The 54712-nt window shown below is 66.2% G+C and carries 57 protein-coding genes, 1 other RNA gene and 1 pseudogene (2 of these 59 running past the window's edge); 42 read left to right on the forward strand and 17 right to left on the reverse strand.

Annotation, left to right across the window (positions count from 1 at the left end):
• Together AYJ57_RS11145 and AYJ57_RS11150 are read left to right on the forward strand one after the other, a co-directional pair.
• Nucleotides 1-365, forward strand: the final stretch of a protein-coding gene (locus AYJ57_RS11145; RefSeq protein WP_066105012.1) for a polysaccharide deacetylase family protein. 535 nt of this gene lie to the left of the window's left edge; the window shows 365 of its 900 coding nt (coding positions 536-900); its start codon lies off the left edge, out of view; it ends in the stop codon at nt 363-365.
• Complete coding sequence (locus AYJ57_RS11150) at nt 362-1294, forward strand: isoaspartyl peptidase/L-asparaginase family protein (protein ID WP_066105016.1); 933 nt, start codon at nt 362-364, stop codon at nt 1292-1294. Before AYJ57_RS11145 ends, AYJ57_RS11150 begins: the two co-directional genes overlap by 4 nt.
• Nucleotides 1295-1314: 20 nt before the next feature.
• On the opposite strand, the gene AYJ57_RS11155 is transcribed toward AYJ57_RS11150, so the two are convergent.
• Complete coding sequence (locus AYJ57_RS11155; RefSeq protein WP_237220142.1) at nt 1315-2223, reverse strand: DMT family transporter; 909 nt, start codon at nt 2221-2223, stop codon at nt 1315-1317.
• 240 nt (nt 2224-2463) lie between these two features.
• On the opposite strand from AYJ57_RS11155, the gene AYJ57_RS11160 reads away from it, so the two are divergent.
• From AYJ57_RS11160 to AYJ57_RS11185, 8 genes and pseudogenes are all read left to right on the forward strand, one after another.
• The gene (locus tag AYJ57_RS11160) at nt 2464-2820 is read left to right on the forward strand and encodes a group I truncated hemoglobin (protein ID WP_066105019.1); all 357 of its coding nucleotides are present in this window, start codon (nt 2464-2466) and stop codon (nt 2818-2820) included.
• 4 nt (nt 2821-2824) lie between these two features.
• Nucleotides 2825-3877 carry an adenylate/guanylate cyclase domain-containing protein gene (locus AYJ57_RS11165; protein ID WP_066105023.1) on the forward strand — a complete coding sequence of 351 codons (1053 nt, stop codon included), beginning with the start codon at nt 2825-2827 and terminating at the stop codon, nt 3875-3877.
• 2 nt (nt 3878-3879) lie between these two features.
• Nucleotides 3880-5790 carry a hybrid sensor histidine kinase/response regulator gene (locus AYJ57_RS11170; protein ID WP_066105026.1) on the forward strand — a complete coding sequence of 637 codons (1911 nt, stop codon included), beginning with the start codon at nt 3880-3882 and terminating at the stop codon, nt 5788-5790.
• Entirely contained in the window at nt 5787-6485 is a 699-nt protein-coding gene (locus AYJ57_RS11175; protein ID WP_066105029.1) for a response regulator, read from the forward strand. The genes AYJ57_RS11170 and AYJ57_RS11175 overlap by 4 nt, the downstream gene beginning before the upstream one ends.
• Nucleotides 6486-6577: 92 nt before the next feature.
• Entirely contained in the window at nt 6578-6733 is a 156-nt protein-coding gene (locus tag AYJ57_RS25875) for a hypothetical protein (protein ID WP_157374060.1), read from the forward strand.
• A gap of 37 nt (nt 6734-6770) precedes the next feature.
• Nucleotides 6771-7808, forward strand: a pseudogene (cysK, locus tag AYJ57_RS11180) (cysteine synthase A); the annotation flags it as partial.
• A gap of 144 nt (nt 7809-7952) precedes the next feature.
• On the forward strand, nt 7953-8267 hold the full coding sequence (locus tag AYJ57_RS26340) for a glutaredoxin domain-containing protein (protein WP_237220214.1): 315 nt from the start codon (nt 7953-7955) through the stop codon (nt 8265-8267).
• Between the two features lie 11 nt (nt 8268-8278).
• Nucleotides 8279-9535, forward strand: a complete 1257-nt coding sequence (locus AYJ57_RS11185) for an MFS transporter (RefSeq protein WP_066105035.1) — start codon at nt 8279-8281, stop codon at nt 9533-9535.
• A gap of 65 nt (nt 9536-9600) precedes the next feature.
• Here AYJ57_RS11185 and AYJ57_RS11190 read toward each other — a convergent pair whose 3' ends face one another.
• A complete protein-coding gene (locus tag AYJ57_RS11190; protein ID WP_066105039.1) occupies nt 9601-10788 on the reverse strand; it encodes an APC family permease in 1188 nt (395 codons plus the stop codon).
• 102 nt (nt 10789-10890) lie between these two features.
• Here AYJ57_RS11190 and ybgC point away from each other — a divergent pair, with 102 nt between their 5' ends.
• A complete protein-coding gene (ybgC, locus tag AYJ57_RS11195; protein ID WP_066105041.1) occupies nt 10891-11280 on the forward strand; it encodes a tol-pal system-associated acyl-CoA thioesterase in 390 nt (129 codons plus the stop codon).
• Nucleotides 11281-11673: 393 nt separating this feature from the next.
• Here ybgC and AYJ57_RS11200 read toward each other — a convergent pair whose 3' ends face one another.
• From AYJ57_RS11200 to AYJ57_RS11235, 8 genes are all read right to left on the reverse strand, one after another.
• Complete coding sequence (locus AYJ57_RS11200; RefSeq protein ID WP_066105045.1) at nt 11674-12069, reverse strand: DUF2147 domain-containing protein; 396 nt, start codon at nt 12067-12069, stop codon at nt 11674-11676.
• Nucleotides 12070-12109: 40 nt separating this feature from the next.
• Nucleotides 12110-12940: an SDR family oxidoreductase gene (locus AYJ57_RS11205; protein ID WP_066105048.1), complete on the reverse strand. Its 831-nt coding sequence runs from the start codon at nt 12938-12940 to the stop codon at nt 12110-12112.
• A gap of 74 nt (nt 12941-13014) precedes the next feature.
• Entirely contained in the window at nt 13015-14805 is a 1791-nt protein-coding gene (locus tag AYJ57_RS11210) for an acyl-CoA dehydrogenase C-terminal domain-containing protein (protein WP_066105052.1), read from the reverse strand.
• A 40-nt stretch (nt 14806-14845) separates the two neighbouring features.
• Nucleotides 14846-17173 (reverse strand): 3-hydroxyacyl-CoA dehydrogenase/enoyl-CoA hydratase family protein, encoded by a 2328-nt coding sequence (locus AYJ57_RS11215; RefSeq protein ID WP_217621102.1) that lies wholly within the window; start codon nt 17171-17173, stop codon nt 14846-14848.
• Nucleotides 17170-18306, reverse strand: a complete 1137-nt coding sequence (locus AYJ57_RS11220; protein ID WP_066105061.1) for a thiolase family protein — start codon at nt 18304-18306, stop codon at nt 17170-17172. Before AYJ57_RS11220 ends, AYJ57_RS11215 begins: the two co-directional genes overlap by 4 nt.
• Before the next feature lie 64 nt (nt 18307-18370).
• Entirely contained in the window at nt 18371-18781 is a 411-nt protein-coding gene (locus tag AYJ57_RS11225) for a MerR family transcriptional regulator (protein WP_066105065.1), read from the reverse strand.
• Between the two features lie 120 nt (nt 18782-18901).
• Complete coding sequence (locus tag AYJ57_RS11230) at nt 18902-20644, reverse strand: long-chain-fatty-acid--CoA ligase (RefSeq protein ID WP_217621103.1); 1743 nt, start codon at nt 20642-20644, stop codon at nt 18902-18904.
• Between the two features lie 164 nt (nt 20645-20808).
• Nucleotides 20809-21981 (reverse strand): OmpP1/FadL family transporter, encoded by a 1173-nt coding sequence (locus AYJ57_RS11235; protein ID WP_217621104.1) that lies wholly within the window; start codon nt 21979-21981, stop codon nt 20809-20811.
• Between the two features lie 418 nt (nt 21982-22399).
• On the opposite strand from AYJ57_RS11235, the gene AYJ57_RS11240 reads away from it, so the two are divergent.
• From AYJ57_RS11240 to AYJ57_RS11285, 10 genes are all read left to right on the forward strand, one after another.
• On the forward strand, nt 22400-22879 hold the full coding sequence (locus AYJ57_RS11240; RefSeq protein WP_066105068.1) for an acyl-CoA thioesterase: 480 nt from the start codon (nt 22400-22402) through the stop codon (nt 22877-22879).
• A gap of 202 nt (nt 22880-23081) precedes the next feature.
• Nucleotides 23082-24821 (forward strand): Ldh family oxidoreductase, encoded by a 1740-nt coding sequence (locus tag AYJ57_RS11245; protein WP_237220143.1) that lies wholly within the window; start codon nt 23082-23084, stop codon nt 24819-24821.
• 56 nt (nt 24822-24877) lie between these two features.
• Nucleotides 24878-25870 carry a sialic acid TRAP transporter substrate-binding protein SiaP gene (locus tag AYJ57_RS11250; protein WP_066105075.1) on the forward strand — a complete coding sequence of 331 codons (993 nt, stop codon included), beginning with the start codon at nt 24878-24880 and terminating at the stop codon, nt 25868-25870.
• 69 nt (nt 25871-25939) lie between these two features.
• The gene (locus AYJ57_RS11255; protein ID WP_066105079.1) at nt 25940-26524 is read left to right on the forward strand and encodes a TRAP transporter small permease; all 585 of its coding nucleotides are present in this window, start codon (nt 25940-25942) and stop codon (nt 26522-26524) included.
• An 8-nt stretch (nt 26525-26532) separates the two neighbouring features.
• Entirely contained in the window at nt 26533-27810 is a 1278-nt protein-coding gene (locus tag AYJ57_RS11260; protein WP_066105082.1) for a TRAP transporter large permease, read from the forward strand.
• Between the two features lie 162 nt (nt 27811-27972).
• Nucleotides 27973-28308 carry an L-rhamnose mutarotase gene (locus AYJ57_RS11265; RefSeq protein ID WP_066105086.1) on the forward strand — a complete coding sequence of 112 codons (336 nt, stop codon included), beginning with the start codon at nt 27973-27975 and terminating at the stop codon, nt 28306-28308.
• On the forward strand, nt 28301-28636 hold the full coding sequence (locus AYJ57_RS11270) for a UxaA family hydrolase (protein WP_066105089.1): 336 nt from the start codon (nt 28301-28303) through the stop codon (nt 28634-28636). The genes AYJ57_RS11265 and AYJ57_RS11270 overlap by 8 nt, the downstream gene beginning before the upstream one ends.
• Nucleotides 28633-29823 (forward strand): UxaA family hydrolase, encoded by a 1191-nt coding sequence (locus AYJ57_RS11275; protein ID WP_066105092.1) that lies wholly within the window; start codon nt 28633-28635, stop codon nt 29821-29823. The genes AYJ57_RS11270 and AYJ57_RS11275 overlap by 4 nt, the downstream gene beginning before the upstream one ends.
• 16 nt (nt 29824-29839) lie before the next feature.
• The gene (locus AYJ57_RS11280) at nt 29840-30586 is read left to right on the forward strand and encodes an SDR family oxidoreductase (protein WP_066105095.1); all 747 of its coding nucleotides are present in this window, start codon (nt 29840-29842) and stop codon (nt 30584-30586) included.
• 20 nt (nt 30587-30606) lie between these two features.
• Nucleotides 30607-31446, forward strand: a complete 840-nt coding sequence (locus tag AYJ57_RS11285) for a fumarylacetoacetate hydrolase family protein (RefSeq protein WP_066105097.1) — start codon at nt 30607-30609, stop codon at nt 31444-31446.
• 112 nt (nt 31447-31558) lie between these two features.
• Here AYJ57_RS11285 and AYJ57_RS11290 read toward each other — a convergent pair whose 3' ends face one another.
• Nucleotides 31559-32113, reverse strand: a complete 555-nt coding sequence (locus tag AYJ57_RS11290; protein WP_066105099.1) for a CHAP domain-containing protein — start codon at nt 32111-32113, stop codon at nt 31559-31561.
• A gap of 273 nt (nt 32114-32386) precedes the next feature.
• Entirely contained in the window at nt 32387-32920 is a 534-nt protein-coding gene (locus AYJ57_RS11295; protein WP_066105101.1) for a peptidoglycan-binding domain-containing protein, read from the reverse strand.
• 241 nt (nt 32921-33161) lie between these two features.
• Here AYJ57_RS11295 and AYJ57_RS11300 point away from each other — a divergent pair, with 241 nt between their 5' ends.
• The 6 genes from AYJ57_RS11300 to AYJ57_RS11325 all read left to right on the forward strand — a co-directional run bounded on the left by AYJ57_RS11300 (nt 33162) and on the right by AYJ57_RS11325 (nt 38826).
• Nucleotides 33162-33485 carry a 2Fe-2S iron-sulfur cluster-binding protein gene (locus AYJ57_RS11300; protein ID WP_066105104.1) on the forward strand — a complete coding sequence of 108 codons (324 nt, stop codon included), beginning with the start codon at nt 33162-33164 and terminating at the stop codon, nt 33483-33485.
• Between the two features lie 173 nt (nt 33486-33658).
• A complete protein-coding gene (locus AYJ57_RS11305) occupies nt 33659-34228 on the forward strand; it encodes a VCBS repeat-containing protein (RefSeq protein WP_237220144.1) in 570 nt (189 codons plus the stop codon).
• Between the two features lie 180 nt (nt 34229-34408).
• A complete protein-coding gene (locus AYJ57_RS11310; RefSeq protein WP_066105111.1) occupies nt 34409-35221 on the forward strand; it encodes a TIGR00282 family metallophosphoesterase in 813 nt (270 codons plus the stop codon).
• Nucleotides 35221-36171: a DMT family transporter gene (locus AYJ57_RS11315; protein ID WP_066105114.1), complete on the forward strand. Its 951-nt coding sequence runs from the start codon at nt 35221-35223 to the stop codon at nt 36169-36171. The genes AYJ57_RS11310 and AYJ57_RS11315 overlap by 1 nt, the downstream gene beginning before the upstream one ends.
• On the forward strand, nt 36168-37946 hold the full coding sequence (locus AYJ57_RS11320) for an SLC13 family permease (protein ID WP_066105116.1): 1779 nt from the start codon (nt 36168-36170) through the stop codon (nt 37944-37946). The genes AYJ57_RS11315 and AYJ57_RS11320 overlap by 4 nt, the downstream gene beginning before the upstream one ends.
• 139 nt (nt 37947-38085) lie before the next feature.
• The gene (locus AYJ57_RS11325) at nt 38086-38826 is read left to right on the forward strand and encodes a YebC/PmpR family DNA-binding transcriptional regulator (protein WP_066105119.1); all 741 of its coding nucleotides are present in this window, start codon (nt 38086-38088) and stop codon (nt 38824-38826) included.
• 96 nt (nt 38827-38922) lie between these two features.
• Here the strand turns inward: AYJ57_RS11325 and AYJ57_RS11330 are convergent, their stop codons facing one another.
• Entirely contained in the window at nt 38923-39546 is a 624-nt protein-coding gene (locus AYJ57_RS11330; RefSeq protein WP_066105122.1) for a hypothetical protein, read from the reverse strand.
• 392 nt (nt 39547-39938) lie between these two features.
• Here AYJ57_RS11330 and AYJ57_RS11335 point away from each other — a divergent pair, with 392 nt between their 5' ends.
• From AYJ57_RS11335 to AYJ57_RS11375, 9 genes are all read left to right on the forward strand, one after another.
• Complete coding sequence (locus tag AYJ57_RS11335; RefSeq protein WP_066105125.1) at nt 39939-40676, forward strand: alpha/beta fold hydrolase; 738 nt, start codon at nt 39939-39941, stop codon at nt 40674-40676.
• Between the two features lie 46 nt (nt 40677-40722).
• Nucleotides 40723-41151: a VOC family protein gene (locus AYJ57_RS11340; protein WP_066107003.1), complete on the forward strand. Its 429-nt coding sequence runs from the start codon at nt 40723-40725 to the stop codon at nt 41149-41151.
• Between the two features lie 100 nt (nt 41152-41251).
• Nucleotides 41252-42298 (forward strand): nuclear transport factor 2 family protein, encoded by a 1047-nt coding sequence (locus AYJ57_RS11345; protein ID WP_066105127.1) that lies wholly within the window; start codon nt 41252-41254, stop codon nt 42296-42298.
• A 349-nt stretch (nt 42299-42647) separates the two neighbouring features.
• A complete protein-coding gene (locus AYJ57_RS11350; protein WP_066105130.1) occupies nt 42648-43355 on the forward strand; it encodes an alpha/beta fold hydrolase in 708 nt (235 codons plus the stop codon).
• A gap of 62 nt (nt 43356-43417) precedes the next feature.
• Nucleotides 43418-43820: RNase P RNA component class A (gene rnpB / locus AYJ57_RS11355), an RNA gene on the forward strand.
• 155 nt (nt 43821-43975) lie between these two features.
• The gene (gene rpmG / locus AYJ57_RS11360; protein ID WP_005630270.1) at nt 43976-44143 is read left to right on the forward strand and encodes a 50S ribosomal protein L33; all 168 of its coding nucleotides are present in this window, start codon (nt 43976-43978) and stop codon (nt 44141-44143) included.
• 342 nt (nt 44144-44485) lie between these two features.
• Complete coding sequence (locus AYJ57_RS11365; RefSeq protein WP_237220145.1) at nt 44486-44833, forward strand: hypothetical protein; 348 nt, start codon at nt 44486-44488, stop codon at nt 44831-44833.
• Nucleotides 44834-44987: 154 nt separating this feature from the next.
• A complete protein-coding gene (locus AYJ57_RS11370) occupies nt 44988-46112 on the forward strand; it encodes an aminodeoxychorismate synthase component I (protein ID WP_066105133.1) in 1125 nt (374 codons plus the stop codon).
• Nucleotides 46073-46744 (forward strand): aminotransferase class IV family protein, encoded by a 672-nt coding sequence (locus AYJ57_RS11375; protein ID WP_066105137.1) that lies wholly within the window; start codon nt 46073-46075, stop codon nt 46742-46744. The genes AYJ57_RS11370 and AYJ57_RS11375 overlap by 40 nt, the downstream gene beginning before the upstream one ends.
• Before the next feature lie 88 nt (nt 46745-46832).
• Here the strand turns inward: AYJ57_RS11375 and AYJ57_RS11380 are convergent, their stop codons facing one another.
• Nucleotides 46833-47576, reverse strand: coding sequence for a Bax inhibitor-1/YccA family protein (locus tag AYJ57_RS11380; protein ID WP_066105140.1), 744 nt, complete (start codon nt 47574-47576; stop codon nt 46833-46835).
• A 247-nt stretch (nt 47577-47823) separates the two neighbouring features.
• On the reverse strand, nt 47824-48063 hold the full coding sequence (locus AYJ57_RS11385; protein WP_066105143.1) for a DUF1127 domain-containing protein: 240 nt from the start codon (nt 48061-48063) through the stop codon (nt 47824-47826).
• Between the two features lie 126 nt (nt 48064-48189).
• Between AYJ57_RS11385 and AYJ57_RS11390 the strand changes: the two genes are divergently transcribed.
• Nucleotides 48190-49062, forward strand: coding sequence for a LysR family transcriptional regulator (locus AYJ57_RS11390; RefSeq protein WP_066105146.1), 873 nt, complete (start codon nt 48190-48192; stop codon nt 49060-49062).
• Between the two features lie 11 nt (nt 49063-49073).
• Here the strand turns inward: AYJ57_RS11390 and AYJ57_RS11395 are convergent, their stop codons facing one another.
• Nucleotides 49074-50039, reverse strand: a complete 966-nt coding sequence (locus AYJ57_RS11395) for an NADPH:quinone oxidoreductase family protein (protein ID WP_066105148.1) — start codon at nt 50037-50039, stop codon at nt 49074-49076.
• A gap of 286 nt (nt 50040-50325) precedes the next feature.
• Here AYJ57_RS11395 and AYJ57_RS11400 point away from each other — a divergent pair, with 286 nt between their 5' ends.
• From AYJ57_RS11400 to AYJ57_RS11420, 5 genes are all read left to right on the forward strand, one after another.
• The gene (locus AYJ57_RS11400; RefSeq protein ID WP_066105151.1) at nt 50326-50706 is read left to right on the forward strand and encodes a helix-turn-helix domain-containing protein; all 381 of its coding nucleotides are present in this window, start codon (nt 50326-50328) and stop codon (nt 50704-50706) included.
• A gap of 57 nt (nt 50707-50763) precedes the next feature.
• The gene (gene hisN, locus AYJ57_RS11405; protein ID WP_083191222.1) at nt 50764-51624 is read left to right on the forward strand and encodes a histidinol-phosphatase; all 861 of its coding nucleotides are present in this window, start codon (nt 50764-50766) and stop codon (nt 51622-51624) included.
• 137 nt (nt 51625-51761) lie between these two features.
• On the forward strand, nt 51762-53102 hold the full coding sequence (locus tag AYJ57_RS11410; RefSeq protein WP_066105154.1) for an 8-oxoguanine deaminase: 1341 nt from the start codon (nt 51762-51764) through the stop codon (nt 53100-53102).
• A gap of 81 nt (nt 53103-53183) precedes the next feature.
• A complete protein-coding gene (locus tag AYJ57_RS11415) occupies nt 53184-53663 on the forward strand; it encodes a CAP domain-containing protein (RefSeq protein WP_083191223.1) in 480 nt (159 codons plus the stop codon).
• A 99-nt stretch (nt 53664-53762) separates the two neighbouring features.
• A complete protein-coding gene (locus AYJ57_RS11420) occupies nt 53763-54362 on the forward strand; it encodes a CAP domain-containing protein (protein ID WP_083191224.1) in 600 nt (199 codons plus the stop codon).
• A 67-nt stretch (nt 54363-54429) separates the two neighbouring features.
• On the opposite strand, the gene guaD is transcribed toward AYJ57_RS11420, so the two are convergent.
• Nucleotides 54430-54712, reverse strand: partial view of a guanine deaminase gene (guaD, locus tag AYJ57_RS11425; RefSeq protein ID WP_066105157.1) — the end only. 1007 nt of this gene lie beyond the right edge of the window; the window shows 283 of its 1290 coding nt (coding positions 1008-1290); its start codon lies beyond the right edge, outside the window; it ends in the stop codon at nt 54430-54432.

Here is a 54712-nt window from a genome sequence, read left to right on the forward strand (position 1 = left end):
TCAACGATGACGATCCCTTCGAGATCCTCGACGACGGCGAGCCGACGGGCATTGTGGAGCTGCCAGTGGAATGGATCCGTGATGATGCGGTCTACTTCATGATGAACCGCTTTGGTCCGCACCGGCCCTATACGCCGCCGACCGACGTGCTCGACATTTTCCGCCGCGAGTTCGATGGGGCTTATGCCGAGGGTGGGCTGTTCCTGCTGACCATGCATCCGCATGTGACCGGCTACCGCTCGCGCATTTTCATTCTCGAGCAATTGCTCGAGCACATCACCGCCAAGGGCGATTGCTGGATCGCCCCGCATGCCGAGATCGCCCGCTACTGCGCCGAACAGGCCGGGCTGAAAGGAACGTCATGAGCACCTATTCGCTTGCCATCCATGGGGGCGCCGGAACCATCCTGCGCACGCAGATGACACCCGAGAAGGAAGCGGCCTATAAGGCCGGTCTGGCCCGCGCCGTGGCCGCTGGCGAAGACGTGCTGCGGCAGGACGGCACGGCGATGGACGCGGTGACCGCCGCGGTCTGCGCGCTGGAGGATGAGCCGCTGTTCAACGCCGGGCGCGGCGCGGTCTTCACCACCGAGGGCGCGCAGGAGATGGACGCTTGCGTCATGGACGGGCGCGACCGCAGCGCCGGGGCGGTGGCCGGTATCTTCGGCCCGCGCAACCCGGTGCGCGTGGCGCGCGCGGTGATGGAGAGAACCCCGCATGTGCTGTTGATCGGCCCTATGGCGCTGCAGATCGCCCGCGATGCCGGGCTGCCCTTTGAAGAGCGCGACTATTTCTTCACGCAGGCGCGCTGGGACGCGCTGCAGGAGACGATGGAGATGCGCCGCAAAGGGCAGGAAAGCGACGATCCCGCCCGCCGCCACGGCACCGTCGGCGCTGTCGCGCGGGACCGGGCGGGCAATCTCGCTGCCGCCACCTCGACCGGCGGCATGACCGCGAAACTGCCGGGGCGGGTGGGGGACACGCCGCTGCCGGGGGCCGGGACCTTCGCCGAGAACGCCACCTGCGCGGTGTCGGGCACCGGCCATGGCGAGGTCTTCATCCGCTATACCGCTGGCAGCGAGATCGCCGCGCGGATGCGTTTTCTTGGCCAGTCGCTCGACGAGGCAGCGCAGCATGTGGTGATGAAGGACCTGCATGATCACGACGGTTCTGGCGGGGTGATCGCCATCGCCCATGACGGGTCGATCTCGATGCCTTTCAATTGCGAGGGCATGTACCGCGGCTCGGTGCGCGAAGGCGAAGCACCGCAGGTCGCGATCTACCGCGACGCCTGAGCCCCGGACCTGCGGCCCGTTCAAACAAAATGGCTGGCCCGGCGCTGCCGGACCGGCCAGACCTCCAGCACTCCGGCGACCAGCACCAGCCCGCCGCCCAGCAGTTCCAGCGCGGCCAGATGCTCTCCGGCCAGCGCCGCTGCCGAGACCGCGCCGACGAGCACTTCCGACATCAGCAGAATGCCCACCCGCGCCGGTTCCAGCCGCACCGTGGCCCACATCAGCGCAGCGACCGACAGCGCCCACCAGATCGCACCACTCGCGGCGGCCACCCCGAGGAGGGGCGCGAGCGAGAGCCCCTCAGCGGCTGGCAGCGGCTCCAGAACCGGTGCCAGCACAAAAGCGCAGACCATCGCTCCGGCGGCGAAGACGAAGGCGGACTCTCCCGGTGCCAGATCGGATTTCGAGCGGATGCCGGTGGTTGCGACCGACCACAGCAGCCCGGCCAGCAGCGCCATCCATTCGCCGATGCTGCGCGGGATCGGTGCCGATCCGTCGGCGCTGAGCATCACCGTAAGCCCGGCCAGCCCCACGAGGATCGCAACGATGCGCATGCGCGGGGTGTGCCAGCCCATCACGTAGCGCCCGATCAGCGTGCTCCAGACCGGCGTGAGGAAATAGAGCAGGATGATGATTGCCACCCGCCCGTAGACAAAGGCCACCGAATAGAGCGCGAAGGCGGCACCGCCGAGCGCGACCGACGCCAGCGCCACCGGACCCGCACGGCGCAGGGCACCGCGTCGCGCGACCGCGAGCGGCAGCAGCACGATCACCGCCGCTACGGTGATCGCTGCGGTCCCCCAAGCGCCGGGCAGTCCCATGTCGCTAAGCGCGCGGACAGGCAGCCAGTAGAAGCCCCAGAAGGCACCGGTGGCCAGTACGATTGCAGAAGCGAAAAAGGTGATACGCGCGTCGGTCATGGTGGTCATGGGGCAGCAGTATCTGCGCCCAGACCCGGACGCAACGTCAGCGCAGGCGGCCTCTAATGAAACAATCGAAACACAAGCCGCCGGGTCGCGACACATGCCGGAAACCTTTGCCCGCAAGGCTGAATATCCGCCCCCGGATGAAATCCTTGCCACAGAGGTGCAAGATCCCGCATGTTTATAGGAGATTTCAAAACAGAGAATTTTCACGCCGTGAGGGGCTTTGCCCCGGGGGAGGTGGCGATGGAGAAATCCCTTTTCGAAAAGTATGGCGGCTTTTCCGTCGTCAGCAAGATCGTCCTCGACCTCTACGACCGGCTTCTCGACGATGACGACGTCGGCCCGTTCTTCGATGAGATCGACATGGCGCGCATCGTCGACCACCAGACCAAATTCGTCTCGTCGCTGATGGGTGGTCCGGCGTCCTACACCGACGAGCAAATCCGCCGGATGCACAGGCATCTCGATATCCAGCAGGCCCATTTCGACAAGCTGCAGGGGCTGCTGCGCGCCACGCTCGCCGACCACGGCGTCGCCCCCGAGGATCAGGAGATCATCCTTGGCGCCTTCGAGGCGCGGCGCGGACTGGTGACGGAGTAGGCCCATGACCATCGCCGCGATCAACGAACAGCTGCTCAGGGCCATCGGGGTCGGGGTGGCGCTGCTCGATCTCGAGACGCTGCGGCTGCGCTTTTGCAACGACACCTTCCGCGGCTGGTTCGGCGAGATGGAGATCGGAAGCAATCTGCTCGACAACTTTCAGGACTTCGACACCGAGACGCTGCGCGCGGCGCTAAACGCCGAGGGCCGACACGCCACCGAGACCACCTTTCGCCTGCGCCGCCGCACGATGACCGTGGCGATGGATTTCAATCGCGCGCTCGACGAGGAAGAGCCGATCGTGGTGCTGGTGTGCCAGAACATCTCGCGCATCAAAGAGCTGGAGTCGATGATCGACAGCTACTCGGTGATGGTCGAGCGCAACACCCGCGAGATCAAGCGCGAGAAGGAGCAGGTCGAGAAACTGCTGCTCAACATGATGCCGCGCTCGGTCTATGAGGAATACAAGACCTTCGGTATCGTCACGCCCCGGCTTTACGATCCGGTTTCGGTGGTCTGTATCGACTTCATCGGCTTTGCCGAGATGGTCACCGCCCATGAGCCCGCGGTAATCGTGTCGGAACTCAATGACATCTACACCGCCTTCGACCGGATCGGAGAGCAGTTCGGCTGTGCCCGGATCCGAGCGGTGGGCGATCTCTACATCGGTGTCGCGGGCATGCCCGATCCCACCGAGGACCACGCGCAGGCGGCGGCCAATGCGGCGATCCGCTTCATGCGCTACCTGCACCAGCGCAACGCCAGCCACCCGATCCAGTGGAGTTGCCGCGTCGGCATCGCCTCGGGGCCGGTGGTGGGCTCTGTGGTGGGGGTACAGAAATACATCTACGACGTCTTCGGCCCGGCGGTGATCTACGCCAGCCGCCTGCGCTACATGGCCGAGCCGATGACGATCACCGGCAATGGTGCCGCGACGCAGAGCCTCGATGACCAGTTCACCGCCTCGGAGGTGGGGCGGCTGGCGCTCTCGGATGAGATCGAAGAGCTGGTGTTCCGCATAGAGGCCGAGCAGATGCGCGCGGCGCAGGGCGGCTGATCATGGCGGTGCGTTTCGATCCCTCGATGCCGGAGGCGGGCGCAGGCCCGGACCGGCAGCCTTCGGACATGCTCGAAGAGGTGATCGACGCGCTGTCCGAGGGGCTCGCGATCTTCGACGAAAACGCCGTGCTCCTGCGCTTCAACTCGGGCTTTCACGAGATGAACCCGGCGCTCTCGGGGCTGCTCGAGCCGGGGCTGGACTGGGCGCTTTTGCTGCGCGAATGGGCGGCGCGCGGCGGGCTCACCGCCGAGGACGCCGAGCGGCTCAGCTTCATGGAGGCGCGGCTGGCCGGCGGCGACTGGATGGTCACGCCGCTGGAGCTCGAGAGCGGCGACCGGGTGTTCGAGCTACTGCTGCGCAGCACCGCTGCGGGCGGCTTCGTTCTGGTGCAGACGGATGTCACCGAGCATCACGCCTTCGAAGAGGCCGAGCGCGCCGCCGATCAGCTGGTGCGCAAGGTGCTCGAGAACTGCCCGGCCAATATCATCATGTCGCGCGTCGGCGACGGCGAGGTGATCTACCGCTCGCCCGCCGCGACCGAGCTTCTGGGCAACGCCCCGCACACCCATGCGCATTTCGCCTCGCGCGCCGAGCGGGCCGATTTCATCACCGCCGTGCTGCCCGACGGGCGGGTGGACGACATGCCGGTGACCGGCGTCCGCGCCAGCGGCACGCGCTTTCCCAGCCTCGTCTCGGCACGGCTGATCCAATACCGCGGCGAGGATGTGCTGGTGTCCTCCACCGTCGATGTCTCGAAGGAGGTGGACCTGCGCCGCCGCCTTGCCGAACAGCGTGAACAGATTTTTCAGGCCGAAAAGATGTCGGCGCTGGGTGAGCTGCTTGCTGGTGTGGCGCATGAGCTGAACAATCCGCTTTCGGTGGTCGTCGGCCACGCGCTGATGCTGCGCGACGAGGATATCTCGGACGACGTGCGGCGCCGGGTCGAGAAGATTTCCGAGGCCGCCGAGCGCTGCGCCCGCATCGTGAAATCCTTCCTCGCCATGGCCCGGCAGCAGCCCGCGCGGCTGGTGCCGATGGATATGGCCGAGACGGCGCAGATGGCGGTCGACGCGCTGCGCAACGGGGCCGACGGTCTTGCGACGCGGGTTGAGGTCGAGATCGCGCCGGACCTGCCCAAGGTGCGCGGCGATGCGCATCAGGTCTCGCAACTGGTGATCAACCTCGTGACCAACGCAGATCAGGCGATCGAGGAAAGCGGGATCGGCGATCTGATCCGCGTGACGCTGAGCCATGATCCGGGGGCGCAGATGGTCGAATTGCGCGTGGCCGACAATGGGCCGGGCATTCCCAAGGACATCCGCAGCCGCATCTTCGATCCGCTCTTCACCACCAAGCCGGTGGGGTCGGGCACGGGGATCGGGCTGGCGCTCTGTCACCGGATCGCCACTGCCCACGCCGGGCAGATCAAGCTCGTCGAAGGCGGGCAGGGGGCGACGCTGGTCGTGCGGCTGCCGTCCACCGAGGCCGAGAGCGCCGGAGCGGGCGAGGGCCCGCGCGCCGCGCCTGCCGAGGCGCGTGGCGCGGTGCTTGTGGTCGATGACGAGCCCGACGTTTCTGACCTCATCCGCGAGATCTTGCTGCGCGATGGTTTCGACGTGGAGGTGGCGGGCACCGCCGAAGCCGCGCTGGAAAAGCTCGAGACGCGCGAGTTCGCGCTGATCCTGAGCGATCTCAATATGCCCGGCCTTGGCGGGCGGGGGTTCTACGAGCGGCTGATGCGCGACCGTCCCGGACAGGCGCGCCGCATGGGCTTTGTCACCGGCGACACGATGAGCCCGCAGGCCCGCGGCTTTCTCGACGGCGCAGGGCGGCCCTTCCTCGAAAAGCCCATCGCCCCTGACGAGTTGCGACGGCTGGCCCGCGCCATGCTCGAGGGGGGCGAAGGATGAGCGATCACATCCTCATTTGCGACGACGAGCGGGACTTGCGCGAAATGCTTGCCGAGTATCTTGGCAAACATGGGTTTCGCACCACGCTCGCCGGGGGCGCCGACGACCTGCGCACCAGCCTTGCGGGCGCGCGCCCGGATCTCATCCTGCTCGACATCAATATGCCCGGCGAGGACGGGCTATCGGTGCTGCGCAGCCTGCAGGGGCCCGAAGCGCCGATGGTGATCATGCTGACCGCGGCGGGCGATGTGATTGACCGGGTGGTGGGGCTGGAGATGGGCGCCGACGATTATCTCGCAAAACCGGTCGATCTGCGCGAGTTGGTCTCGCGCATCCGGGCGGTGCTGCGGCGGCGGCTCAGCGCGCCCGCCGAGGCCCCGCAAGAGCGCAGCCGCTTCCGCTTTGGCAAGGCGTGGCTCGATCTTGAGGCCGCCAAGCTCTTTGACGAAGACGGTGCCGAGATGCCGCTGACGGCGATGGAGTTCAACCTGCTGAAGCTTTTCGCGCGCAACCGGGGGCGCGTTCTGAACCGCGACCAGATCCTCGAAGGGGCGCATGACCGGGCATGGGATCCCTTCGATCGCTCGATCGACATTCGCATCTCGCGCATCCGCAAGAAGATCGAGGTGAACCCCGCCAAGCCCGAGGTGATCCGCACCGTACGCGGCATCGGATATATCTACGATCCGGGCTGAAACCTTTGAAACACGCGCCTGCATGTGGGGACATGGGCGCGAAACGCGGAACGGCGAGACTGGCTGCATCATCCGAACGAAAGGATCGCGCCATGAACATGACACCGCAGACTATCGCTGACATCCGCCCACATCCCTCCATCCCACCCGCCGCGCTGAAGGCGCGTGGCGGGCGCAGGCTGCTCGGCGCAGCGGCCTTTGCGCTCGCCGGCGGCGTCTTCGTTCATTGCGTTCTTCCGCTTTTTTGACCTTCGCACACACATCCTGAACACAAGGACTTTCCTGATGACCAAGGCATTCCCCTCCATCCTCGAAACCATTGGCAACACCCCGATCGTGCGCATCAACCGCCTCGCGCCCGAGGGGGTCGAGCTTTACGTCAAGCTCGAGGCCTTCAACCCCATGAGTTCGGTCAAGGACCGGCTGGCGCTGGGGATCATCGAGGCGGCCGAGCGCGATGGCTCGCTGAAGCCCGGCCAGACGGTGATCGAGGCGACCTCGGGCAACACCGGCATCGGGCTCGCCATGGTTTGCGCCGCCAAGGGCTATCCGCTGGTGGTGACCATGGCCGAAAGCTTCAGCATCGAGCGCCGCAAACTGATGCGCTTTTTGGGGGCCAAAGTGGTGCTGACCCCTGCGTCCGAGAAAGGCTCGGGAATGATCGCCAAGGCGCGCGAACTGGCCGAGGAGCACGGCTGGTTCCTTGCCCGCCAGTTCGAGAACGAGGCGGGCCCCGACATGCATTCGCGCACCACCGCCGAGGAAATCCTTGCCACTTTCGACGATGCGCCGCTCGACTTTTGGGTGTCGGGTTTCGGCACCGGTGGCACGATGAAGGGCGTGGCGCGCAAAATCAAAGAGCGCAGCCCGACCACAAAGATCATCGCCTCGGAGCCGGACAATTCCGCGCTGCTGTCTTCGGGGGTGGTGCAGCCCTTCAACGAGGACGGCTCGCCCGCCGCCAGTCATCCCGCCTTTCGTCCGCATCTGATGCAGGGCTGGACGCCGGATTTCATCCCGAAGCTGGCAAATGACGTGCTCGAAGCCGGATGGATCGACGAGATCCGCCCGGTGGCCGGGGCCGAGGCGATGAAATGCGCGCAGGATCTGGCCCGCTTTGAGGGCATCCTCTGCGGCACCTCCGCCGGGGCCACCTTTGCCGCCGCGCTCGACATTGCCCGCAGCGCCCCGCGCGGGGCGCGTATCCTTGCCATGCTGCCGGACACCGGCGAGCGCTACCTCTCGACTCCGCTTTTCGGGGCCATCGAGGAGGTGATGAACGCCGAGGAGATGGCCATCGCCGCCTCGACCCCACGCTTCCGCTTCGATGCCAGTGCCGCGCCTGCGCCGCAGGCCGCCCCGGCAGAGGCCTCCCCCGAGGCGCGCGCCGAGCTTCAGGCGCTGCTTTCCGATCCCGAGGAGCCGGTGGTCTTTTTCGCACTGGAATGGTGCGAGTTCTGCTGGTCCGTGCGCAAGCTTTTCGCCGCCGCCGGGATCTCCTACACTTCGGTCGATCTCGACGGCGCGGCCTACCGCGAAGGCGATCGGGGCGGGGCGCTGCGCAAGGCGCTTGCCGAAAAGACCGGCGCGGTGACCATCCCGCAGATCTTTGTCGGCGGGCAGCATCTTGGCGGCGCGACCGAAACCTTTGACGCGTTCAACAGCGGCGCTCTTCAGGAGCTTCTGGCGCAGCATGGCCGTGAGATCGGCACCGAAGGCATCGGCAATGCCTATGATTTCCTGCCCGGCTGGCTGCACCCCCGCAAGCCGTCGGCGGCGTAAGGAGCAGGGGAATGGAACAGGCATCGAAGGCGCCCCAAGCGGCGCCTGACCGCTATCGCTGGGTGATCGTGATCGCCGCCTCCCTGCTGCTGGCGGTGGCGCTGGGACAGCTGGTGAACGGGCTTTCGGCTTTCTTCACCCCGCTCGAGACAGCCATGGGTTGGAGCCGGGCCGACATCGCGCTGATCAACTCGGCGGGGCTGATCGGCCTCGCGCTTGGCGGGATCGGCATGGGCTGGCTGGCCGACCGGATCGAGACGCGTAAGGTCATTCTCACCGGCGCGCTGGTCACCGGTGCCTGCGTCACGGCGGCAGGTTTCGCGTCGTCGCTCTGGCAGCTCTACGCGCTCTTCTTCGTGGCCGGGGCGCTTGGCGGCGGGGCGCTCTTCGCGCCGCTCTTTGCTCTCGTCGGGCGCTGGTTCAGCACTGGCGCGGGGCTTGCCATCGGCATTGTCTCGGCCGGGCAGGCCATGGGGCAGGGCGGCATCCCGCTTGCCAATGCGCTGCTGATCGAGAGCTTCGGCTGGCGCGGCGCCTTCATTGCCATCGGCATCTTCACCCTGGTACTGCTGGTGCCGCTGGCCCTGCTGACCCGCGCCCCGGACGCGCAGGCGGCGGGCGCGGCGGCACCGGCGCAGCGGGTGCCCAATGTGCCGACACCGGCGGTGGTCGTGCTGATGAGCCTCGGCGTGATCTTCTGCTGCGGGCTGATGTCGGTGCCGCTGATGCACCTCGGACCGCTCGTAGAGCTTTGCGGTGCCAGCGGCTCAGAGGCGGGCAGCGTGGTGCTGGTGATGATGATTGCCGCCATCGCCGGGCGCGTGGCCTTCGGCAAGCTGGCCGATATGATCGGCGCGCTGCCAGCCTATATGGCGGCGAGCGCATGGCAGACCGCCTTCGTCTATCTCTTCACCCAGATCGACGACATCTCGCTTTTCTACCTCTTCGCGCCGGTCTACGGCTTTGGCTATGCCGGTGTGATGACCGGGGTGCTGACCACCATTCGCGCGCTGATCCCCGCAGACCGCCGAGCCGGGGCAGGCGGGATCATCATCGCCTTCGCATGGGGCGGGCATGGGCTCGGCGGCTGGCTCGGCGGTCTCTTCTTCGACATGACTGGCGGCTACGGGCTTACCTTCGGCGTCGCGGCGCTGGCCGGGGTTCTGAACCTCGCGCTGCTCACCGTGCTGGGCTGGCTGGTGGTCCGCAGCCCTGCGGACGACCCTGCAGAGGCGGCATGGGACAGGGCAGGCGAGACCGCCCGCTGAACCTGCGCGGCGGTTGGCCTGGGTGGGCCTGAGTTGGCAGACCGGGGGCGCAGATGCGCCCCGCCTCACTCCACCGGAGCGCCGAAGACCGCGATCACCAGTCCCAGCAGCGCCAGCGCCTCGAAGGCCAGCGCCGTGCCGCGCCGCGCTTCGGCCCGCGCCGCCAGCGCGGCGATGCCGCTTTGCAGCGCATAATAAAGAGCAAAGGCGCGGCTGGCGAAGGCGATGATCTCAAAGACATCCAGCGTCCAGGTCAGCACGAGCCCAAGCGCCACCAGCAGCGCATAGGCGCTGCGCACCCGGATGCGGCGCCGGGTCAGTTCCTCTACCAGCCCGCCCGCGCCGCCGGTGTCGGCCACGGCGGCACTGAACTGCGCCGCCAGCGCCGCGGCGGTCAGCATCAGCGGCAGGATCGGCGCGACCAGCCCCATCAGTCCGATGATCGCCGTCTCGCTCTGATCGCCGGTGCCGGGCGCGAAGACATAGGCGATAAGCCCGATGTAGGCCATATAGATCGCCGCCGAGAGCGCCTGCGCCAGTTTCATCGCGCGGATGCGGATGGGGGCGGTGTATTCGGCTCCCAGATAGCGTGTGGTCTCAAATCCCTGCACCGTGACGATGAGGCCGAAGCCAAGGCTCAGCGCGGCCCAGCCCGAGACGCCCGGCGGATTGGACAGCAGCGCGCCGTCTTCGAGTTTGCCCGCGAAATAAAGCGCCAGCCCGGCCAGAAGCCCGGCGATGATCGCCAGCTTCAGCCCCACGGCGATCTGCTCCATCCGCTCCAGCGCGCCGAAGCCACGGGTCCAGCCCACCGCCAGCACGATCAGCAGCATCGCGGTGGTCAGCAGCTTGGCGTGCAGCGGGTCGTTCCACGGCGTCAGCCGGGTGCCGAACGCGCCGAAGAGGTTGAGGTAATAGGCCACCGAGATCACATAGGCGAAGGCCAGCGCCCAGGAGGCGAGGGTTTCCAGACGCTCCTCGGCGGCGCTGCGCGGTCCCTTTGCGCGGCGCACGATATTGGTCCGGACGGCGGCACCAAACAGCCACGCGCCAAGGCAGAGCGCCGCCATCACCGCCGGGGCCCAGATGCCATAGGCGCTCTCGAGGATCGGGCCCAGCACCAGAAATCCGCTGCCGATGATCGAGGCCAAAGGGGTGATCGTGGCGCGCCAGAGCGGCGCGCGCGAAAGCCGTGGCCAGAGCAGCAGAAGCGCCGTGCAGAGCGCCGCGCCGAGAATTGCGATCGTCATCATGGCGTGCACGCTAATCCCATGCGGCGGCAAAGGAAATGCGACACGGCTTGCGGCGATGTCGCAGCCGCACTAGGGTCGCGCCGCAAGCTGTAGGAGTGGCGCATGGCCCATGAATTTCCGGTGCGTGTCTACTATGAAGACACCGACATGGCGGGGATCGTCTACCACGCCAACTACCTCAAATACATCGAACGCGCCCGCTCGGATTGGGTGCGTGCGCGCGGCATCGACCAGAACGCGCTGCGCGAGGCCGAGGGCATCGTCTTCGTGGTGCGCCGGCTCGAAGCCGACTATCTCTCTCCGGCGCATTTCGATGAAGATCTCATCGTGCGCACCGAGGTGAAATCGGTCTCCGGCGTGCGGCTGGGACTGGTGCAGGAGGTGCAGCGCGCGGGCAAGCCGCTGTTCCGCGCCGAGGTGACGCTGGTGGCGATCACCGCCGAAGGCCAGCCCGCGCGCCTGCCCGCCGCGATCCGCCAGCAGGTGCATTGAGCGCGCCGCCGGTCCTTCTTCTCTTAGACAAATACGCCGGGGGAATAGCGCGAAACGAGCGGGGCAGAGCCTGCCGGTCTTTTGGGTAGGATGGCGTTGGCGAGGGAACCGGAACTTCAGATTGGTACCATGCCAACGTCAACCTGACTGCGGCGCAGCGCGACTGATCAGCTCGGCCCGCTTGGAAACGCGAGTCCCGCAGTGAGCAAAACCATCTCTCGGGACAACATCGATGTTCATCTTCTGCGACGTCTTAAGCAGGCCTCGCATCAAAGCGTTCCCGCTACGTCCCCCGCAAAGTGTTAAGATGTTGGACTGAACGGGGCGATCTCTCGCTGAGGTCAGCTCAGCGGGCCGCAAGCCAAGCTACCGGCAAAGCCAAGCGCCAGCCTCTTATCTGACCCTGCTCCACGTCTGGCTGCGACAGATGCCGAAGACGCAGCCATAGACTTTGAGCCGGTCGCCCGCGATCTCCATCTTGGAGGTATATGTCTTGTCGCGATCCGGCGCCCAGATACGCCCGGAGGCGTATTTGCCCGCGCCCTCGGGCTGCATGTCCCAGACGATCTGCCGCCCCACCGTGTCGGAGGGGATCGGCTTGCCGGTCGCGTCGAAGGCGCGGCTGAGCGTGCCGCAGATCTTGCTGCCGCAGGGGGCCATGGTGACGAAGCCGAAGTGCCCTTCGTCGCCGGGCTGGGTCTGCCATGTTCCCAGCACCGGATCGGCGGCGAGGGCAGGGGTGGCGGCGAGGGTCAGGATGCAGGCGATCTGTGCCAATCTGGGGATCATGGGCGTCTTCCGGGACATGGGACAGGACAATAGCGCGGGCTCAGCTTTCGGCGGTGACGAAGAGGTCGGGCAAGAGCGGCTCGCCGGGATCGACGGCATAGCCCGAGAAATCCGCGGTGCCCTCTTCGCGCAGCACCTCCTCGTCGATGAAGAAATTGCCGCTGCAGGTTTTCGCAGGGCGGGTCAGGATGGCATGGGCGGCATCGGCGACGATCTGCGGCGTGCGGCAGTTCTTGGGCTGGACCGCGCCGCCGAGCATGGCCAGCGCCGCCGTGTCGATGACCGTGCGGGGCCAGAGCGCGTTGGCGGCGATGCCAAGCGGGCGGAACTCTTCGGCCCAGCCGAGCACGCACAGGCTCATCCCCATCTTCGAGATCGTGTAGGCCACATGCGGCCCGTACCACGCCGGGTCGAGCGAGGGCGGGGGCGAGAGCGTCAGGATATGCGGGTTCTGCACCTGCTTCAGCGCCGGCAGGCAGGCGCGGGTGACCGCGAAAGTGCCGCGCATGTTGACCGACATCATCAGATCGAAGCGCTTCATCTCGGTCTCGGCAGTGGGCGTCAGAGAGATTGCGCTGGCGTTGTTGACCACGATGTCGATGCCGCCGAAGTGCTCTGCGGCCTTGCGCGCGGCCTCGGCCACTGCCGCCTCGTCACGGATGTCGAGCTGGAGGGGCAGGGCGCGCCCGCCCTGTGCCTCGACCTCCGCCGCGGCGTCCTCGATGGTGCCTGGCAGGCGGGGGTGCGGGGTGACGGTCTTTGCCGCCAGCACCACATTGGCCCCATCGCGCGCGGCGCGCAGCGCGATGGCCCGGCCGATGCCGCGGCTGCCGCCGCTGATGAAGAGTGTCTTGCCGCCGAGATCGGTCATCTGGCCCGTTCCTTCTTGATCTGGTACACGCCGGGGTAAAGCTCCGGGGTGCGAGCCCCGGAGCGGTGTTCCGTTCAGAATGCCGCCTCGTCGAGCGCCATGAGAGTCTCGCCACCGGCCATGATCTGCGACAGCAACGTGCCGGTCTGCGGCAGCATCCGCTCCATGTAGAAGCGCGCAGTCACCTGCTTGGTGGCGTAGAACCCGTCCGGATCGCCGGTCTCACGGCTCTGCGCCATCGCGGTCTCTGCCATGCGCGCCCAGAGATAGCCCATGGCGGTCAGGCCAAAGAGCCGCAGGTAATCCGTGGCCGCCGCCCCGGCTTCGTCCGGGTTGGCAAGCCCGCGCCGGGCGACGGTGGCCGAGGCAGTTTGCAGGCGGCCAAAGGCCTTGGCGAGCGGCGCGATATAGTGGGCCATCTCGGGGGTCTGCGCGTGCTGCTCGATATATTCCGACACCGGATGGAAGAACCGGCGCAGCAAGCGCCCGCCATTGGCTCCCAGCTTGCGGCCCACCAGATCGAGCGCCTGAATGCCGTTCGTGCCCTCGTAGATCTGCGTGATGCGCGCGTCGCGGACGTATTGCTCCATGCCGTGCTCGCGGATGTAGCCATGGCCGCCCAGCACCTGCATCCCGAGGTTGGCGTTCTCAAAGCCAAGATCGGTGAACAGCGCCTTCACGATCGGCGTCATCAGCGCCACGAAATCCTCCGAGGTCTTGCGCACCTCCGGGTCGGGGTGGTGGGTCTGCTTATCAAGCTCCTTGGCGACCCAGACCGCCATCGCGCGGCAGCCTTCGGTCGCCGCCCGCTGCAGCAGCAGCATCCGGCGCACGTCGGGATGCACGATGATCGGATCGGCGGGCTTGTCGGGCGCTTTGGTGCCGGTCAGCGACCGCCCCTGCAGACGCTCGCGCGCATAGGCGACCGAGCCCTGATAGGCGGCCTCGGCCAGCCCCAGCCCCTGACCGCCAACCGCGAGGCGTTCGTTGTTCATCATGGTGAACATCGCCTGCAGGCCCTTGTGCGGCGCGCCGACGAGCCAGCCCTGTGCACCGTCGAAGTTCATCACGCAGGTCGACGAGGCCTTGATCCCCATCTTGTGCTCGATGCTCGAGCATTGCACGCCGTTGCGCGCGCCCGGCGCGCCCTCCGCGGTGGGCAGGAATTTCGGCACGAGGAACAGGCTGATCCCACGCGAGCCCTTGGGCGCATCCGGCAGCCGGGCCAGAACCAGATGGATGATGTTCTCGGTCAGGTCATGCTCGCCCGCCGAGATGAAAATCTTGGTCCCGGTGATGGAAAAGCTGCCATCCTCCTGCGGCAGCGCCTTGGTGCGCAGAAGCCCGAGATCGGTGCCGCAATGCGGCTCGGTCAGGCACATGGTGCCGGACCACGTGCCATCGACCAGCTTGGGCAGATACGCCTGCTTCAGTTCCTCCGAGCCATGGCTGTGCAGCGCCAGATAAGCGCCATGCGAGAGGCCGGGGTACATGCCGAACGACAGGTTCGCCGAGCAGATCATCTCGGTCACCAGCACGTCGGCGGCGGCGGGCAGCCCCTGTCCGCCATAGGCGGGATCGCAGGTCATCGCCGTCCAGCCGCCTTCGCGGAACTGGCGATAGGCCTCGGGGAAACCGGCGGGGGTGCGGACCACGCCGTTTTCCAGAGTGCAGCCTTCCTCGTCGCCCGAGCGGTTGATCGGGTGCAGCACTTCGGCGCAGATCTTGCCGGCTTCTTCGAGGATCGGGTCGATCAGATCCGGGGTGAACTCTTCGAAACCCGGAAGCTCTGCCAGCTCGTCGCAGCCCAGCAGCTCGTGATAGACAAAGCGCATGTCGCGCAGGGGGGGTGTGTAATTGGCCATCGTCGCGATGTCCCTGTTCTGTGCGGCCCAAGGCCGGGGTTCAGTTCCGGAGCGGCTTGCCGGTCATCAGCATGGTTTCGATGCGGTCGAGCGTGCCGGGCCGCTTGACCAGCGTGAAGAACCGCTCGCGTTCGAGGGCCAGCAGGTCCGCATCGGTGAGGGTCTCGATCGGGTCGGTGCCCCCGCCCGACAGCACCTCGGCCAGCGCGACCGAGACGATCTCGTCATAGGGGGTGGCCTTGCCCATCTTGCGAAATTGCTGCACCGCCATCTCCATGGCAACGAGGCCCGACGGGCCGGGCAGCGTGTACTCCCGCGTCTCGGGGGCGGCGTAGCCCTCGACCATAGCGAGCGCACGGGCCTTGGCATCGGCCAGAAGCCGGGCGCGGTTCATGGTGATCCCATCCTCGGGGCGCAGGAACAGAAGCTCCTTTGCCTCGGCGGCGGATTTCGCCACCGTCGCGGTGCTGAGGATCTCGAAGACCTTCGACGGAACCGGCATCGGCCCCTTGGGCAGACGGCCGAAGCGCTGCCAGCGGTGCAGCATCTCGGTGCAGCCGCCCCAGCCGGGGATCAGCCCGACGCCGACCTCGACAAGGCCGATGTAGCTTTCCGCATGGGCCTGCACCGCATCGCAATGCAGCAGCACCTCGCAGCCGCCGCCAAGCGCCATGCCCGAGGGCGCGCCGACGACGGGGAAGGGGGCCGAGCGCATGTCCTGAAAGGTCTTTTGACCCAAGGCCACCAGCCCCTCGATCTGGTCCCACGCGGCGATATTGGCAGCAAAGAAGGCGAGGCCGAGGTTGGCGCCGACCGAGAAATTGGTGCCCTCGTTGTGGATCACCAGCGCCTTATACTCGGCCTCCACCAGCTTCAGCGTCTTGCCCAGAAGCGCCATGATCTGGTCGTCCATCGAATTCATCTTGGAGGTGAACTCGAAGCACAGAACGCCGTCCCCGATGTCCCAGACCGCGGCGGATCCGTTCTTGAGCACAGGCTTTGCGCCGCGCTTGATGTCGGAAAGCAGCAGCACACCCTCGGGGCGCGTCACCGGATGGTAGGCACCGTCGAGGCCCAGCTGTTCGAGCTTGCCCGCCTCGACGCGATAGAAACTGCGCCCGCGCGCCAGCTGCAGGATCGGCGGCACCGTCTCGCCTTCGGCCTCGAGCCGCTCGGCCAGCCAGTCCGGGCCGATCTTGTCCATCAGCGCAAAGGGGCCGTCCTTCCAGCCGTAGCCAAGGCACATGGCCTCGTCGATGTCGGCGATCGTGTCGGCCACTTCGCCCGCCAGCCCGGCGGCATAGCGCAGCGTCGCGCCCATCACCTCGGCGGCATAACGCCCCTCGGCGCTGTCATGCGCCATGAGCGCGCGCGGGCTGCGCCCGGCCTCTTCCATGGCCTCGGATCGCGGCTTGCGGGCGGTTGCGTAATGCCCGCTCGACAGGTCGACCGCCTCTTTCACCTTGTTGCCGCCGTCGCGGTTCAGGCGATAGAAGCCGCCCTTGCCCTTCCGGCCGGTGTAGCCCTCGGCGATCATTTTCTGCACCACCGGCAGCGGGCGGTTGGCGGTGTGGAAGGCATCGCTCTGCGGCAGGGCGGCGGCGAGGCTCGCGTTCACATGAGGCATGAGGTCGAGCCCGACCAGATCGAGCAGCCCGAAGACCCCGGTCTTGGGAATGCCGAAGGGCTTGCCGATCAGCGCATCGGCCTGCTCCACCGGGATGCCGCGCTCGGCGGCCTCGATCACCGCTTTCTGCAGCCAGTAGACGCCGAGGCGGTTGCCGATGAAGCTTGGCGTGTCCTTGGCCCGGACCACCGTCTTGCCAAGCCGCCGGTCGGCGAAATCGGCGATGAGCTCTGCCGCATCGGCGCGGGTGGCGGCGCCGGTGACCAGTTCCATAAGCCGCATATAGCGGGGCGGGTTGAAGAAATGCGTGATCAGGAAGTCCTGCGCAAAGCTCTCGGGAAGCCCGCCCACCAGCGTCGCCAGCGGGATGGTCGAGGTGTTGGACGACACGATGCTGCCACGCTTCCGCGCGCCCTCAATCTTGCGATAGAGGTCTTGCTTGATGTCGAGCCGCTCGATCACCGCCTCGATGATCCAATCGGCTTCGGCAAGACGCTCCAGATCGTCCTCAAGGTTGCCGGTCTCCACCAGCCGCGCCGCCTTGCGCCCCATGAAGGGCGCCGGATCGGCCTTCTGCATCCGCGCCACGGCCCCTTCGGCCAGCGCGTTGCGGCTGGCCGCGCCCTCGGGCACGATGTCGAGCAGCAGCACCTTCACCCCGGCATTGGCCACATGCGCCGCAATCGCGGCCCCCATGACTCCGGCGCCGATGACGGCGACTTTTTCGATACCGGCCATCATGCGGCCTCCAAAATGGTGGCGATGCCCTGACCGCCGCCGATGCACTGCGTGGCCAGCGCGTAACGGCCCCCTTCGCGCTTCAGCAGGCTCGCCGCCTTGCCGACGATCCGCGCGCCGGTGGCACCCAGCGGATGGCCGAGCGCGATGGCACCGCCGTCGAGATTGACCCGCGCCGGATCGAGGTCGAGATCGCGGATGCAGGCGATGGACTGGCTGGCGAAAGCCTCGTTGAGCTCGATCACGTCGAGATCGCTGGCGGAAAGCTCGGCGCGCTGCAGCGCCGCGCGGGTCGCGGCAACCGGGCCGATCCCCATGACGTCGGGCGCGCAGCCCTTCACCGCCACGGATTTCACATAGGCGATGATCGGCAGCCCCTGCGCTTCGGCAAAGCTGTCCGAGCACACCAGCAGCGCCGCGCAGCCATCGGTCAGCGGCGACGAGGTGCCCGCCGTCACCACACCTTCGGCGTCGAAGGCGGGCTTGAGATCGGCAAGACCCTGAAGCGTCGTCTCCGGGCGCAGGCAGCCGTCGGTCTCGACCACCCCATCGCGCCCGGTGATCGGCACGATCTCATCGGCAAACAGACCCTTCTGCAGCGCCGCGGCGGCCTTCTCCTGCGAGCGGAGGGCGAACTCTTCCTGCTCGGCCCGCGAGATCTGCCAGCGCCGGGCAACATTCTCTGCGGTCTCACCCATGCCCATATAGGCCTCGGGGTGGCTGCGGGCGAACTCGGGATGGGGCATCGGGTTGAAGCCCATCATCGGCACCCGGCTCATGTTCTCGACACCGGCGCAAACGAAGGCGTCTCCGGCGCCCATGGCGATCGAGCCGGCGGCCACATGCACCGAGGTCATCGACGAGCCGCAGAAACGGTTGATCGTGGCCGCGCCCACCGATTGCGGCAGCCCGCTCATCAGGCCCACAAGCCGGGCGAGGTTGAGGCCCTGCTCGCCTTCGGGGAAGGCGCAACCGAGCAGCAGATCCTCGATCCCCTCGGGATCGACCCCGGTGCGGGCGACCAGCGCCCGGACCACCTGCGCGGCCATATCGTCGGGCCGGACCTTGGCCAGAGCGCCCTTGCGGGCCAGGGTGAAAGGCGAGCGCATGTAGCCCGCGACAACGACACGTGTCATCGGTAACTCTCCGGAGTTGCGTGAGGAATTTGGAAGCGCGAAACCCTGCGGGTTCCGTGGGTGTTCAGGACGTCCGCGCGGTCTTCGGCGCGGTTTCTGTCTCGTGGCGCTTGAGGGCGTCCAGCGACATCTGCTCGATCTCGCGCAGTTCCTTGAGCGTCACGCGCAACGTCTCGAACTGTTCGTCGAGTTCGTGGATGCGCTGACGGACCTTGGCCAAAAGCGCGTCGATTTGCTCGCGCTGGGTCGGATCGGCGTCGTAGAGATCGAGATATTCCCGGATGTCCTTCAGCGTGAAGCCAAGCCGCTTCCCGCGCAGGATCAGGATCAGCCGCCCGCGATCCCGCGAGGTGTAGATCCGATTGGTGCCCACACGCTGCGGCAGCACGAGCCCCTGCTCCTCGTAGAAGCGGATGGTGCGCGGCGTCACGCCAAGCTCTTTCGAAAGTTCCGAGATCGAGTAGAGCTTGTCCATCTGAAACCTGTCGCAGCAAAGGGTTAGGCGAAAGCGCTGCCCGCACCTCACCAAGAATTCTACCACCGTGGAGCGGGCCGTGGATAGGCCTTTCCGCGCGCGTCATCTCGTTTACGTAGTTCATGACGCCACCGTGCCGCCGGATTGGGCGGTTTTGGCGCGCAGACGTTCGGCTTCGACAAGCTCTTTCTTGGACAGCTTACCGACGAGGGTCTTGGGCAGGCTCTCGCAAATCTCGATCTGCTTGGGCATCTCGATGGGCGAGAGGTAATCCTTCAGGAAGCCGTGCAGCGCGTCTTCGGGCGCGTCGAGCGGCGTCTTCAGCACGACGAAGGCCTTGGGCGCGCTGCCGCGATAGTCGTCCGGCACGCCGATCACCACCGCCTCGGCCACCGCCGGATGCTGGTAGAGCGCTTCCTCGATGGCCCGAGGATAGACGTTGTAGCCGCTGCAGAGGATCATGTCCTTGATCCGGTCGACGATGAAGTAAAAGCCGTCCTCATCAACATATCCCACATCGCCGGTGCGCAGCGCACCTTCGATGAAGGTGTCGCGGGTGGCCTCGGGCTTGTTCCAATAGCCCTGCATAACCTGTGGGCCGCGCACGCAAAGCTCGCCCTTTTCATGCGGGCCGCAAATCCGGGTCGGATCGTCGAGGTCGCGGATCTCCACCTGCGTGTCCGCCAGCGGCCTGCCGATGGAGCCGTCGCGCGCGCTGCCGTCGAGCGGGTTGCAGCAAACCACCGGCGAACTTTCCGAAAGCCCATAGCCTTCGCCAAGGCGGCAGCCGCTCAGCGTCTCGAACGCCCGGCGCACTTCGCCGGGCAGGGGGGCGCCGCCCGAGATGCAGCAGCGCAGCGAGGAAAGATTGGCCGCGCGCTTTTCCAGCGCATGGTTGATCGCGGTGTAGATGGTCGGCACGCCGGGAAACAGCGTCGGCTTCTGGCGCTCGATCACCTCGATGGTGCCATTGATGTCAAAGCGCGGCACCAGAATGATCTCGGCGGCGATGCGGACGGCGAGGTTCATCGCCACGGTCATGCCGAAGACATGGAACAGCGGCAGCACCGCGAGCACGCGCTCTTCGCCCATCTTGGGGTCCGGCAGCCGCTGAAAGATTTGCTCGGCGTTGGCGACGATATTGGCGTGGGTCAGCATCGCGCCTTTGGACAGGCCCGTCGTGCCGCCGGTGTATTGCAGCGTCGCAAGGTCGGTCTCGGGGGTGATCGGGGCCGCGCGCACCGGGCCTTCGCTGCGGATCAGATCCCGGAACCGCAGATGCCGCGCATCCTTGGGCACCCGCGCCAGATCGCGGCGTTTGAGCAGCGGGAACAGCAGGCCTTTGAGAGGCGGCAGCATCTCGGCCATCGGGCAGATCACCAGCCGCTTCAGCGACCCGCGCCCCAGTTGCGCCGCCACCTTGGGATAAATCGCGGCCAGATCGGTGGTCACCATGAGCGTGACGCCCGAGTCCTCGACCTGATGCTGCAATTCGCGCGGAGCGTAGAGCGGGTTGAAGTTCACCACCGTTCCGCCCGCTTTCAACACGGCGAAATAGCAGATCACGAAGGCGGGCACATTCGGCAGGCACAGCCCGACGCGGACGCCCTTGGTGACGCCCTGTTCGGCAAAGCCCGCTGCGGCGCGGTCGACCAGCGCGCCAAGCTCGCGATAGCTGTAGCGGCGCCCGAGGAAATGCATGGCCGGGCGGTCGCCGTGCAGACGCACGGCTTCGTCGAGCAGCGCGGGGATGGGGCGGGCATAGGCGCCCGCAAGCGCCGTGGCGTGCCGAGAGGGGGCAGGCGCAGCGCCAGCCTCTCGGTTCGGCATCAGTTCTTCAGGCGCGATGGCATTTGGACACATGAGCATGGGCTCCGGGTACAGGGCAGCAGGTCCGGCGCTCGCAGGGCGCGGACTTCGGGGGCATGTCTTGAGGTGCAAGACACGTCTCTATTCTGTGGATCGGCTGGCGCCTTCCGGGTCCCGCGCTGCGCCTCAGGTGCGCTTGCGCGGGGCCCGGCGGCGGCTCAGAACCGGTAGGTCAGGCTGGCACTCAGGATATCGGCATGGCCTTCATAGATGCCGCTGAGCGTCCCGGAGTCCGTCGTTTCCTCGATATCTGCTTCGTCGAAGAAGATACGCGTGTAGCCGACGTTGATCACCCGATCCGGCGCGAACTCATAGCTGTAGCCCAGCGAGGCCCAGTAACGGTCGGCATCGGGGATGCGCGCCGTTCTGTGCGAGTCCGGCACCGGGCTCTGATCGTAGGCAACACCGAAATGGATCGTGTGGTTCTCGCGCGGCTTGTAGTCGGCCCCCAGCGAGACGAACCAGGAATCGTGCCATTTCTCTTCGGTCACGTCGTCGGGGCGGCCATCGTCAAACTTCACACGCAGTTCTTCGAAGGTCGACCAATTGGTCCACGACACATCGCCCATCACCGCCCATTGTGGGTTGATCTCGTGATAGCCGCCGATCGAGACGATATCGGGCATGGTGACATCGGCCTCGGCATCCGAGCTGTTCAGCGTCGGAACCATCCCCGCGATCGCAGCCGGCACATCCGAGATCTTGGCGGTGCCTTCAAGCGTGTATTTCGCCTGCGAGCGATAGCTCAGGCCGACGCGCGATGTCGGCGAGAACTCGTAGAGCATGCCCAGCGTGAAGCCATAGCCCCAACCGTCGCCGGTCAGCTCGGTATGGCCGTCCCCAACACCAAGCTGCGACAAGTTGATCGCGCGAGACAGCGTCGCCTCGGCATGGCCGATCTGGATACCGGCGCCCAGCGACAGTTGTTCGGTCGCCTGCCATGCGATGCTCGGGGTCAGAACGAGGTTCTGAATCTCGCTGTCGATGGCGAAATAGCGGCCTTTCCAGTCGTCGTCGTATTTCGTCGACAGGCCGAAAGGCACGGTCAGCGAAATGCCCGCCTTGAGCGTCGGGCTGATGTCGAACAGCCCGTAAAACGCCGGTACGAACGTGCCTTCGCCCGCATTGCCGCTGTTTCCGCCCGAGTATTGGAAGCCGGCCACGCCAGCATCGCCCGAAAACTCGATGGTCGGCGCGACATAGTTCAGATCGAACTGTGCCTGCGCCCCCGGAATACGCATCATCCCGGCGGGGTTGGTATAGATGGTCGAAAGATCGGTCGCCTTGGCGGTCGATCCGGAAAAGGCAGAGCCCACACCTTCGGCGCTCATTTCACGTAATTGGAACCCGGCTGCATGTGCCCGATCCGTTAATGGCAGTAACGCACATAGCGCTCCCGCCGCCACAATAGCGGAATGCTTCACGCATTCAGACATTGATCGCTCCTCCCTAAAAACGATCGGATTTCTGAAGTCCGTGGTTCTTGGTAGCGCTGCCTTACGGATGCGTCAACAGGTTTACGTAATCGGCATCCTTGGTCAACTTTGCGGCGCTCGTTGTCAGGGGATGTACGCCTGTGGGCCCCTGTGTCTTCCCATGCCACAGCGCGGCACAAATCCATTGCCCGTTTCGGAATATTGCGGCAGCTGCCCTAGCGTCCATGATAGCCCTGTGCTTCGGAGCCCTTTTGGGACTATCTCCGCCAAGTTCAGGAAATTCAGGAAGTTCAGGCCAGTGACGGAGCAAGCGATGGACCCGCGCAAACTAGAGATGACCGTGTTGATGACGCCCGACATGGCGAATTTCAGCGGCAAGGTGCATGGCGGGGCTTTGCTCAACCTGCTCGACCGCGTCGCCTTTTCCTGCGCCTCGCGGTTTTCCGGGCGCTACGCGGTGACGCTCTCGGTGGATCAGGTGACCTTCAAACAGCCGATCAACGTGGGCGAGTTGGTCACCTTCCGCGCCAGCGTGAACCATGCCGGGCGCACCTCGATGGAGATCGGCATCCGGGTCGAGGCCGAGGATATCCGCAAGGGCACCCGCCGCCACACGAACTCGTGCTACTTCACCATGGTGGCGGTGGATGACGACGGCAAACCGGCCGAAGTGCCTGATCTGAAGGTCGAAAACGAGCTGGAGAAAAAGCGCCACCACGCCGCCGGTATGCGCAAGAAACTGCGCCGCCAGTTCGAAGAGGAAATGCGCAAGGCCGCCGCGGGCGAGATCTGACGCCGCCTGTCCCCGCGGGGACGGGTTTAGTCTTGCGCCTTTTGCAGCGCCCTGCCGTTTCGGCGGGGCGTTTTCTTTTGCGCAGCCGGACAAGGGCCGCCTCAGGGGGCAGGGCGGGCAATGTGTTGCCGCGGCGTAAGATCACAGTTGACGCAGCTTTGGTATACCATATACCGTTTGGCCAAGTGGAGGAGACTTGACCGTGGATGCAACCGTTCAGCGCGATCCCGCGCAGAAGCTGTCCGACCGTGCCCGCGACGCCATTCGTGACCAGATCATCGCCGGAGACCTGCCCATGGGGGCGGTGCTGCGCGAGAGCGAAATGGCGGCGACGCTCGGCATGTCGAAAATCCCGGTGCGCGAAGCACTGGTGCAGCTTGAATGCGAGGGGATGATTACCCTCAGCCCGAACCGCAGCCCGCGGGTGTTTGAGATGTCTCTGGACGATATCCGCAGCCTTGGTGAGCTGCGCGAAATGCTGGAGCTTGAGGCGCTGCGGCTGGCGATTGCGCGGCGGGCGCTGCCGCTTTCGGGGCGTCTGCGCGAGATCGCCGCGCGGATGCGTGACGCGCTCTCGGGGCAGGATGCGCGCAGCTACAAGGCGCTCGACAATGAGTTTCACCACGCGATCTTTGCCGACTGCGGCAACGTCTATCTGGAAAAGACGCATCACATGCTGTCGTTCCGCATTCAGGCGCTGCGCAACAAGCTGAGCCGCGAGCCCGAGCTCAACGAACGCTCCTTTGCCGAACATGAGCAGCTGATCGACCTGATCGACGCAGGCCAGACCGACGAGGCCGCGGCGCTGCTGCGCAGCCATATCCGCGACACCACGCAGAACTACCTTGCGCAGGAAGGGGCCAGCGCCGCGCCGCGCCCGCCAGCGCGGGTGATGCAGGCGCAGATGGAGGGTTTTGCGGGAGCCGCCATGGAGGCTGCGGGCTGCGATGCCGAGACCCGCGCCGCAGTGATCCGCGCGCTGAGCCATGCTTCGGCGCTGGGGGTGGACACCCACGGCTATCGGTTGCTGCCGCATTACCTCGAAGGCTTCAGCAAGGGCCGCCTCAATCCCGCGCCGCAGCTGCGCTTCGTGTCCGAAAGCGCCGGGGCGGCGCTGCTCGACGGCGATGATGCCCATGGCGCGCGGGCAACCTATGCTGCTGTCGATAAGGCCATTGCGCTGGCCCGCGCCTCGGGCTCGGGGGCGGTGGCGATCCGCGGCAGCTCGCACTTCGGGGCCGCGGGGGCTTATGCCAAGGCCATCGCCGACGCCGGGCTGCTGGGGTTCTGCTTTTGCAATTCCGACAGTTTTGTCCGCCTTCATGGCGGGGCAGAGACCTTTCACGGCACCAACCCCATCTCTATGGCCGGACCGGCGGGAGAGGGGCAGGAGCCGTGGCTCTTTGACATGGCGACCAGTGCGATCCCCTTCAACAAGGTACAGCTGAGCCGCGCTTTAGGGATCGAACTGCCTGCGGACACCGCCTCGAACGGGCGGGGCGAGAATGTCACCGACCCCGAGCAGGCCGCCATGCTGGCGCCGCTTGGTGGCGAGTTCGGCTACAAGGGCGCAGGGCTTGCGGGCATTTCCGAGATCCTCAGCACCGCCCTGTCGGGCGCGCCGCTGAGCTTCGAACTGCCCGGCATGATTTCCGACGACATGGAAACGCCGCGGGGGCTTGGTGCCTTCGTCATGGCGTTTGACCCGGCGGCGTTTGCCGGGCTCGACATCTTTACCGGCACCATCCGTCGCTACCGCGACGCCATTCGCGGCTCGAAGGCCGCGCAGGGCGCCGAGGTCATGGCGGCGGGCGACCGGGAGTGGGCCGAGGCCGCGCGGCGCAAGCTGCATGGCATGACGCTCGATCAGACCGCGGTCGAGGCGCTGGGGCGCTTCGCTGCCGAGAAAGGCATCCCGCCATTGGAGGTGGTGGGCGGCTGAAAAGGGTCCGTGTCGCAAGCGGACCGAAATTTTGGGAATTTAGGGAGGAGAACCAAATGACCCGGATCACCAAGACGGTGGCACTACTGACGACCGCTGCGGCGGCCCTCACCGCGGCGCTGCCCGCAACCGCGCAGCAGGCCGAGCGCGTGCTCAAGTTCGCGCATGTCTACGAGGCGTCCGAGCCCTATCACACCTGCGCCGTGGCGGCGAACGACGCGCTGATGGCGGCCACCGACAACCGCCTCGGCATCGAGGTCTTCCCGGCTTCGACGCTGGGCAAGGAGTCGGACATCAACGAGGGCCTCAGCCTCGGTACGGTCGACATCATCTACACCGGCCAGCTGTTCGCCGGGCGCTATTACGGCCCGCTGGCGATCGGCGGCGCGCCCTTCATGTTCCGCGACTACGATCATTGGGACGCTTTCCGCAATTCCGACCTCTTCTCGGAGCTGACCCAAGGCTACACCGACGCCACCGGCAACCATGTGACCTCGCTCACCTATTACGGGCTGCGCCATGTCACCTCGAACACGCCGATCACCGCGCCCGGTGACATGGACGGGCTGAAGATCCGCGTGCCCAATGCGCCGCTCTACATGATGTTCCCGAAAGCCACCGGCGCGAACCCGACGCCGATCGCCTTTGCCGAGGTCTATCTGGCGCTGCAGCAGGGCACGGTGGACGCGCAGGAAAATCCGCTGCCGACCATCCAGGCCAAGAAGTTCTATGAGGTGCAGTCCAACATCAACCTCACCGGCCACATCACCGACGCGCTGCTGACCATCGTCGGCGGGCCGACGTGGACCAGCATTTCCGAAGAGGATCAGGGCGCGCTCGAGACCGTGCTCGACGATGCGGCGGATTGCGCCACCGAGCAGGTGATCGACGCCGAGAACAGCCTGCAAGACTGGTTCACCGAGCAGGGCGTGACGGTCAACGAAGTGGATCGCGGCCCGTTCATCGAGGCGGTGAAGGTCATGCACAACGGCGACATGGCGACCTGGGATCAGGAGACCTACGACCGCCTGCAGGCCATCGGCGGCTGATCCGATCCGATGCAAAGGCCCGGCCGGCAGCCGCCGGTCGGGCGCCCCTCATATTTCGAGGCGCTTTTGATGTATGACGACACAAAACCGGCAGAGCCCGGGCCCGAGGATCACAGCCTCCATCTCGCCGATGAGGATGCGGCAGAGATCGACCTGTCGGACATCCGCTGGCAGGATGCGCTGGTGCTGGGCCTGTTCTGGGTGCTGGCGCTGGTGGTCTTCCTGCAGTTCTTCACCCGTTACGTGCTGAACGACTCGCTGGGCTGGACCGAAGAGATCGCCCGCTACCTGTTGATCGGCGTGACCTTCGCCGGATCGGTCATGGCAGCGCGCAAGAACAGCCATATCGCGGTGGAATTCATCTACCGCTGGGCGCCGCGCCCGCTGCGGCGGGTGATGCAGGGGGTGATCGACCTGATCACCACCGGCTTCTTTGCCACGCTCGCCTATCTGTCGGGGCAACTGGCCACGCGCACCGGCGGTATGATGGTCTCGATCGATGTGCCCAAGGCCTATGTCTACTGGTTCGTCGCGGTCTGTTTTGCGGGCATGGCCCTCTTTTCCGCGATCAACGGTCTGCGGCACCTGTCGAGCGGCACCAGCCGGCTCATCGACCCCGAAGCCCATGCGGACGACGTCCGCGCCATCGACTAGGATCCACCATGACCATCACACTTCTTTTCGTGCTGCTGCTGGTGCTCATCATGCTGGGCGTGCCGGTGGCCATCGCGCTGGCGGGCGCTTCGCTCGCCTTCATCTTGTCGGGCACCGTGCCGCCCATGGTGGTGGCGCACCGCATGGTGAACGGGGTCGACAGCTTCCCGCTGCTTGCCGTGCCCTTCTTCATTCTTGCGGGCAACCTGATGAACACCGCTGGGATCACCGAGCGGATCTTCAACTTTGCGCTGGCGCTGGTCGGCTGGATGCGCGGCGGGCTCGGTCATGTGAACGTTGGCGCCTCGGTGATCTTCGCGGGCATGTCCGGCGCGGCGGTGGCCGACGCGGGCGGGCTTGGCGCCATCGAGATCAAGGCGATGCGCGACGCGGGCTATAAGACCGACTTCGCGGTCGGCATCACCGCGGCCTCCTCGACCATCGGGCCGATCATTCCGCCGTCGCTGCCGATGGTGATTTACGGCGTGGTCGCCGGGGCCTCGATCGGCCAGCTGTTCGCCGCGGGCTTCATCCCCGGCCTCGTCATGGCGGTGGCGCTGATGCTGATGGTGGGCTTCTTCGCCCGGCGTCGCGGCTTCGCGCGGGACCAGCCCTTCGCGATGAAGATCCTCGGCCACAGCTTCAAGCGTGCCTTCCTGTCGCTGATGACCCCGGTGATCATCGTCGGAGGCATCCTGTCGGGCGCCTTCACCCCGACCGAGGCCGCCGTGGCCGCCTGTGCCTATGCCATGTTCCTTGGCGCGGTGGTCTATCGCACGCTCACCCTGCGCCGGCTGATCCGCGTCAGCTACGACACGATCGAGACCACCTCGGTGGTGCTGCTGGTGGTCGGGGCGGCGTCGATCTTCGCGTGGATCCTCACCTCGAACCGGGTGCCCGAGATGGCGGCGAACCTGCTGCTTGGCGCGTCGGACAATCCGTGGGTGATCCTGCTGCTGATCAACCTGATCCTGCTGATCGTCGGCTGCTTCATGGAGACGGTGGCGGCGATCACCATCCTCGTGCCGGTGCTTCTGCCGGTGGCGGTGACGCTGGGCATCGATCCGGTGCATTTCGGCGTGGTGGTGGTGCTCAACCTGATGCTGGGGCTGCTGACGCCGCCGGTGGGCATGGTGCTCTACGTGCTGAGCCGGGTAGCCAACATCCCGTTCGAGCGGGCGCTGTCGGGCACCGCGCCCTTCCTGATCCCGCTGGTGATCGTGCTGCTGCTCGTCACCTTCGTGCCGGGCATCACCATGTGGCTGCCGACGCTGCTCTACCGCTGACAAAGCCGCGCGTCGCCCTGCGGGGCGGCGCGCCTTTCCTCCTCTCGCCTTACGTTGACAGGCTCACCGGCTGAAGTTTAGATATGAAGAGAATGTCCGGATATGAATATCACGAGTGATCAGACCCGGACCTTCCGTCAGCCCCAGCCGCCGAGGACCCAGATGAGCGTTCAACGTCACGGCCAAATCATCGCCGTCGATCCAGAGGGGATCGCCGAGTACAAGCGCCTGCATGCCGCCGCATGGCCGCAGGTTCTGGAGATGATTTCCGTCTGCAACATCCGCAACTACTCGATCTTTCTGAAGGAGCCGGAAAACCTGCTCTTTGCCTATTTCGAGTATGTCGGAAATGACTTCGACGCGGACATGGCGAAGATGGCCGCCGATCCGGTCACGCAGGACTGGTGGTCGAAATGCATGCCGCTGCAACGACCGCTAAAGACCCGCGCCGAGGGCGAATGGTGGGCCGAGGCCGAGGAGGTCTTTCACCATGACTAAACCCGGCAGCACCATGTTTGGCCCGTTTCTGCTGCTCAGCCCGGCGGACAATGTTCTGGTCGCCCGCGCGGCGGTGGAAGAGGGCAGCGCCGTCCCGCTCGAAGGCGGCGAGATCACGCTCTCTCGCCCGATCCCGCTGGCGCATAAGATCGCCCGCCACGACATCGCCGAGGGCGCGCGGATCCTGAAATATGGCATGCCCATCGGCATCGCGACCGAAGCGATCCCCGCCGGGGCGCATGTGCATGTGCACAACATCCGCTCGGCCTATACGCCGACCCATATGCTGCAGGACGCCGACGGTCTCTCGGCGGGGGTGGCGCAATGAACGGCTGGCTCAGACAGGACGGGCGCAAGGGCATCCGCAACACGGTCGTCGTCGCCTATCTGGTGGAATGCGCGCATTTCGTCGCCTCCAAGATCGTCGCGGGGTTCCCCGATGACGACGTGCAGCTGATCGGTTTTCCCGGCTGCTACCCCAATGAATACGCCGCCACGATGATGGAGCGCCTGTGCACCCATCCCAATGTTGGCGCGGTGCTTTTTGTCAGCTTGGGCTGCGAGAGCTTCGACAAGGTGCGGGCCTCGAAGGCGGTGGCGGACTCGGGCCGTCCGGTCAAGACGCTGGTGATCCAGAAGGCGGGGGGCACCGCTTCGACCGTCTCCATGGGCCGCGACTGGGTGCGCGGCGCGCTGGCACAGGTGGCTGAGGTGCCGCAGGTGCCCATGGGCATGGACGAGCTGATCATCGGCACGGTCTGCGGCGGCTCCGACGGCACCTCGGGGATTTCGGGCAATCCGGCGGCGGGCAAGGCTTTTGACCTGCTGGTCGATGCGGGCGCGGCCTGCATCTTCGAAGAGACCGGCGAGCTTATCGGCTGCGAAGAGATCATGGCCGAGCGTGCTGCGACGCCGGAACTGGGCCAGCTGCTGCGCGAGAGCGTGCAGAAGGCCGAGCGCTATTACGCGACGCTGGGCTACGGCAGCTTTGCCGCAGGCAATGCGGCGGGCGGGCTTTCGACCATCGAGGAAAAGAGCCTCGGCGCCTATGTCAAATCCGGCGACAGCCCGATCGCAGGGCTGATCAAGCCCGGGGATGTGCCGCCGCGCGGCGGGCTCTATCTGATGGATGTGGTGCCCGACGGAGAGGTGCGTTTCGGCTTTCCCAACATTTCGGACAATGCCGAAATTGTCGAGATGATCGCCAGCGGCGCGCATCTGTCGCTCTTCGTCACCGGGCGCGGCTCGGTGGTCGGATCCGCCATTTCTCCGGTCATCAAGATCTGCGCCAACCCCGAGACCTACAGAAACCTGTCTGATGACATGGACGTCAACGCCGGAGACATCATAGAAGGGAAGCGCAGCATCGAGCAGGTGGGGCGCGAGATTTTCGAACTTGTGGGCCGCGTGGCAGGCGGCGCGCAGACCAAGTCCGAGGCGCTGGGGCATCGGGAGTTCATCCTGACCTACAAGAGTTTCGAACCTATCGGGCCGGCCTGCCTGCCGGCCGCATGACGCAAAAGGAGGAGTCATGAATCTGCAGCAAAGACTGGCCGGAAAGCGTGCGGTGATCACCGCCGCCGGTCAGGGCATCGGTCGCGCGACGGCCGAGCGTTTCGCCGCCGAAGGCGCCGAGGTGATCGCCACCGACATCAATGACGCGGCGCTTGAAGAGCTTGGCAAGATAGGCGGCATCACCGCCAAGAAGCTCAACGTGCTGGATGGCGAGGCGATCAAGGCCTTCGCCGCCGAGATCGGCACCGTCAACGTGCTGTTCAACTGTGCCGGTATCGTGCACGCGGGCACCTTGCTCGAGGCAAGCGAGGACGAGTGGGATTTTGCCTTCGACCTCAACGCCAAGGCGCAGTTCCGCATGCTCCGCGCCTTCCTGCCGGGGATGCTGGAGAACGGCGGCGGCTCGATCATCAACATGTCGTCGGTGGCGGGTCCGATCACCGGGCCGGTCAACCGTCTGGTCTATTCGGCCTCCAAGGCCGCCGTCGTCGGCCTGACCAAAGGCGTGGCCGCCGATTATGTGACCAATGGCATCCGCTGCAACGCCATCTGCCCGGGCACGGTCGACAGCCCCTCGCTGCACCAGCGCCTGCGCGACACCGGCGATTACGAGGGCGCGCTCAAGGCCTTCATCGGCCGCCAGCCGATGGGCCGGGTAGGCGATCCCAACGAGGTGGCCGCGCTGGTCGCCTATCTTGCATCCGACGAATCCGGTTTCACCACCGGTCAGGCGCACGTCATCGACGGCGGCTGGACCACTTAAGACCTTAGAAGGACCTCCTCATGAAATTCGCACGTTACGGCGCCCGCGGCGCCGAGAAACCCGCCCTGATCGACGCCGATGGCAACCTGCGTGACCTTTCGGCTCATGTCTCCGACCTCTCCGGCGAGGTGCTGACCGACTTGGACAAGTTCAAGTCGATCGACCCGGCCTCGCTGCCGCTGGTCGAAGGCGAGCAGCGCTATGGCGCCTGTGTCGGCGGCACCCGCAAGTTCATCTGCATCGGCCTCAACTACGCCGACCACGCCGCCGAAAGCGGCATGGATGTGCCGCCCGAGCCGGTGATCTTCGCCAAATTCACCTCGGCGATCTGCGGCCCGAACGATCCGATCATCATCCCGCGCAATTCGGTCAAGACCGACTGGGAGGTCGAACTGGGCTTCGTCATCGGCAAGACCGCCAAATACGTCAAGGAAGAGGACGCGATGGATCACGTCGCGGGCTTTTGCCTGATCAACGACGTGTCCGAGCGCGAGTTTCAGGCCGAGCGCGCGGGCCAGTGGGTGAAGGGAAAGTCGTCTGACAACTTCGGCCCGACCGGCCCGTGGCTGGTGACCCCGGACGAAGTGGGCGATTTCGACAACCTCGGCATGTGGCTCGAAGTGAACGGCGAACGCGTGCAGGACGGCTCGACCGCGACGATGGTCTACCGCGTGCCCTTCCTCGTGTCGTACCTGTCGCAGTTCTTCACGCTCGAGCCGGGCGACATCATCTCGACCGGCACGCCTCCGGGCGTCGGCCTCGGCTTCAAGCCGCCGCGCTATCTGAAGGCTGGCGATACGGTGGAACTGGGCATCGAAAAGCTCGGCACCCAAAAGCAGATCTGCGTCGCCGACGACTAAGTACAGGCGGGCAGCGCTTCGGGGCTGCCGCCACCAAGACGCACGCTAGAAAAACAAAAGCGCGGGGCAGGGCCTCGCGCTTTTTGTCTTTTCGGGAAATGCCGAAATTGGCTCAGTTCACCCGCTGGGGGTAGATGAAGCCGCTGACCGCATAGGGGCTGCCGAAGGTGCCCGGGTTGCTCTCCAGCCGCACCTGCGACCAGTCGTTGTTCGGCGACACGTCCTGCACCGCCATCTTCAGCGAGACTTCGTTGCGGTGCCAATTGGCGTGATCGACCAGCACTTCGCGCGGCGAGACCACATCCGAGACCACCGCCACATGGCCCATGGGGATCTTGCGCGAGGAGCTGAAGGCCATCACCGCGCCGACCGCCGGCTGCTTGCCGCGGTTGTAGAGGTCCTTGGCCTGCCCCCACCACGTCTCGGCATTGCCGCGGATGTTGATGCCGCTGAGGTTGCGCGCGTAGGGCACGCACCAGACGCGCTGGCCCTTCGACTGCAGGTCCGCCACCTCGCGCAGAGCGAGGTCTTGGCGGGACGGATCAAGCTGGATGTCGGAAAGACGCTGAACCTCGGGTTTCTGCGCGCAGGCAGCGGTCAGCATCAGAAGAAGTGCGCAGGCGAGCGGTAAGGCCCGCGCCTTCGGGGTGGCGTCTGTCACGCGCATATGTCCCTCGGTCTTTTTGTTGTCTGCTCAGCGCCACTGTTGCCGCGGCGGCCTCGTGCAGAATGGTAAACCGATTGTTTGTAACAAATCGAAGAAAATGTGATCACTTTGGAACCGGCGAAAATCCGCTCACCCGTTCTTTTTATGTTCCGCTTTGCGGCGCTGACCTTGCCCTGATCTGATCAAATCCTGACTAAAAACTGGGCAATTTGCGGTTGGGCACGCGTCACGGGCGCGTGTCCAGGCGAGAGATGGGGCGGCCCAAAACCCGAGTCAGCCGCCCGAATCCTCCAATTCGCTGAGGTCCACCGCGATCAGTCCCAGCGCCTTCGCGGTCTCCAGCGACAGCTGCGCGCTCTCCAGCCCGCGCTCTTTTTGGTAGCGCGCCACCGCCTCGCGGGTGGCCCCATCCATCTCGCCGGTGATCGCGCCGTGGAAATAACCCCGCGCGTCCAGCGCCCGCTGCACCGAAGAGATGAACTCCGGCGTCATCTGCGCCGGGCAGGGCGCTTCGAACCGCATCTCGCCGCGCGGGCGCACCAGCTTGGGCACTTTGGTGCGGCGATAGACCGGCGGGCGGATCACCGTGCCATCCTCGGCGATCTCGGCCTGCACCACCTGCACCTCTCCGGTGACCTGCTCGTAGATCGCCGGCACATGCTCGCGCGCCCAGCAGGTGCCGTCCGGCGCGGTCTCGGTGGGCAGCGGCGCCTCAGGGGCGGAGCCTGCCTCCGGTGCGGGCGCGGCGCAGGCGGCAAGCAGCGCCAGAAGGGCGGGGGCCGCGCGGCGCGGAGGGATCGGGGGCATTGGCTCGGGTCTCACTGGGTTTTTTTTGGGGGGTCTTTTGGGGGTCTTTTGCCGCAGACCCTAGCAAGCCGCCCAAGCGCGCGAAAGCCGGGCACGTCGCTTTGCGTCCGACCCGAGGTGCCCGCGCCACGGGCAGCGGGTGGCTCTGCATGTGTCTGCGCGGAATGTCGTGCCGTGGGCTCTGGACCCAAGCCCCGGCAGGGCGCTACAACGCGCCGAACGAATGATGGAGACAAGGCCGATGGCGAAGATCACCTATATCGAGTTTGGCGGCACCGAGCATGTCGTCGAGGTTGCGACCGGCATGACCGTGATGGAAGGCGCTCGCGACAATGGCATCCCGGGCATCGAGGCCGATTGCGGCGGCGCCTGCGCCTGCTCGACCTGCCATGTGTATGTGCATCCCGACTGGGTCGAGAAGCTGCCCGCGAAGGATGACATGGAAGAAGACATGCTCGATTTCGCCTTCGAGCCCGATCCCTCGCGCTCGCGCCTGACCTGCCAGCTCAAGGTCACCGACGCGCTCGACGGGCTGGTCGTGCAGATGCCGGAAAAGCAGATCTGAGCCGTAGTTTCGGATCCCGGCGCGGCCGAAGTCGCGCCTTTGGTGCGGCGCTGGCCCTGCTATGGGGGCTGGCGCTGAGCCTCCCCCTTGGCGCGGCCCATGCGGCAGAGCGCCTGACCGCCGCCTATGCCGAACCCACGACGCGCTACGATCATGGTGTTCTGGGCGATGCGGTGGAATGGGGCGCGCTGCGCCTCGATGGGCCGCAGGGTACTGCGTTGATCCGCCTGCCGCAGCACCGCGTCTTCGAAGACATCGCGCCGCGGGTGATCGCCCTGCCCGAGGGCGGCTGGGCGGCGCTGGTGGTCGAAAGCGATTTGGCCAAGGGCGCGCGGCTGGCGCTCTACACGCCAAAGGGCCTGCACGCCGCCACGCCTTTCATCGGCCAGAGCCACCGCTGGCTCGCGCCGCTTGGCGGCGGCGATCTCGACGGCGACGGGGCGCTGGAACTGGCCTATGTGGACCGGCCGCATCTGGTCAAAACCCTGCGCGTGGTGCGCTACCTGCCGGGCGATCCGGTACTGCGCGAGGTGGCGGCGCAGCCCGGCCTCAGCAATCACCGCATCGGCTGGAGCTTCATCGCCGGCGGCCTGCGCGACTGCGGTGCGGGCCCCGAGATGGTGCTCGCGGACGGCGGCTTCGACCGGCTCGTCGCGGCGCGGCTGCAGGGTGGCGCGATCGCGCTGCACGATCTTGGCGCGTGGTCGCTGGACGCGTCTGAATTGTCGCTGCGCTGCCGCTGAGGGGGCAGCCGCGTATTTGTGGAACAATGAAAGCGCCTCGCGCCCGGCGCCGCCACTTCTTCTCTTTCCAAATACGCCCGCCGGAGGCGTGCCGAACCGTGCCGCCCGAGCGTCGCCGGGGCAGCGCGCTGCGCCAAAAGGGGCTTTGCTTTCACGCCCGCGCGGCGTACCCATGGCGGCATGAGAACACTCTTTCTTGGGGACGTGATGGGCCGCGCCGGGCGCGCCGCCATCGCCGAGACCCTCCCGAAACTGCGCGACGACTGGAAGCTCGATTTCGTCGTGGTCAATGGCGAGAACGCCTCCAGTGGGACCGGCATCACCGGCGCCCACGCCAAGCTTCTGCTTGAAGCCGGGGCTGATGTGGTGACGCTGGGCGATCACGCCTTCGACCAGAAGGAAATGCTGACCTTCATCGAGAGCGAGCCGCGCATCATCCGCCCGCTGAACTTCGCCAAGCAGGCGCCGGGCCGCGGTGCCGCGCTCTTCACCGACCGCCGCGGGCGCAAGGTGCTGGTGCTGCAGGTGCTGGGGCAGGTCTTCATGAAGCGCGCCTTCGCCGATCCTTTCTCGGCGGTGGATGAGGTACTGCGGCGCCACCCGCTGGGCGGGCAGGCGCAGATGATCCTTGTGGACGTGCATTGCGAGGCGACCTCGGAGAAGATGGGCATGGGGCATTTCTGCGACGGGCGCGCCAGCCTCGTCGTCGGCACCCACACCCATGTGCCCACCGGCGACGCGCAGATCCTGCCCGGCGGCACCGGCTATCTGACCGACGCGGGTATGTGCGGCGACTACAATTCGGTCATCGGCATGGACAAGGCCGAGCCCATGCGCCGCTTCGTCACCGGCATGGGCAAGACCCGCTTCCAGCCCGCGCTTGGCGAGGCCACGCTGTCGGGCGTGGTGGTCGAGACCGATGACCGCACCGGCAAAGCCACCGCGGTGCATATGGTGCGCCAGGGCGGGCGGCTGGAGCAGGCCGGACCCTGATGCGCCGGGCCTGGCCCTTTTTCGCGCTGATCGCGGTGGGGGCGCTCTGGGGCGCGGGGCAGCCGTTCGCCAAGGCCGCCGTTTCCGAAGGCTATCGCCATGTGGGCATCCTGTTCTGGCAGCTGGCGCTCGGCGCGCTGCTGCTGGGCGGGGTGACGCTGGCGCGCGGACAGAGCCTGCGCTTTGCGCGCGGCGATCTGCCGCTGCTGCTCTTCGTGGCGCTGGCGGGCACGGTGCTGCCCGGCATCTCGTCCTACACCGCCGCGGTGCATCTGCCATCGGGGCTGATCTCGATCCTGCTCTCCGCCGTGCCGATGTTCGCCTTTCCCATGGCGCTGCTGTTCGGCAACGACCGCTTTTCGTGGCGGCGCCTCATCGGGCTGACGCTGGGGCTGGGCGCGGTGCTGCTGCTGGTACTGCCGCAGGCCAGCCTGCCCGAGCCGGGCATGGCGCGCTGGGTGCCGGTGGCGCTGATCTCGTCGCTGTTCTACGCGCTCGAAGGCAATGTGGTGGGCCGCTGGGGCATGCGCGGGCTCGATCCGGTGAAGCTGCTGGCCGGGGCTTCGGCGCTGGGGGCGATAATCGCCCTGCCGCTGGCGCTGATCACCGGCCAGTTCATCGACCCGCGCCCGCCGTGGGGCGCGCCCGATCTGGCGATCCTCGCAGGCTCGGCGCTGCATGCGCTGGCCTATGCGGGCTATGTGGCGGTGGTCGCCGCGGCAGGCGCGGTCTTTGCGGTGCAGGTGGCCTATCTGGTAACCCTTTTCGGGCTTTGCTGGGCCATGCTCTTTCTTGGCGAGAGCTACACCGGGGCGATCTGGTGCGCGCTGCTCATGATGTTGGCAGGGATGGCGCTGGTTCAGCCGCGGCCTCGGGGCTTTCTTGTAAGCGCCGGAACAGACGTTAAGAATGGCGCCGAGCGCGCAGGTACAGGCAACATATCCGCATGACTATTTTTGAGCTGAGCCAGACCGCCCAGGCCTGGGTGACGATCGCCACGGTGCTGGCCATGTTCGTCCTGTTCATCCGCGAGACCTATCCCACCGAGGTTGTGGCCATCGGTGGCACCGCCTTCCTGCTGGCCACCGGTGTGCTGCCCTATCAGGACGCGCTGTCGGTGCTGTCGAACCCGGCGCCTTGGACCATCGCGGCGATGTTCGTGGTGATGGGGGCGCTGGTGCGCACCGGGGCGCTCGACACGTTTGCCACCTATGCTCAGGCGCAGGTGCAGCAGCGCCCGAAGAAGGCCATGGCGGTGATCATGGCGGTGGTGATCCTCGCCTCGGCCTTCATGAACAACACGCCGGTGGTGGTGCTGATGCTGCCGGTCTTCGTGCAGATCTCGAAATCGCTGGGGCTGCAGCCCTCGAAGCTGCTGATCCCGCTGAGCTATGCGGCGATCCTCGGCGGCACCACCACGCTCATCGGCACCTCGACCAACCTGCTGGTCGACGGTGTGGCGCGGGCGCAGGGGCTGGAGCCGTTCAGCATCTTCGAAGTGACGCCGCTGGCGATCATCCTCGTGGCGTGGGGGATGCTTTACCTGACCGTCGTGGGGCGCTTCCTGCTGCCCGACCGGCACTCGATGGCGGGGATGCTGTCGGACCGCTCGCGCATGAAGTTCTTCACCGAGGCGGTGATCCCGCCCGACAGCGACCTCGTGGGCCGCGAGGTGCTGGGGGTCAATCTTTTCAAGCGCGAGGGCGTGCGGCTTGTGGACGTGGTGCGCGGCGACGAGTCGCTGCGCCGCAACCTCGAGGGCGTGGAGCTGCAGGTCGGCGACCGGGTGGTGCTGCGCACGCAGATGACCGAGCTTCTGTCGCTGCAGCGCAACAAGTCGCTGCGCCGGGTCGACCAGCTGTCGGCGAAAGAGACCACCACGGTCGAGGTGCTGATCTCGCCGGGCTGCAAGATGGTGGGCCGCAGCCTTGGCGCGCTGCGCCTGCGCCGCCGCTTCGGCGTCTACCCGCTGGCGGTGCACCGCCGGAACCAGAACATCGGGCGCAAGATCGACGAGCTTGTGGTGCGCGTCGGCGACACGCTGCTGCTTGAAGGCGCGCCCGAGGACATCAAGCGCCTCGCCGAAGAAATGGCGCTGGTCGATGTCGCGCGCCCCTCGGCCCGGGCCTTCCGCCGCGGCCATGCGCCGGTGGCGATCGGCGCCATGGGCGGCATCGTGGTTTTGGCGGCGCTTGGCGTCGCGCCGATCCTCGCGCTGGCGGTGATTGCCGTGGCGGTGGTGCTGTTCACCCGCTGTATCGACAGCGACGAGGCGTTTTCCTTTGTCGAAGGCCAGCTCTTGGCGCTGGTCTTTGCCATGCTGGCCATCGGCGCGGCGCTCGAGGCCTCGGGGGCGGTGCAATTGATCGTCGGGGCCATCGCGCCGCTGCTCGAGACCTTGCCGGGGCCGCTGTTGATCTGGGCGGTGTTCCTGATGACCTCGGTGCTGACCGAGGCGGTGAGCAACAATGCCGTGGCCGTGGTGGTGACGCCGATCGCCATCGGCCTTGCGCATCACCTCGGGATCGACCCGCGTCCGCTGGTCGTGGCGGTGATGGTGGCGGCGTCCTGCAGCTTTGCCACGCCCATCGGCTACCAGACCAACACGCTGGTCTACGGCCCCGGCGGCTACCGCTTCTCGGACTTCCTGAAGGTCGGGGTGCCGTTGAACCTTTCCATCGGCATTCTGAGCGCGGCGCTGATCCCACTCTTCTTCCCGCTCTGAGCCGAGGGCGCCCATCGCGGTGCCCGCCGTGGCTCACATCCCAGCAAAACAGGGCCAGCGGGCTTGCGGGGGCAGGGGGCTGTGCGGTATGAGACCGCGATATTCCACATTCACTACATAGACGAGGCAAGAGGTCCCCATGGCCGGCCACTCCAAATGGGCAAACATCCAGCACCGCAAGGGCCGTCAGGACGCGGTGCGCGCCAAGCTCTTCTCGAAATTCTCCAAAGAGATCACCATCGCCGCCAAGATGGGCGATCCCGATCCTGAAAAGAACCCGCGCCTGCGGCTTGCCGTCAAGGAAGCCAAGAGCCAGTCCATGCCCAAGGACAACATCGAGCGCGCCATCAAGAAGGCCATCGGTGGCGACGGCGAGGATTACGAAGAAATCCGCTACGAAGGCTACGGCCCGAACGGCGTGGCGGTGATCGTCGAGGCGATGACCGACAACCGCAACCGCACCGCCTCGAACGTGCGCTCGACCTTCACCAAGAACGGCGGCAACCTCGGCGAGACCGGCTCGGTGGCCTTCATGTTCGAGCGTAAGGGCGAGGTCATCTACAAGGCCGAGGCCGGTGACGCCGACACCATCATGATGGCCGCCATCGAGGCGGGCGCCGAGGATGTCGAAAGCGACGCCGAAGAGCATTTGATCTACTGCGCCGACACCGATCTCAACGAGGTGGCGACCGCGCTTGAGGCCGAGCTTGGCGAATCGGAATCCACCAAGCTGATCTGGAAGCCGACCACCACCACCGAGCTTGATCTCGACTCCATGCAGACGCTGATGAAGCTGGTGGATGCGCTGGAAGACGATGATGACGTGCAGCGCGTCACCACCAACTTCGAAGCCTCCGAAGAGGTCATGTCGCAGCTCTGAGCGCGACCCAAGACCGGTTAGAGACCAGACATGCGAAGGGCGGGAGATCACTCCCGCCCTTTTCCGTTCTGCGCCCTCGGGTACTGGAGCGGTGGCTCAGGCGTAGCTGATCGCCAGTTCGACGACGCCCTTGTCGCCCCCGGAATGGGTGGCGGTCAGCGCCAGATCAAGCTTGCCGAAGCCCAGATGCAGATGCGCCGCGTCGCGGCGGACATCGCGGGATTCCAGCTTGTCGGCGATGCGGTGCACGATCTCTTCTTCGTCGCGGGCAATCCCCTCGAAGGCCGCGCGCGGCATCACGTCGGCGTAAAGCTCGACCTGCGGCTCGCCGCTGGCAGAGGTGCAGCCCAGCAGCACGAAGAAGGCGATCAACTCGCCCGCCATATCGTCGTGCAGGCTGCAGCTGAAACCAAGCGCGGCGCCGGTGCCGCCGGTGTTCTCGATTGCGCCGCCGATGGCGCGATGCGCCCGCATGCGCTCCGACAGGCTCGCGCCTTCGGCCCAGTCACCGGCAAAGAGCGCGCTGCCCAGCCGGTGCCAGTCGAGGTCGGTGTCATTGGCGAGCACAAATTCGACCCGTTGCGCGGGATGTCCGGCCAGCAGATCGTCAAGATCGTGGCGCAGCGCGCTATAGGCGTCGAGGATGTGGTGACCCGCGATCTCGACGGAAGGAAGATGCGGTGCGGAATTGGGGGTGGCTGTAGCAACAGCTCCAGTCATGGGAATGCTCCGGTGAAAAAGAAAAAGTGGTCAAATACGCCCGCAAAGTTTGAAGGATTTTCGGGGCCTGTCCATGCGTGGTTTGTGCAAGCTGTCCTAGCGACAAGAAGACCTTGGGAAACTGTGCTTGAGAATTTACATTCTTTCGAATTTTCCCAGCGTTCTCAGGGCTCTGCCGGGCGCGATGTAAGCTGCCGTGCGGCGCAAGGATCGGCAAGATTTCGCAAGTGCAAAAATAAGGCAGGCAAACGGCCCCGAAGGCGCCCTCTCAAACGCCCACCCAAACGCCCTGTGGCCGGGCTTGCGTCGCTGCCGCCCGCGCGTCAGTTTGGCGCCAAGCAAAGACCCGCAAGACCAGCAATACCTCAGACGTCGGACGATCCATACACACCATGACCCAGACCCAATATCTCGACACGCCCCGCGCGCGCCTTGCCTATGTGCACACCCCCGGAGACGGGCCCACGGTGGTGTTCCTCTCGGGCTACAAGTCGGACATGGAAGGCACCAAGGCGGTGCATCTCGAGGCTTGGGCCAAGGCCCGTGGCCGCGCCTTCCTGCGGCTCGACTATTCCGGCCACGGCCAGTCCGGCGGCGCCTTCGAGGACGGCTGCATCGGCGATTGGGCGGCGGATGCGCAGGCGGTGATCGAACATGCCACCTCCGGGCCGCTGATCCTTGTGGGCTCGTCCATGGGCGGCTGGATCGCCTGTCTGCTGAGCCAGCGGCTGGCGGATGTGCGCGGCTTTGTCGGCATCGCCGCCGCGCCGGATTTCTCGGAAGACAGTTTCTGGGCCGGGTTCTCCGAAGCACAGCGTGCCGAGGTGATGGACAAAGGCGTGCTCTACCTGCCGTCGGACTATGGCGAGCCCTATGCGGTGACGCGAAAGCTGATCGAAGACGGGCGCGAGAACCTCGTGCTGCGCAGCCCGCTGCCGATGCCGTGGCCGGTGCGGCTGGTGCAGGGCACGCAGGATGAGGCGGTGACCCGCGAGACTGCGCTGCGCCTGCTGGACCATATCGACAGCCCCGATCTGCGCCTCAGCTTGGTGAAGGGCGCCGACCACCGCTTTTCCGAGCCGGAGAACCTTGCGCAGATCGAGGCCAGCATCATCGACGTCGGCGGCTGAGGAGGCCCGTGAGCCCATGACCCTGAAACCCATGACCCAAACTCCCATGCAACAGCGCATCAGTCTGATCACCCTCGCCGCCGCCGATCCCGAGGCGCTGGCGGAGTTCTACGATGCGCTGGGATGGCAGCGCATCGACGCCATGCCCGGCATGGTGGTCTATGACCTGCTGGGGCAGGCGGTGGGCATTTATGCCCGCGCCTCGCTGGCCGAGGACATGGGCGTGCCCGAAGAGGCGCTTGGCCATGGCGCCATGACGCTCGCGCACAATGTCGGCAGCGCCGAGGAGGTCGAGGCGCTGATGGCGCGGGCCGAGGCGGCGGGCGCCAAGGTGCTGCGCGCCGCGGGTAAGGTGCATTGGGGCGGTCACATTGGCTATTTCGCCGATCCCGAAGGGCACGTCTGGGAGATCGCCCACAACCCCTTCTCGCCGCTGCGCGCCGAGGATGGCGCCTTCCGCTGGCGCGGCTACTGAGGCGCTTTTCTCTGACGGAAACTCTCTGACGGAAACTCTCTGGCGGCAACGCTTTCTTCACCGCTTTTCCGCAGGATGCGGCCAGCACGAAGGAGGCCGCATGCAGGGTTTCGATCAGCAATTTCTGGATTTCCCGGATTACCTGCGCAAGCTTGCCGCGGGCGTCTGGACCCGGCGCAGCCTTGATCTCGGCTCAGACAATGGCTCAGACGGCAGGGATGGGGACAGCGAGCCAGGGCTCGCGGCACATTGGCACCCACAGGTGATCCTGCGCCGTCCGCAGGGCATTGGCTTTGGCCCCGAAGCGCTGCGCGCCGAGGTGCTGGAGCTCGCCTCTGCGCTGCCGGACCTCTCGGTCCAGACCGAGGATGTGCTTTGTTCCGGCGCGCCGAAAAGCGGGCTTCTGGGCGCGCAGCGGCTGCTCTTCAGCGCCACCCACGCGGGCGAGGGCGTCTTTGGCACCCCCAGCGGGCGTCGCCTGCGGTTCCGCGCGCTGGCCGAACTGCACGCCAAGGACAATCGCGTCGCCGATCTCTGGGCGGTGCGCGACACCGGCGCGCTCCTGCGCCAGCTTGGTCTGTCGGTGCGGGACTGGGCGCGCTTTCGCATCGCGGGCCATGACCCCGAGACGCAGCCCTTCCGCCCCGACGTCGATGTGCAGGGCCCCTATAGCGCGCGGGGCAACGACAACCATTGGGGGCAGGGGTTTGCCGCGCTGCTGGCGCAGATGATGGACGGCGGCTTTTCCGGTGCGGCGGCGCAATATGATCCGGCGGCGCGGCTCGACTGTCCGGGCGGGCAGGCGTTGCGCGGACCGCAGGGGGCCGAACGCTTCTGGCTTGGCCTGCGCGCGTGCTTCCCCTCGGCCCGGTTCGAGCTGCACCATTGCCTCGGCGAAGAGGTGGCGCTGATGCCGCCGCGCGCCGCGCTGCGCTGGTCGCTCACTGGGCGGCACGAGGGCTGGGGCGCCTTCGGGCGGCCCACCGGGGCGCGGGTCCATGTCATGGGGCTCAGTCAGGCGGAGTTCGGACCGGGCGGGCTGCGCCGTGAATGGTCGCTCTACGATGAGGCGGCGGTCTGGATGCAGATCCACCTCGCCACCGGCCATGCCGAGGCACGGCAGCCGGGGCTGGCACTGGCCGGTTAGGCACCCGGGATCCGCCGCCGATCATAGCCGCCGATCTCACCCGCCCACGCAACAGGCCCGGCCCGTGCATCAGACACGGCATGCGCAACAGGCCCCGCCCGTGCATCAGCCCCCGCATACGCAAAAGCCCCCCAAATGCGACCGGCAAGTGCCCGCCTGCGCAGGAGTTTCCCGCTTTCACTGGGAATGGCCTCTCGCTACGCTATCTGGCGGTGCAGAGAGTGCCACACCGGGCGGCGAGTCGCGCCCCAAGGTGCTGGTGTCTGCCGGGCGCATAACGCAGGTCGCATTACGCAGGCCGCAAGAATTACAGGACGACGTGAAATGACGGACGAACGGCAGGTGCACCATGGCTGACACGCTGGTGCTGCTGCCCGAATCCATGTGTGACGCCCGTCTCTATGGGCCGCAGATCGCCGATCTTTCGCGCGAGATGGCGGTGATGGTCGCGCCGGTGCATCTTGGCGACCGCATCGAAGAGATCGCCTCGAGCCTGCTCGACGTGCTGCCGCGCCGCGTGGCGCTGGCGGGCAGCGGCTTTGGCGGCATGGTGGCGATGGAATTGCAGCGCCGCGCGCCCGACCGGGTGTCGCGCTTGATGCTGATCGGCAGCTCGCCCCTCGCCGACACGCCGCAACAGGCCACCGACCGCGAGGCGCTGGTGATCAAGGCCCGGTCCGGCAAGCTCGCCGAGGCGATGCGCAGCCTCATCCCCGAAGACAGCCTTGCCGACGGCCCCTATCGCGCCGAGATCATGGAGATGCTGCAGGAGATGGCCGAGGGCTTTGGCCCGGATGTCTTTGTGCGGCAGGCCCGCGCGTTGCAGCGGCGGCGCGACCAGCAGGCGGCGGTGCGCAAGCTGCGCATCCCCACCATGGTGCTCGCAGGCACGCAGGATTCGCTCTACCCCGAAAAGCGCCAGAGCTTTCTGGCGGAACTGATCCCCGGCGCGGTGCTGCGGATGATTCCCGGCACCGGGCATCTGCCGATGCTCGAAGACCCCGACAGCGTGAGCGCCGCGATCCGCGAATGGCTGGCCCTGCCGCAACCGCGCTGAGCCAGCGGATGCCCACCACCCGCGCTTGACCGTGCGCGCTGCGCCGCCTATGAGCGCCGGGCGTGGAGGGCCGGGCGGCCGCTGCGGTGGGCAACCGCCGGAGAGGAAAGTCCGGACTCGCTGAAGCATCGGTGCCGGGTAATGCCCGGGCAGGGCAACCTGACGGAAAGCGCCACAGAGAACAGACCGCCGCCTTTCGGGGCGGTAAGGGTGAAACGGTGGAGTAAGAGACCACCGGGGGGCTGGCAACAGTCCCCGCATGGCAAGCCCCACCGGGAGCAATGCCAAATAGGGACCCCGCGCGGGGCATGATCCCTTCGGGGATATCGCCGCAGGGCCGCTTCAGCCCGAGGGGTCCGGGTTGGCAGCTTGAGCCGCGTGGCAACGCGCGGCCTAGAGGAATGGTCGCACAGGGGCGGGGCAACCCGCTCTGGACAAAATCCGGCTTATAGGCCCTCCACGCAAAGATTTCCGCGCCCGCTTGGCTGTGACCTCGGGGAAAATGCGCCTAGTCCGAGATTCTCGGGCCAAGAGCTGTTGACTCCGGGCCGCGGCTGAGTAAAAGGCGGGCTTCAAGAGATTTCACGGGCGGCGCTCGCCCCCGTTGCAGGAGAAGAAGAATGGCGAAGCCGACCACCATCAAGATCCGCCTGAACTCGACCGCCGGGACGGGCCATTTCTACGTGACCAAGAAGAACGCGCGCACGATGACCGAAAAAATGACCGTGCGTAAGTACGATCCGGTTGCGCGCAAGCACGTGGAATACAAGGAAGGCAAAATCAAGTAAGCCTTCCGGTTTCGGATCAACGAGAGCCGCACGGGGCAACCCGCGCGGCTCTTGTCGTTTCAGCCTCTGATATTTCTGGCCTCCTGCGGGTGGGTGGCGGTGTGGCGCTTTCGGCGCCATTTCTTGTTTTGCTGGAATGGCTTGCGCCAAACGGTGTGCTTTGGTGGTCTTTGGTATACATCTAACGCATTGATTTGACTGCATAACGGGTCTTCCGTCTTGCGGGTTTTCCGGCTCGCGTCTTCGTGAAATTCTGCACTGCAGAAATCTTCCCGCGGGATGCCGAGGCGACCTGCGATCAGACAGACCGGCGCGCTGCGCCCAGACCCGAAAGATATCGCAATGATCAAATCCGCTCTTCTGGCCACGCTGGCCGCCGCGCTTCCCGTTCTCGCACAGGCCGAGGTTCTGACGCTCTCCGAGCCGATGGCCGGCGGCACGCTGCGCGAAGGCACCGTCGACATGTCGGTCTACACGCTGCCCAAAGGCGAGACCGCCAGCGAGGTCGTGGCCTTCTACACCGAACGCGTGGGCGCAGAGCCGCTGCGCCTTGCCATGCAGCTTGAGGATGGCGACAGCACCACCTTCGGCCTGCCGGGCATCTCGGGCGTGTCCTACCGCTTCGAGCGCACAGCGGGCGTGGTGACCGTCACCAGCGCGCCGACCAAGACCGAGCTTGCGCTGAACTGACCCTGTCACGCGCCTGACTGCCAAGGCCGTCCCCGCGGGGACGGCCTTTTGCGTTTGTGGTGGGCTGCGTCCCCGCGGGTTTTTCCGCTACGGCATCTCGCCAGCGGGCGGCTGCTCTGCTAGGGGCATCGCCGGAACGCGATGGAGAGCGGCGATGCAGGACGAGCGCGTAGTGCTGGAGGCGGGCCCGGACGGGCTGCCGGTGCTTTTCGAGCGCCCGCGCGAGCTTGTCACCGCCAGCACCCCGGCGGGCGCGCAACTGGCGCTGGCGCGGCTCGAACAGGCCCGCGCCGCGGGTTTCTGGATCGCCGGATATGCCGCCTATGAGCTGGGCTTCGCGCTGGAGCCCGCGCTGGCGGACCTCTGGCAGCCTGGCGCGCCCTTGCTGCATTTCGGCGTCTTCGATGCGCCCCGGCCAGTAGATGCGTCGGCGGAGGAGGGATCGGCCCTGGTCACCGGGGTGACGCCGCTCTGGAGCCGCGCGCGCTATGCCGAGAGCTTTCACGCGGTGAAAGAGATGATCGCGGCGGGCGATCTCTATCAGGTCAATCTGACTATGCCGGTTGAGGTGAGCTTTGAGGGCTCGCCAGAGGCGCTCTGGTCGGCGTTGCGCGCCTATCAGCCGGTGGGTCACGGCGGCTTTGCCCGGCTGGGCGAGGAGGTGATCCTGTCGCGCTCGCCCGAGCTGTTCTTCCGGCTTGGGGCCGACCGCCGGATCGAGGTGGCGCCGATGAAAGGCACCGCCCCGCGGGGCGCCACGCCTGCCGAGGATGATGCGCTGCGCGACGCGCTGGGGCAGGATGAAAAGAACCGCGCCGAGAATGTGATGATCGTCGATCTGATGCGCAACGATCTGTCACGGCTGGCGCGGCCCGGCTCGGTCAAAGTGCCCGAGCTTTTGAAGGTCGAGCGCTACGCCACGGTGCACCAGATGATCTCGCGCGTGGTGGCTGAACTGGACGCCGCTCCAACGCTGCCGGGGCTGCTGCAGGCGCTCTTCCCGTGCGGCTCGATCACCGGCGCGCCGAAGATCGCCGCCATGCGCGCGATTCACACGCTGGAGCGCTGGCGGCGGGGCGTCTATTGCGGCTCGCTGGGTTGGGCTGCGCCCGATGGCAGGGCGGAGTTCAACGTGGCGATCCGCACGCTGAACGTGACCGCGCCGGGGCGCGCGCTGATGGGGGTCGGCGGCGGCATCGTGCACGACAGCACTTGCGACGCGGAATATGAGGAGGCGCTGTGGAAAGCCCGTTTCGTGACCGGATTGATGACGGCCTGAGGCTGATCGAAACGCTGCGCTGGGAGCCCGGCAGCGGCGCCCTGCGGGGTGATCGGCATCTGGCGCGCTGCCTGCGCAGCTGCGCGGCGCTGGGGTTTGATGTGGCCCCCGAGGCTTTGACGGAGGCACTGGAGAGCTTCCACGCCGAGACACCGCAGCGGCTGCGTCTGACGGTGGCGCGCGCGGGGGATGTGGAGATCACATCGGCCCCGTTTGAGCCTGTCACCGTCCCCGCGGGGACAAAGGTGCAGCTGTGCGCGGCGCGGCTTGATCCTGAGGACACGCTGCTGCGCCACAAGACCACGGCGCGGGCGCTCTATGATGCGGCGCTGAAGGCGCGGCCCGAGGGCGTGGCGGAGCTTCTGTTCCTCAACACCGAGGGCGCGCTTTGCGAAGGGGCTTACACAAACGTCTTTCTGGAGCGTGAAGACGGCGCGCGGGTGACCCCGGCGCTCGCATCCGGCCTTTTGCCGGGGATCCTGCGTGAGCAGCTTCTGGAGGAGGGGGCCTTTGCCGAGGCCACGGTGCCCTTTGCGGACCTGCAATGGGCCAAGCGGCTGTGGATCGGCAATTCGCTGCGCGGGCTGATGGCTGCTGAACTGCTGCCCGGAGAGGTGATGGTAACGCTCTGACCCGATCCGCCTATGGCCTCGCGCAAAAGAAAAGCCCCGCCAAACCCTTGGGTCTGGCGGGGCCGGTAAGCCGGTGCTGGCGGTGCGATTACTCGCGGTTGCCGAGCAGCTGCAGCAGGAACATGAACATGTTGATGAAGTCCATGTAGAGGTTCAGCGCGCCGACGATGGCCGATTTCGCGAGCCACTCGCTGTCGCCGTGGGCGGCGTGCTGGAGGTAGGTGTTCTTGATGTTCTGGGTGTCATAGGCGGTGAGGCCTGCGAAGATCAGCACACCAAGGATCGAGATGGCGAAGTAGATCGCTGGCGAGCCGAGGAAGATGTTGATGATCGAGGCGACCAGAATGCCGATCACGCCCATGATCAGGAACGAACCCCAACCGGAGATGTCTTTCTTGGTGGTGTAGCCCCAAAGCGACAGACCGGCGAAGGCGATCGCGGTGACCAGGAAGACCTGGGCGATCGAGAAGCCGGTGAAGGCCACGAAGATCCAGCTCAGCGACAGGCCCATCACCGCCGCGAAGGCGTAGAAGAACAGCTGCGCGCCAGCGGCGGAGAGGCGGTTGAGCGCCGCGCCGAAGGCAAAGACCATGATCAGCGGGGCGAACATGACGATCCAGCCGAGGATGTTCGGCTGCAGCGTCATCGGGTCGCGGAAGACGGCGAGCAGGTTGGGGCTGGTGCCCACGGCCCAGGCGACTGCGAAGGTCAGCAGCATGCCCACGGACATGGTCGCATAGACCTTGTTCATGTGCGCGCGGAGCCCCGCGTCAATCTGGGCCGCGCGTGCGCCGGCCGCGCCGTGGGTCCGGATTGTGTTGAAGTCTGCCATCGGGTCCTGTCCTCCGAGTTGAATATCTGCAGTCAAAAGATAACTGTTCTGCTCCGATATTGGCAGTCTGTATGTTGTTTTCAAGAAGAGCGATGCGCAAAAAGCGCTGTTTATGAACTAAAAATGCCCTCTCCGTGAGGTCCGCGCGGCGCGCGGCGGAGAGGGCAGGGCGACCCGCCGGGGTGCCGGGCCGAAATCACTGTGCGACAAGATTTTAAGTCAAATCGTTAAGGTTGCTGTGCCGGGGTCAGCCGCGCCAATGGCTTGGGGCGTCCCAGAAAGCGCGGCCCGCTTCCCGCTCGGCCTCGCTGCGGGTGAGGCCGACGTCCTGCAGCAGGTGCGCGTCAAGCTCGGCGAGATGGCGGCGCTGGCGCGCGAGGCCGATGAGGCTCAGAAAGCGCGCGGGCAGCGTGGCGCGGCGGCGCGTGACGCGGGCACGGGCGAGGCCGCGGGGCAGGGATGCAGAGGGGGCGATATCACGGGACATGAGGCTATCCTTCACAAATCTTGATGTATTGCGTTGTTTCCATGTTGCTGTGTGATCGGTTATGCTCTCGGCACGTCAATTCGTAAAACGAATGTTCCTGAAGGGATTCATCACGAGGGCTGATGTATGCGAAATCTCGACCTGACGACCCTGCGCTCTTTCGTGGCGGTGGCCGATGCTGGCGGCGTGACCCGCGCGGCGGGCTTTCTCAACCTGACGCAATCCGCGGTCTCGATGCAGCTCAAGCGGCTGGAAGAGATGCTGGGGCTGGCGCTGCTGGATCGCTCGGGGCGCGGCGTGGCGCTGACCCCCGCGGGCGAGCAACTGCTGAAATACGCCCGCCGCATGGTGGAGATGAACGACGAGATCTATGCGCGGCTGACCCGGCAGGACTGGGAGGGCGAGATCGTGCTGGGGGTGCCGCATGATATCGTCTACCCGGTGATCCCGCGCATCATGAAGCGCATGCAGCGCGATTACCCGCGGGTGCGGGTGCAGCTGATCAGCTCTTACACCGCCGATCTCAAGGACCAGTTCGCGCGAGGGGCGATCGACGTGATCCTCACCACCGAAAGCGAGCCGGGCGGGGGCGGCGAGGCGCTGCTGGAGGTGCCGCTGCGCTGGTTCGGCGCGCCCGATGGCACCGCGTGGCGCAGCAAGCCGCTGCGCATCGCCTTCTCGCGCCGCTGCGGGTTCCGGCCCGTCGCCATCGCGCAGATGGAGCGCGAGGGGCTGGATTGGGAATTGGCGGTGGATTCCGAGATGGATCGGACCATCGAGGTTTCGGTGTCGGCCGATCTAGCGGTGACGCCGATCCTCGAAGGCCACGCGCCGCAGCATTTCGAGATGATCCCGCAGGGGGTGCTGCCCGACCTTGGGCTGCAGAAGATCTGTCTCTACGGCTCGGGCGCCAAGCCGCAGATCATCGAGCCGCTGCAGGAGATGCTTCGGTCTGAGTTCTGCACCCTGCGCCGCCGTCCGGAGATGGCGGCGGAGTAAGAGCCGCTCGGTCAGCCGGGGATCTCGATGACCACCTTGCCGGTGGATTTGCGGCTGCGCAGCAGATCGAGGCCCTCTGCCACCCGCGCGAGCGGCAGGACGTGGCTCACATGCGGATGCAGTCTGCCCTCGCCGTGCCATGCAAAAAGCTGCGCCAGCGAGCCGGTCAGCGCCTCGGGGCGGAACGTCAGGTAGCCGCCCCAGTAGAGACCCATCACCGTCAGGTTCTTGACCAGAAGGTGATTGGCCTTGATCTGCGGCACCTCGCCGCTGGCAAAGCCGATGGTGAGAATGCGCGCCTCGGGGTTGCAGGCGCGGAAGGCGGCGGTGAACTGCTCGCCGCCCACCGCGTCATAAACCACATCGGCCCCGCCAAGCGCCTTCACCTCGGCGCGGAGGTCAGCCTCGCGCGCGTCGATCAGATGGTCGGCCCCGGCGCGGCGCGCCACCTCGAGTTTCTCGGGGCCGCGGGCGCAGGCGATGACCGTTGCGCCCATGAGTTTGCCGATCTCGACGGCGGTCAGCCCGACACCGCCCGCAGCACCGAGCACAAGTAGCGTTTCGCCGGGCTGCAGCCGGGCGCGGTGGTCCAAGGCGAGGTGGCTGGTACCATAAGCAATCTGAAATCCGGCGGCTTCGGTGAAGCTCATGGTGTCCGGCAGATGCACCGCCCGGTGGGCATCGAACACGCCAAATTCCGCCAGACCGCCCTGACCGCCGAAGACCGCGACACGCTCTCCGGGCTGGAAATCGGTCACATCAGGGCCTACAGCATCAATGGTTCCGGCGACCTCCATCCCAAGCACGAAGGGTGTCTCCGGGGTGTCCTGATACCGGCCCTCGATCATCAGCAGATCTGCGAAGTTGAGACCGCAGGCCGCGATCTTCAGGCGCAGCTGTCCGGGGCCCGGATCTGGCCGGGGAATCTCTTGCAGATTCGGCTCCGCCCCGGGGCTCTGTTGGAGATAAGCACGCATGAAATATCCCTTCGTATAGGTAACTACCCGTAATTCCTCAGCCCCCAGAAATCTTGTCAAAATTATGAAATCTCGTGAAGCGACCTTAAGTCATTGTTTGGATTTACAACCGACAAGTGCAACCCATTAACCGCGCTCAGCGATAGGGCCGCAACTCCCTTGATTTGAAGAGCGGAACCGCGGTAGCTTCGGTTCGTCTTAAAGGTGTAGCTCCGGCCGCAGCTGTGAGCGGTTGGATTTTGTTAGTGCTCTGGGTTTGAGCAGGGCGAGTGAAAAGGAAAACACGATGACTCATCCCGTGGACGTTCATGTCGGGAAACGCATTCGTCACCGCCGCTGGCTTGTTGGCATGACCCAGCAGCAGCTCGCAGAACATGTGGGTATCAAGTTTCAGCAGATCCAAAAATACGAGACCGGTGCGAACCGCGTCAGCGCCTCCCGCCTGTGGGACATCGCCGATGCGCTCGAAGTGCCGGTGAGCTTCTTCTTCGAAGGCATCGAAAGCGAGCACGAGACCGAGGAAACCGCTGCGGCGGCCCCGGCGATGCCCGCCGACATTCTTGGCGACAAAGAAGCGCTCGATCTGGTCCGCTCCTACTACGCGATCCCCGAGAACCAGCGCCGCCGCCTGTTCGAACTGGCGCGCGTTCTTTCGGACGTCGCTTGAGCCTCGGCGCTCCCTGCGCTAGCTGATCCTTCGAGGAGCGCGCAGCAGGGGGCAGCCATGAGCGAGACGTTCGAGACGGGAACTTCCGGGACCGGTCCATCCAAGGCCGGCACTTCCAAGACGGGGATTTCCGCAGCATTGGCAGACGAGCTCTGGCGCACCGCTGGCGAAATGGCCGAAGCGGCGCGCGCAGCGATCCTGCCGCATTTCCGCGCCGAGGGTCTTGGCGCGGACAACAAACTCTCCGAAGGCTTTGATCCGGTCACCGTGGCCGACCGCGCCGCCGAGCAGGCGATGCGCGAGGTGCTGGCCGCGCGCCGCCCCATGGATGCGATCCTTGGCGAGGAATACGGCCATGAGCCGGGCGACAGCGGGCTGACATGGGTGCTCGATCCGATCGACGGAACCCGCGGCTTCCTGTCCGGAACGCCCACATGGGGGGTGCTGATCGCGCTCTCCGACGCCACCGGCCCGGTTCTGGGCGTCATCGATCAGCCCTATACTGGCGAGCGTTTCGAAGGCGGGCTTGGCCGCGCTGAATGGTCGGGGCCGCTGGGCCAGCGTCAGCTTGCCGTCCGCCCGGCGCGTCCGCTGTCCGAGGCGATCCTCTTCACCACATTCCCCGAGGTTGGCACCGAGGCCGAGGGCGCGGCCTTCCGACGGGTTGCCGCCGAGGCGCGGCTCACCCGCTATGGCATGGATTGCTACGCCTATGCGCTGCTGGCCGCCGGTCAGATCGATCTGGTGATCGAGGCGGGGCTGCAGGCCTATGACATTCAGGCACCGATCGCGGTGATCGAGGCCGCGGGCGGCTTGGTGACCGACTGGCAGGGCGGCAAGGCGCATGAGGGCGGGCAGGTTCTGGCCGCCGCCAATCCCGAGATCCACGCCGCGGCGCTGGCGCTGCTGCAGGGCTGAGCCGGGCAGGGAGCGGCGGAGCCCCCGGCACATTCTGGCGCATTCTTCGGTAAAACCCGAAACACCCTAAATCCGGGCGGTCTTTCCTTCGTCTGCCCGTAAGGGCAGGGTAGGGGCACCACCCGAGGAGCCCCCACATGAGCGAAATCCTGATCCGCAACGCGCGCACCGTCCTGACCATGGATGACGCGGGCACCGAGCTTTCGGATGCCGATATCCTGCTGCGTGACGGGGTGATCGCGGGCATCGGGCCGCGGCTGGAGACCACCGGCGAGGTGGTTGATGCGCGCGGCTGCGTGGTGACGCCCGGTCTGGTGAACACCCACCACCATCTCTACCAAGGTCTGACCAAGGCGGTGCCGGGCGGGCAGGATGCGCTGCTCTTTGGCTGGCTGCAGACGCTTTACCCGATCTGGGAGCGCTTCGGCCCCGAGGAGTTCTATATCTCGGCGCAGGTCGGGCTGGCGGAACTGGCGCTTTCGGGCTGCACCATGAGCTCGGATCACCTCTATCTCTATCCCAATGGTGCGCGGCTCGATGACACGATCGCCGCGGCGCAGGACATCGGTCTGCGCTTCCACGCCACCCGCGGCAGTATGAGCATTGGCGTCTCGAACGGCGGGCTGCCGCCGGATTCGCTGGTCGAGGACGAGGGCGCCATCCTCGAAGATTGCATCCGGGTGATCGACGCATTCCATGACCCCTCGGAGGGTGCCATGGTGCGTGTCGGCGTTGCGCCCTGTTCGCCCTTCTCGGTGAGCCGCGAGCTGATGCGCGACAGCGCCATTCTCGCCCGCGACAAGGGGGTGATGATGCACACCCACCTTGCGGAGAACGACGAGGACGTGGCCTATTCGCTGGAGAAATTCGGCTGCCGTCCGGGGCAATACGCCGAGGATCTGGGCTGGACCGGCCCGGATGTCTGGCACGCCCATTGCGTGAAGCTCGACGGGCAGGAGATCGACCTGTTCGCCGCGACACGCACCGGCGTGGCGCATTGCCCCTGTTCCAACTGCCGCCTCGGCTCGGGCATCGCGCCGGTGCGCGGCATGCTGGATGCGGGGGTGAATGTGGGGCTCGGGGTCGACGGCTCGGCGAGCAACGACATGGCCAGCCTGATCGGTGAGGCGCGGCAGGCGATGCTGCTGCAGCGGGTGCAGAACGGTGCCGACGCGATGAGCGCCCGCGAGGCGCTGCGCGTGGCGACGCGCGGCGGTGCCGAGGTGCTGGGCCGCTTCGATTGCGGACAGGTGGCCGTGGGGCTGCGCGCGGATCTGGCGCTGTGGGATGTGACCGGGCTTGAAAGCGCGGGCAGCTGGGACCCGGCGGCGCTGCTGCTGGCGGGGCCGCAGAAGGTGCGCCACCTGTTTGTGGAAGGGCGTCAGGTTGTGCGTGACGGGCAGATTGCAACCATAGACATTGTTGCTGCGTTGACACGTCATCAAGAAATGGCGCGTACGCTGGCGGGGCTGGGCTGATCTCTTTTGTGGTCTGGCTATCCTTCAGCGGACGCCGCCTAGATCTGACGCCGCCTAGATCCGACACGACCGGAGCCCGACATGAGACGCCTCTTTCTGACCCGCCTCCTGCCGCTTGCCCTTTGCGCCGCGCTTTCAGCCTGCGTGGTGGTGCCGCTGCCGCAACAGGACAGCGGCGGCCAGCCCGCGCAATTCGTCGAAAACCCCAAGGGCGCGCAACTGAACGCGCTGCGCCAGCGCAACGGTCTGGCACCGCTGAGTTATTCGCCAGTGCTGCAAAAGGTGGCGCGACGCCATGCGCGCGACATGGCGCGGATGCAGAAGATGACCCACACCGGCAGCGACGGCAGCCAGATCGGCGACCGCATCCAGCGCACGGGCTATGACCTGCGGCGCGGGGCCGAGAATATCGCGGTCACCCGCCGCGGGCTCGACGGGGCGATGGAGATCTGGACCAACTCGCCGCCGCACCGGTCCAATATGCTGATGCGCGACGTCACCGAATACGGGCTGGCCCAAAGCGGCAATTACTGGGCGATGGTGGTGGCGCGCACCAAGTGAGGCGGCGGCGGTGACCCGCCTTGGCCCGCGCATCTGCCTTGCCGAAATGGTGCCATCGCGCCATTTACCGTGGGGATACGATCTTTCACGGAGTTTCCCATGCGCTTCACGCCTGTCGCCCTGAGCCTAACCATCGCCGCTCTGTCGCTGAGCGCCTGCGTCGACGTGCGCAGCGCGCCGACCGCCAGTACCGCGCAGCCCGTCAGCCGAAGCACGGTTGAGCGCAGCACGGTGCAGCGTAGTACTGTGCAGACGGTCGGCACCAGCGGCGGCCAGATCGAGGGGGCCAGCATCGTCGAATTGCGCCGCGCACCGGGGCAGGTGGTGCAAAGCTCTGGGTCCGAGGCGGCAGCCGCGCTCAACAGCTGGCGCCGTGCGCAGGGGCTCGCACCGCTGTCGCGCTCGGGGCAATTGCAGCGCGCGGCGCAGGCCCATTCGGATGACATGGCGCGGATGAACAAGATGAGCCACGTGGGCAGCGACGGCAGCCGCGTCGGCGCCCGGACCCGCGCGGCGGGCTATGATTATCGCGAGGTGGCGGAAAACGTCGCCATGACCCCGCTCGGCATCGACAGCGCCATGGAGCTTTGGGCGAAATCCCCCTCGCACCGCGCAGCGATGTCGCGCAGCGACCTGCGCGAGTTTGGTCTCGCGCAGAACGGTCGCTATTGGACGCTGGTCATGGGGCTGCGCAAGTAAATCGGTCTGCGCAAGTAACTGGAATTGCGCAAGTAACTGGCACGAGTGCCAGCTACGGCGCGCGCGCTCAGAGCGCGCGCTTTCCGGCCACATAGGTGGCGGTGATCGCGCGGTCGTCGCCCATCATGATGGTGGGAAAGAGTGCCTCCCAGATATCCTCGGCACTCACCGCGCGCTGCGCGATGGCGGGGGTGGAGGCCAGATCGAGCACGGTGAAATCCGCCTCCAGCCCCGGCGCGAGGTTGCCGATCCGGTCCTCGGCCATGAGCGAGATCGCCGAGCCCTGCGTCGCCAGCCACAGCAGTTCCGCCGGATGCAGCGGGCGGTGGCGCAGTTGCGCGACCTCATAG

The organism is Salipiger sp. CCB-MM3 (genome assembly GCF_001687105.1).
Lineage (GTDB): Bacteria > Pseudomonadota > Alphaproteobacteria > Rhodobacterales > Rhodobacteraceae > Salipiger.

What these genes read in the sequence shown, in the direction of transcription:
- AYJ57_RS11150 (WP_066105016.1), top strand. Translation starts at nt 362, where the DNA reads ATGAGCACCTATTCGCTTGCCATCCATGGGGGCGCCGGAACCATCCTG.
- AYJ57_RS11415 (WP_083191223.1), top strand. Translation starts at nt 53,184, where the DNA reads ATGAGACGCCTCTTTCTGACCCGCCTCCTGCCGCTTGCCCTTTGCGCC.
- AYJ57_RS11325 (WP_066105119.1), top strand. Translation starts at nt 38,086, where the DNA reads ATGGCCGGCCACTCCAAATGGGCAAACATCCAGCACCGCAAGGGCCGT.
- AYJ57_RS11340 (WP_066107003.1), top strand. Translation starts at nt 40,723, where the DNA reads ATGCAACAGCGCATCAGTCTGATCACCCTCGCCGCCGCCGATCCCGAG.
- AYJ57_RS11230 (WP_217621103.1), bottom strand. Translation starts at nt 20,644, where the DNA reads ATGTGTCCAAATGCCATCGCGCCTGAAGAACTGATGCCGAACCGAGAG.
- AYJ57_RS11390 (WP_066105146.1), top strand. Translation starts at nt 48,190, where the DNA reads ATGCGAAATCTCGACCTGACGACCCTGCGCTCTTTCGTGGCGGTGGCC.
- AYJ57_RS11175 (WP_066105029.1), top strand. Translation starts at nt 5,787, where the DNA reads ATGAGCGATCACATCCTCATTTGCGACGACGAGCGGGACTTGCGCGAA.
- AYJ57_RS11185 (WP_066105035.1), top strand. Translation starts at nt 8,279, where the DNA reads ATGGAACAGGCATCGAAGGCGCCCCAAGCGGCGCCTGACCGCTATCGC.
- AYJ57_RS11170 (WP_066105026.1), top strand. Translation starts at nt 3,880, where the DNA reads ATGGCGGTGCGTTTCGATCCCTCGATGCCGGAGGCGGGCGCAGGCCCG.
- AYJ57_RS11240 (WP_066105068.1), top strand. Translation starts at nt 22,400, where the DNA reads ATGGACCCGCGCAAACTAGAGATGACCGTGTTGATGACGCCCGACATG.
- AYJ57_RS11410 (WP_066105154.1), top strand. Translation starts at nt 51,762, where the DNA reads ATGAGCGAAATCCTGATCCGCAACGCGCGCACCGTCCTGACCATGGAT.
- AYJ57_RS11335 (WP_066105125.1), top strand. Translation starts at nt 39,939, where the DNA reads ATGACCCAGACCCAATATCTCGACACGCCCCGCGCGCGCCTTGCCTAT.
- AYJ57_RS11395 (WP_066105148.1), bottom strand. Translation starts at nt 50,039, where the DNA reads ATGCGTGCTTATCTCCAACAGAGCCCCGGGGCGGAGCCGAATCTGCAA.
- AYJ57_RS11260 (WP_066105082.1), top strand. Translation starts at nt 26,533, where the DNA reads ATGACCATCACACTTCTTTTCGTGCTGCTGCTGGTGCTCATCATGCTG.
- AYJ57_RS11300 (WP_066105104.1), top strand. Translation starts at nt 33,162, where the DNA reads ATGGCGAAGATCACCTATATCGAGTTTGGCGGCACCGAGCATGTCGTC.
- AYJ57_RS11205 (WP_066105048.1), bottom strand. Translation starts at nt 12,940, where the DNA reads ATGACCGATCTCGGCGGCAAGACACTCTTCATCAGCGGCGGCAGCCGC.
- AYJ57_RS11200 (WP_066105045.1), bottom strand. Translation starts at nt 12,069, where the DNA reads ATGATCCCCAGATTGGCACAGATCGCCTGCATCCTGACCCTCGCCGCC.
- AYJ57_RS11370 (WP_066105133.1), top strand. Translation starts at nt 44,988, where the DNA reads ATGCAGGACGAGCGCGTAGTGCTGGAGGCGGGCCCGGACGGGCTGCCG.
- AYJ57_RS11225 (WP_066105065.1), bottom strand. Translation starts at nt 18,781, where the DNA reads ATGGACAAGCTCTACTCGATCTCGGAACTTTCGAAAGAGCTTGGCGTG.
- AYJ57_RS11295 (WP_066105101.1), bottom strand. Translation starts at nt 32,920, where the DNA reads ATGCCCCCGATCCCTCCGCGCCGCGCGGCCCCCGCCCTTCTGGCGCTG.
- AYJ57_RS11190 (WP_066105039.1), bottom strand. Translation starts at nt 10,788, where the DNA reads ATGATGACGATCGCAATTCTCGGCGCGGCGCTCTGCACGGCGCTTCTG.
- AYJ57_RS11210 (WP_066105052.1), bottom strand. Translation starts at nt 14,805, where the DNA reads ATGGCCAATTACACACCCCCCCTGCGCGACATGCGCTTTGTCTATCAC.
- AYJ57_RS11315 (WP_066105114.1), top strand. Translation starts at nt 35,221, where the DNA reads ATGCGCCGGGCCTGGCCCTTTTTCGCGCTGATCGCGGTGGGGGCGCTC.
- AYJ57_RS11310 (WP_066105111.1), top strand. Translation starts at nt 34,409, where the DNA reads ATGAGAACACTCTTTCTTGGGGACGTGATGGGCCGCGCCGGGCGCGCC.
- AYJ57_RS11420 (WP_083191224.1), top strand. Translation starts at nt 53,763, where the DNA reads ATGCGCTTCACGCCTGTCGCCCTGAGCCTAACCATCGCCGCTCTGTCG.
- AYJ57_RS11255 (WP_066105079.1), top strand. Translation starts at nt 25,940, where the DNA reads ATGTATGACGACACAAAACCGGCAGAGCCCGGGCCCGAGGATCACAGC.
- AYJ57_RS11365 (WP_237220145.1), top strand. Translation starts at nt 44,486, where the DNA reads ATGATCAAATCCGCTCTTCTGGCCACGCTGGCCGCCGCGCTTCCCGTT.
- AYJ57_RS11345 (WP_066105127.1), top strand. Translation starts at nt 41,252, where the DNA reads ATGCAGGGTTTCGATCAGCAATTTCTGGATTTCCCGGATTACCTGCGC.
- AYJ57_RS11235 (WP_217621104.1), bottom strand. Translation starts at nt 21,981, where the DNA reads ATGAGCGCCGAAGGTGTGGGCTCTGCCTTTTCCGGATCGACCGCCAAG.
- AYJ57_RS11290 (WP_066105099.1), bottom strand. Translation starts at nt 32,113, where the DNA reads ATGCGCGTGACAGACGCCACCCCGAAGGCGCGGGCCTTACCGCTCGCC.
- AYJ57_RS11385 (WP_066105143.1), bottom strand. Translation starts at nt 48,063, where the DNA reads ATGTCCCGTGATATCGCCCCCTCTGCATCCCTGCCCCGCGGCCTCGCC.
- hisN (WP_083191222.1), top strand. Translation starts at nt 50,764, where the DNA reads ATGAGCGAGACGTTCGAGACGGGAACTTCCGGGACCGGTCCATCCAAG.
- AYJ57_RS11270 (WP_066105089.1), top strand. Translation starts at nt 28,301, where the DNA reads ATGACTAAACCCGGCAGCACCATGTTTGGCCCGTTTCTGCTGCTCAGC.
- AYJ57_RS11250 (WP_066105075.1), top strand. Translation starts at nt 24,878, where the DNA reads ATGACCCGGATCACCAAGACGGTGGCACTACTGACGACCGCTGCGGCG.
- ybgC (WP_066105041.1), top strand. Translation starts at nt 10,891, where the DNA reads ATGGCCCATGAATTTCCGGTGCGTGTCTACTATGAAGACACCGACATG.
- AYJ57_RS11350 (WP_066105130.1), top strand. Translation starts at nt 42,648, where the DNA reads ATGGCTGACACGCTGGTGCTGCTGCCCGAATCCATGTGTGACGCCCGT.
- AYJ57_RS11155 (WP_237220142.1), bottom strand. Translation starts at nt 2,223, where the DNA reads ATGACCACCATGACCGACGCGCGTATCACCTTTTTCGCTTCTGCAATC.
- AYJ57_RS25875 (WP_157374060.1), top strand. Translation starts at nt 6,578, where the DNA reads ATGAACATGACACCGCAGACTATCGCTGACATCCGCCCACATCCCTCC.
- AYJ57_RS11160 (WP_066105019.1), top strand. Translation starts at nt 2,464, where the DNA reads ATGGAGAAATCCCTTTTCGAAAAGTATGGCGGCTTTTCCGTCGTCAGC.
- AYJ57_RS11265 (WP_066105086.1), top strand. Translation starts at nt 27,973, where the DNA reads ATGAGCGTTCAACGTCACGGCCAAATCATCGCCGTCGATCCAGAGGGG.
- AYJ57_RS11285 (WP_066105097.1), top strand. Translation starts at nt 30,607, where the DNA reads ATGAAATTCGCACGTTACGGCGCCCGCGGCGCCGAGAAACCCGCCCTG.
- rpmG (WP_005630270.1), top strand. Translation starts at nt 43,976, where the DNA reads ATGGCGAAGCCGACCACCATCAAGATCCGCCTGAACTCGACCGCCGGG.
- AYJ57_RS11380 (WP_066105140.1), bottom strand. Translation starts at nt 47,576, where the DNA reads ATGGCAGACTTCAACACAATCCGGACCCACGGCGCGGCCGGCGCACGC.
- AYJ57_RS11165 (WP_066105023.1), top strand. Translation starts at nt 2,825, where the DNA reads ATGACCATCGCCGCGATCAACGAACAGCTGCTCAGGGCCATCGGGGTC.
- AYJ57_RS11400 (WP_066105151.1), top strand. Translation starts at nt 50,326, where the DNA reads ATGACTCATCCCGTGGACGTTCATGTCGGGAAACGCATTCGTCACCGC.
- AYJ57_RS11275 (WP_066105092.1), top strand. Translation starts at nt 28,633, where the DNA reads ATGAACGGCTGGCTCAGACAGGACGGGCGCAAGGGCATCCGCAACACG.
- AYJ57_RS11320 (WP_066105116.1), top strand. Translation starts at nt 36,168, where the DNA reads ATGACTATTTTTGAGCTGAGCCAGACCGCCCAGGCCTGGGTGACGATC.
- AYJ57_RS11220 (WP_066105061.1), bottom strand. Translation starts at nt 18,306, where the DNA reads ATGACACGTGTCGTTGTCGCGGGCTACATGCGCTCGCCTTTCACCCTG.
- AYJ57_RS11215 (WP_217621102.1), bottom strand. Translation starts at nt 17,173, where the DNA reads ATGATGGCCGGTATCGAAAAAGTCGCCGTCATCGGCGCCGGAGTCATG.
- AYJ57_RS11280 (WP_066105095.1), top strand. Translation starts at nt 29,840, where the DNA reads ATGAATCTGCAGCAAAGACTGGCCGGAAAGCGTGCGGTGATCACCGCC.
- AYJ57_RS11330 (WP_066105122.1), bottom strand. Translation starts at nt 39,546, where the DNA reads ATGACTGGAGCTGTTGCTACAGCCACCCCCAATTCCGCACCGCATCTT.